At 48.3% G+C, this 55,144-nt stretch carries 62 protein-coding genes; 34 read left to right on the plus strand and 28 right to left on the minus strand.

Annotation, left to right across the window (positions count from 1 at the left end):
• The coding region (locus QNJ26_20955; protein ID MDJ0988025.1) for a zinc ABC transporter substrate-binding protein at positions 1 to 355 on the minus strand (355 nt) is incomplete at its 3' end.
• A gap of 411 nt (positions 356 to 766) precedes the next feature.
• On the opposite strand from QNJ26_20955, the gene QNJ26_20960 reads away from it, so the two are divergent.
• Positions 767 to 2,062, plus strand: a complete 1,296-nt coding sequence (locus tag QNJ26_20960) for a peptidoglycan recognition family protein (GenBank protein MDJ0988026.1) — start codon at positions 767 to 769, stop codon at positions 2,060 to 2,062.
• 224 nt (positions 2,063 to 2,286) lie between these two features.
• Here the strand turns inward: QNJ26_20960 and QNJ26_20965 are convergent, their stop codons facing one another.
• Positions 2,287 to 2,775, minus strand: a complete 489-nt coding sequence (locus QNJ26_20965; GenBank protein ID MDJ0988027.1) for a hypothetical protein — start codon at positions 2,773 to 2,775, stop codon at positions 2,287 to 2,289.
• A gap of 300 nt (positions 2,776 to 3,075) precedes the next feature.
• Between QNJ26_20965 and QNJ26_20970 the strand changes: the two genes are divergently transcribed.
• Positions 3,076 to 3,342, plus strand: coding sequence for a hypothetical protein (locus QNJ26_20970; GenBank protein ID MDJ0988028.1), 267 nt, complete (start codon positions 3,076 to 3,078; stop codon positions 3,340 to 3,342).
• A gap of 132 nt (positions 3,343 to 3,474) precedes the next feature.
• Here QNJ26_20970 and QNJ26_20975 read toward each other — a convergent pair whose 3' ends face one another.
• Positions 3,475 to 3,675, minus strand: a complete 201-nt coding sequence (locus QNJ26_20975) for a cold-shock protein (protein ID MDJ0988029.1) — start codon at positions 3,673 to 3,675, stop codon at positions 3,475 to 3,477.
• A 586-nt stretch (positions 3,676 to 4,261) separates the two neighbouring features.
• On the opposite strand from QNJ26_20975, the gene QNJ26_20980 reads away from it, so the two are divergent.
• The 4 genes from QNJ26_20980 (at position 4,262) to QNJ26_20995 (ending at position 9,250) form a co-directional block, all read left to right on the plus strand.
• Positions 4,262 to 5,248 (plus strand): BMP family protein, encoded by a 987-nt coding sequence (locus tag QNJ26_20980; protein ID MDJ0988030.1) that lies wholly within the window; start codon positions 4,262 to 4,264, stop codon positions 5,246 to 5,248.
• Positions 5,249 to 5,724: 476 nt separating this feature from the next.
• A complete protein-coding gene (locus tag QNJ26_20985; GenBank protein ID MDJ0988031.1) occupies positions 5,725 to 7,245 on the plus strand; it encodes an ABC transporter ATP-binding protein in 1,521 nt (506 codons plus the stop codon).
• The gene (locus tag QNJ26_20990) at positions 7,245 to 8,303 is read left to right on the plus strand and encodes an ABC transporter permease (GenBank protein MDJ0988032.1); all 1,059 of its coding nucleotides are present in this window, start codon (positions 7,245 to 7,247) and stop codon (positions 8,301 to 8,303) included. Before QNJ26_20985 ends, QNJ26_20990 begins: the two co-directional genes overlap by 1 nt.
• Positions 8,300 to 9,250 carry an ABC transporter permease gene (locus tag QNJ26_20995; GenBank protein ID MDJ0988033.1) on the plus strand — a complete coding sequence of 317 codons (951 nt, stop codon included), beginning with the start codon at positions 8,300 to 8,302 and terminating at the stop codon, positions 9,248 to 9,250. Before QNJ26_20990 ends, QNJ26_20995 begins: the two co-directional genes overlap by 4 nt.
• Before the next feature lie 140 nt (positions 9,251 to 9,390).
• Here QNJ26_20995 and QNJ26_21000 read toward each other — a convergent pair whose 3' ends face one another.
• Together QNJ26_21000 and QNJ26_21005 are read right to left on the minus strand one after the other, a co-directional pair.
• Positions 9,391 to 10,386 carry a hypothetical protein gene (locus QNJ26_21000; protein ID MDJ0988034.1) on the minus strand — a complete coding sequence of 332 codons (996 nt, stop codon included), beginning with the start codon at positions 10,384 to 10,386 and terminating at the stop codon, positions 9,391 to 9,393.
• A 147-nt stretch (positions 10,387 to 10,533) separates the two neighbouring features.
• Entirely contained in the window at positions 10,534 to 10,734 is a 201-nt protein-coding gene (locus QNJ26_21005) for a cold-shock protein (protein ID MDJ0988035.1), read from the minus strand.
• 862 nt (positions 10,735 to 11,596) lie between these two features.
• Here QNJ26_21005 and QNJ26_21010 point away from each other — a divergent pair.
• From QNJ26_21010 to QNJ26_21025, 4 genes are all read left to right on the plus strand, one after another.
• Complete coding sequence (locus QNJ26_21010; protein MDJ0988036.1) at positions 11,597 to 12,016, plus strand: hypothetical protein; 420 nt, start codon at positions 11,597 to 11,599, stop codon at positions 12,014 to 12,016.
• A 429-nt stretch (positions 12,017 to 12,445) separates the two neighbouring features.
• Complete coding sequence (locus QNJ26_21015; protein MDJ0988037.1) at positions 12,446 to 13,030, plus strand: porin family protein; 585 nt, start codon at positions 12,446 to 12,448, stop codon at positions 13,028 to 13,030.
• A gap of 302 nt (positions 13,031 to 13,332) precedes the next feature.
• A complete protein-coding gene (locus QNJ26_21020; GenBank protein MDJ0988038.1) occupies positions 13,333 to 13,671 on the plus strand; it encodes a hypothetical protein in 339 nt (112 codons plus the stop codon).
• Positions 13,672 to 13,866, plus strand: coding sequence for a hypothetical protein (locus tag QNJ26_21025; protein MDJ0988039.1), 195 nt, complete (start codon positions 13,672 to 13,674; stop codon positions 13,864 to 13,866).
• Positions 13,867 to 13,869: 3 nt separating this feature from the next.
• On the opposite strand, the gene QNJ26_21030 is transcribed toward QNJ26_21025, so the two are convergent.
• The 6 genes from QNJ26_21030 to QNJ26_21055 form a co-directional block, all read right to left on the minus strand.
• On the minus strand, positions 13,870 to 14,373 hold the full coding sequence (locus QNJ26_21030; protein ID MDJ0988040.1) for a hypothetical protein: 504 nt from the start codon (positions 14,371 to 14,373) through the stop codon (positions 13,870 to 13,872).
• A 227-nt stretch (positions 14,374 to 14,600) separates the two neighbouring features.
• Positions 14,601 to 15,317 (minus strand): ParA family partition ATPase, encoded by a 717-nt coding sequence (gene parA / locus QNJ26_21035; GenBank protein ID MDJ0988041.1) that lies wholly within the window; start codon positions 15,315 to 15,317, stop codon positions 14,601 to 14,603.
• 286 nt (positions 15,318 to 15,603) lie between these two features.
• Positions 15,604 to 15,945, minus strand: coding sequence for a DUF2845 domain-containing protein (locus tag QNJ26_21040; GenBank protein ID MDJ0988042.1), 342 nt, complete (start codon positions 15,943 to 15,945; stop codon positions 15,604 to 15,606).
• A gap of 160 nt (positions 15,946 to 16,105) precedes the next feature.
• The gene (locus QNJ26_21045; GenBank protein MDJ0988043.1) at positions 16,106 to 16,396 is read right to left on the minus strand and encodes a hypothetical protein; all 291 of its coding nucleotides are present in this window, start codon (positions 16,394 to 16,396) and stop codon (positions 16,106 to 16,108) included.
• 61 nt (positions 16,397 to 16,457) lie between these two features.
• The gene (gene ilvN / locus QNJ26_21050) at positions 16,458 to 16,946 is read right to left on the minus strand and encodes an acetolactate synthase small subunit (GenBank protein ID MDJ0988044.1); all 489 of its coding nucleotides are present in this window, start codon (positions 16,944 to 16,946) and stop codon (positions 16,458 to 16,460) included.
• Between the two features lie 257 nt (positions 16,947 to 17,203).
• On the minus strand, positions 17,204 to 17,626 hold the full coding sequence (locus tag QNJ26_21055; GenBank protein ID MDJ0988045.1) for a pyridoxamine 5'-phosphate oxidase family protein: 423 nt from the start codon (positions 17,624 to 17,626) through the stop codon (positions 17,204 to 17,206).
• A 154-nt stretch (positions 17,627 to 17,780) separates the two neighbouring features.
• Between QNJ26_21055 and QNJ26_21060 the strand changes: the two genes are divergently transcribed.
• Entirely contained in the window at positions 17,781 to 18,266 is a 486-nt protein-coding gene (locus tag QNJ26_21060) for a hypothetical protein (protein MDJ0988046.1), read from the plus strand.
• A gap of 56 nt (positions 18,267 to 18,322) precedes the next feature.
• On the opposite strand, the gene QNJ26_21065 is transcribed toward QNJ26_21060, so the two are convergent.
• Entirely contained in the window at positions 18,323 to 18,958 is a 636-nt protein-coding gene (locus QNJ26_21065; protein MDJ0988047.1) for a heme-binding protein, read from the minus strand.
• A 209-nt stretch (positions 18,959 to 19,167) separates the two neighbouring features.
• On the opposite strand from QNJ26_21065, the gene QNJ26_21070 reads away from it, so the two are divergent.
• Both QNJ26_21070 and QNJ26_21075 read left to right on the plus strand, forming a co-directional pair.
• Positions 19,168 to 19,806 carry a DsbA family protein gene (locus QNJ26_21070; GenBank protein ID MDJ0988048.1) on the plus strand — a complete coding sequence of 213 codons (639 nt, stop codon included), beginning with the start codon at positions 19,168 to 19,170 and terminating at the stop codon, positions 19,804 to 19,806.
• A 323-nt stretch (positions 19,807 to 20,129) separates the two neighbouring features.
• Positions 20,130 to 20,957 (plus strand): RluA family pseudouridine synthase, encoded by an 828-nt coding sequence (locus QNJ26_21075; protein ID MDJ0988049.1) that lies wholly within the window; start codon positions 20,130 to 20,132, stop codon positions 20,955 to 20,957.
• A gap of 155 nt (positions 20,958 to 21,112) precedes the next feature.
• Here the strand turns inward: QNJ26_21075 and QNJ26_21080 are convergent, their stop codons facing one another.
• Complete coding sequence (locus QNJ26_21080) at positions 21,113 to 21,637, minus strand: hypothetical protein (GenBank protein MDJ0988050.1); 525 nt, start codon at positions 21,635 to 21,637, stop codon at positions 21,113 to 21,115.
• A 10-nt stretch (positions 21,638 to 21,647) separates the two neighbouring features.
• Positions 21,648 to 22,412 (minus strand): HAD hydrolase-like protein, encoded by a 765-nt coding sequence (locus QNJ26_21085; GenBank protein MDJ0988051.1) that lies wholly within the window; start codon positions 22,410 to 22,412, stop codon positions 21,648 to 21,650.
• Positions 22,413 to 22,625: 213 nt separating this feature from the next.
• Between QNJ26_21085 and QNJ26_21090 the strand changes: the two genes are divergently transcribed.
• On the plus strand, positions 22,626 to 23,600 hold the full coding sequence (locus tag QNJ26_21090; GenBank protein ID MDJ0988052.1) for an alcohol dehydrogenase catalytic domain-containing protein: 975 nt from the start codon (positions 22,626 to 22,628) through the stop codon (positions 23,598 to 23,600).
• A 36-nt stretch (positions 23,601 to 23,636) separates the two neighbouring features.
• Positions 23,637 to 24,821, plus strand: coding sequence for a cystathionine gamma-synthase family protein (locus QNJ26_21095; GenBank protein ID MDJ0988053.1), 1,185 nt, complete (start codon positions 23,637 to 23,639; stop codon positions 24,819 to 24,821).
• 462 nt (positions 24,822 to 25,283) lie between these two features.
• Here the strand turns inward: QNJ26_21095 and QNJ26_21100 are convergent, their stop codons facing one another.
• Positions 25,284 to 25,928, minus strand: a complete 645-nt coding sequence (locus QNJ26_21100; GenBank protein MDJ0988054.1) for a hypothetical protein — start codon at positions 25,926 to 25,928, stop codon at positions 25,284 to 25,286.
• Positions 25,929 to 25,952: 24 nt separating this feature from the next.
• Complete coding sequence (locus QNJ26_21105; GenBank protein MDJ0988055.1) at positions 25,953 to 26,846, minus strand: DMT family transporter; 894 nt, start codon at positions 26,844 to 26,846, stop codon at positions 25,953 to 25,955.
• A 210-nt stretch (positions 26,847 to 27,056) separates the two neighbouring features.
• Here QNJ26_21105 and QNJ26_21110 point away from each other — a divergent pair, with 210 nt between their 5' ends.
• Entirely contained in the window at positions 27,057 to 27,830 is a 774-nt protein-coding gene (locus QNJ26_21110; GenBank protein MDJ0988056.1) for a hypothetical protein, read from the plus strand.
• Between the two features lie 20 nt (positions 27,831 to 27,850).
• On the opposite strand, the gene pncB is transcribed toward QNJ26_21110, so the two are convergent.
• Positions 27,851 to 29,068: a nicotinate phosphoribosyltransferase gene (gene pncB, locus QNJ26_21115; GenBank protein ID MDJ0988057.1), complete on the minus strand. Its 1,218-nt coding sequence runs from the start codon at positions 29,066 to 29,068 to the stop codon at positions 27,851 to 27,853.
• Between the two features lie 257 nt (positions 29,069 to 29,325).
• On the opposite strand from pncB, the gene QNJ26_21120 reads away from it, so the two are divergent.
• Complete coding sequence (locus QNJ26_21120; protein MDJ0988058.1) at positions 29,326 to 29,628, plus strand: antibiotic biosynthesis monooxygenase; 303 nt, start codon at positions 29,326 to 29,328, stop codon at positions 29,626 to 29,628.
• Positions 29,629 to 29,654: 26 nt separating this feature from the next.
• Here QNJ26_21120 and QNJ26_21125 read toward each other — a convergent pair whose 3' ends face one another.
• Positions 29,655 to 30,323: a TIGR04282 family arsenosugar biosynthesis glycosyltransferase gene (locus QNJ26_21125; protein MDJ0988059.1), complete on the minus strand. Its 669-nt coding sequence runs from the start codon at positions 30,321 to 30,323 to the stop codon at positions 29,655 to 29,657.
• Between the two features lie 345 nt (positions 30,324 to 30,668).
• Here QNJ26_21125 and QNJ26_21130 point away from each other — a divergent pair, with 345 nt between their 5' ends.
• Both QNJ26_21130 and QNJ26_21135 read left to right on the plus strand, forming a co-directional pair.
• Positions 30,669 to 31,361, plus strand: coding sequence for a Type 1 glutamine amidotransferase-like domain-containing protein (locus QNJ26_21130; GenBank protein ID MDJ0988060.1), 693 nt, complete (start codon positions 30,669 to 30,671; stop codon positions 31,359 to 31,361).
• A 75-nt stretch (positions 31,362 to 31,436) separates the two neighbouring features.
• Positions 31,437 to 32,846 carry a caspase family protein gene (locus tag QNJ26_21135; protein MDJ0988061.1) on the plus strand — a complete coding sequence of 470 codons (1,410 nt, stop codon included), beginning with the start codon at positions 31,437 to 31,439 and terminating at the stop codon, positions 32,844 to 32,846.
• On the opposite strand, the gene surE is transcribed toward QNJ26_21135, so the two are convergent.
• Positions 32,843 to 33,547: a 5'/3'-nucleotidase SurE gene (gene surE, locus QNJ26_21140; protein MDJ0988062.1), complete on the minus strand. Its 705-nt coding sequence runs from the start codon at positions 33,545 to 33,547 to the stop codon at positions 32,843 to 32,845. The two genes, QNJ26_21135 and surE, sit on opposite strands and share 4 nt — an antisense overlap.
• Before the next feature lie 222 nt (positions 33,548 to 33,769).
• Between surE and QNJ26_21145 the strand changes: the two genes are divergently transcribed.
• Positions 33,770 to 34,060 (plus strand): hypothetical protein, encoded by a 291-nt coding sequence (locus tag QNJ26_21145; protein ID MDJ0988063.1) that lies wholly within the window; start codon positions 33,770 to 33,772, stop codon positions 34,058 to 34,060.
• Positions 34,061 to 34,218: 158 nt separating this feature from the next.
• Here the strand turns inward: QNJ26_21145 and QNJ26_21150 are convergent, their stop codons facing one another.
• On the minus strand, positions 34,219 to 35,598 hold the full coding sequence (locus QNJ26_21150) for a dipeptidase (GenBank protein MDJ0988064.1): 1,380 nt from the start codon (positions 35,596 to 35,598) through the stop codon (positions 34,219 to 34,221).
• Between the two features lie 70 nt (positions 35,599 to 35,668).
• Entirely contained in the window at positions 35,669 to 36,145 is a 477-nt protein-coding gene (locus tag QNJ26_21155) for a flavin reductase family protein (GenBank protein ID MDJ0988065.1), read from the minus strand.
• A gap of 190 nt (positions 36,146 to 36,335) precedes the next feature.
• On the opposite strand from QNJ26_21155, the gene QNJ26_21160 reads away from it, so the two are divergent.
• From QNJ26_21160 to QNJ26_21170, 3 genes are all read left to right on the plus strand, one after another.
• A complete protein-coding gene (locus QNJ26_21160) occupies positions 36,336 to 37,322 on the plus strand; it encodes a TGS domain-containing protein (protein MDJ0988066.1) in 987 nt (328 codons plus the stop codon).
• A 166-nt stretch (positions 37,323 to 37,488) separates the two neighbouring features.
• Positions 37,489 to 37,776 carry an antibiotic biosynthesis monooxygenase family protein gene (locus QNJ26_21165; GenBank protein MDJ0988067.1) on the plus strand — a complete coding sequence of 96 codons (288 nt, stop codon included), beginning with the start codon at positions 37,489 to 37,491 and terminating at the stop codon, positions 37,774 to 37,776.
• Positions 37,777 to 38,656: 880 nt separating this feature from the next.
• Positions 38,657 to 39,019 carry a hypothetical protein gene (locus tag QNJ26_21170; GenBank protein MDJ0988068.1) on the plus strand — a complete coding sequence of 121 codons (363 nt, stop codon included), beginning with the start codon at positions 38,657 to 38,659 and terminating at the stop codon, positions 39,017 to 39,019.
• A 27-nt stretch (positions 39,020 to 39,046) separates the two neighbouring features.
• Here QNJ26_21170 and QNJ26_21175 read toward each other — a convergent pair whose 3' ends face one another.
• A complete protein-coding gene (locus QNJ26_21175; GenBank protein ID MDJ0988069.1) occupies positions 39,047 to 39,958 on the minus strand; it encodes a hypothetical protein in 912 nt (303 codons plus the stop codon).
• Between the two features lie 385 nt (positions 39,959 to 40,343).
• Here QNJ26_21175 and QNJ26_21180 point away from each other — a divergent pair, with 385 nt between their 5' ends.
• The 3 genes from QNJ26_21180 to QNJ26_21190 are packed head-to-tail and all read left to right on the plus strand — an operon-like array spanning position 40,344 to position 42,791.
• Entirely contained in the window at positions 40,344 to 40,928 is a 585-nt protein-coding gene (locus QNJ26_21180) for a CsgG/HfaB family protein (protein ID MDJ0988070.1), read from the plus strand.
• 14 nt (positions 40,929 to 40,942) lie between these two features.
• Entirely contained in the window at positions 40,943 to 42,034 is a 1,092-nt protein-coding gene (locus tag QNJ26_21185; protein ID MDJ0988071.1) for a hypothetical protein, read from the plus strand.
• Positions 42,035 to 42,050: 16 nt separating this feature from the next.
• A complete protein-coding gene (locus tag QNJ26_21190; GenBank protein ID MDJ0988072.1) occupies positions 42,051 to 42,791 on the plus strand; it encodes a FliG C-terminal domain-containing protein in 741 nt (246 codons plus the stop codon).
• A gap of 188 nt (positions 42,792 to 42,979) precedes the next feature.
• On the opposite strand, the gene QNJ26_21195 is transcribed toward QNJ26_21190, so the two are convergent.
• Both QNJ26_21195 and QNJ26_21200 read right to left on the minus strand, forming a co-directional pair.
• Entirely contained in the window at positions 42,980 to 43,720 is a 741-nt protein-coding gene (locus tag QNJ26_21195; protein ID MDJ0988073.1) for a DUF4197 domain-containing protein, read from the minus strand.
• A 136-nt stretch (positions 43,721 to 43,856) separates the two neighbouring features.
• The gene (locus QNJ26_21200) at positions 43,857 to 44,759 is read right to left on the minus strand and encodes a hypothetical protein (GenBank protein ID MDJ0988074.1); all 903 of its coding nucleotides are present in this window, start codon (positions 44,757 to 44,759) and stop codon (positions 43,857 to 43,859) included.
• 26 nt (positions 44,760 to 44,785) lie between these two features.
• On the opposite strand from QNJ26_21200, the gene QNJ26_21205 reads away from it, so the two are divergent.
• From QNJ26_21205 to QNJ26_21215, 3 genes are all read left to right on the plus strand, one after another.
• Positions 44,786 to 44,947 carry a hypothetical protein gene (locus QNJ26_21205; GenBank protein MDJ0988075.1) on the plus strand — a complete coding sequence of 54 codons (162 nt, stop codon included), beginning with the start codon at positions 44,786 to 44,788 and terminating at the stop codon, positions 44,945 to 44,947.
• Between the two features lie 382 nt (positions 44,948 to 45,329).
• Entirely contained in the window at positions 45,330 to 45,791 is a 462-nt protein-coding gene (locus tag QNJ26_21210) for an MFS transporter permease (GenBank protein MDJ0988076.1), read from the plus strand.
• Positions 45,792 to 45,822: 31 nt separating this feature from the next.
• A complete protein-coding gene (locus QNJ26_21215) occupies positions 45,823 to 47,490 on the plus strand; it encodes an ankyrin repeat domain-containing protein (GenBank protein ID MDJ0988077.1) in 1,668 nt (555 codons plus the stop codon).
• Positions 47,491 to 47,626: 136 nt separating this feature from the next.
• Here the strand turns inward: QNJ26_21215 and QNJ26_21220 are convergent, their stop codons facing one another.
• Complete coding sequence (locus QNJ26_21220) at positions 47,627 to 48,397, minus strand: ankyrin repeat domain-containing protein (protein ID MDJ0988078.1); 771 nt, start codon at positions 48,395 to 48,397, stop codon at positions 47,627 to 47,629.
• A 54-nt stretch (positions 48,398 to 48,451) separates the two neighbouring features.
• A complete protein-coding gene (locus QNJ26_21225; GenBank protein MDJ0988079.1) occupies positions 48,452 to 48,766 on the minus strand; it encodes a hypothetical protein in 315 nt (104 codons plus the stop codon).
• A gap of 373 nt (positions 48,767 to 49,139) precedes the next feature.
• On the opposite strand from QNJ26_21225, the gene QNJ26_21230 reads away from it, so the two are divergent.
• The 3 genes from QNJ26_21230 (at position 49,140) to QNJ26_21240 (ending at position 51,661) form a co-directional block, all read left to right on the plus strand.
• Complete coding sequence (locus QNJ26_21230; protein ID MDJ0988080.1) at positions 49,140 to 50,129, plus strand: S1C family serine protease; 990 nt, start codon at positions 49,140 to 49,142, stop codon at positions 50,127 to 50,129.
• A 50-nt stretch (positions 50,130 to 50,179) separates the two neighbouring features.
• Complete coding sequence (locus QNJ26_21235; protein MDJ0988081.1) at positions 50,180 to 50,665, plus strand: SHOCT domain-containing protein; 486 nt, start codon at positions 50,180 to 50,182, stop codon at positions 50,663 to 50,665.
• Between the two features lie 402 nt (positions 50,666 to 51,067).
• Positions 51,068 to 51,661 carry a hypothetical protein gene (locus QNJ26_21240; protein MDJ0988082.1) on the plus strand — a complete coding sequence of 198 codons (594 nt, stop codon included), beginning with the start codon at positions 51,068 to 51,070 and terminating at the stop codon, positions 51,659 to 51,661.
• An 11-nt stretch (positions 51,662 to 51,672) separates the two neighbouring features.
• Here QNJ26_21240 and QNJ26_21245 read toward each other — a convergent pair whose 3' ends face one another.
• Positions 51,673 to 52,230 carry a hypothetical protein gene (locus QNJ26_21245; GenBank protein MDJ0988083.1) on the minus strand — a complete coding sequence of 186 codons (558 nt, stop codon included), beginning with the start codon at positions 52,228 to 52,230 and terminating at the stop codon, positions 51,673 to 51,675.
• A 41-nt stretch (positions 52,231 to 52,271) separates the two neighbouring features.
• Complete coding sequence (locus tag QNJ26_21250) at positions 52,272 to 52,706, minus strand: hypothetical protein (protein MDJ0988084.1); 435 nt, start codon at positions 52,704 to 52,706, stop codon at positions 52,272 to 52,274.
• Positions 52,707 to 52,907: 201 nt separating this feature from the next.
• Between QNJ26_21250 and QNJ26_21255 the strand changes: the two genes are divergently transcribed.
• Together QNJ26_21255 and QNJ26_21260 are read left to right on the plus strand one after the other, a co-directional pair.
• Positions 52,908 to 54,161, plus strand: coding sequence for an FAD-dependent oxidoreductase (locus tag QNJ26_21255; protein ID MDJ0988085.1), 1,254 nt, complete (start codon positions 52,908 to 52,910; stop codon positions 54,159 to 54,161).
• Positions 54,162 to 54,242: 81 nt separating this feature from the next.
• Positions 54,243 to 55,040 carry a sugar phosphate isomerase/epimerase gene (locus QNJ26_21260; GenBank protein MDJ0988086.1) on the plus strand — a complete coding sequence of 266 codons (798 nt, stop codon included), beginning with the start codon at positions 54,243 to 54,245 and terminating at the stop codon, positions 55,038 to 55,040.
• Positions 55,041 to 55,144: the final 104 nt, after the last annotated feature.

Genomic DNA, 55,144 nt, shown 5'->3' on the forward strand with positions numbered 1-55,144 from the left:
GATGGTGGTGAGCCGCCATGGCAAGTTTTTCGATACCATGGTCCGTATGGATCACCCGCATGTTGGGATTGGCAGCAGCGATTTTACTCAGCCAGGCGTTTTCAAACGGGACGCCGATGGCAAAGTAGATTTTTGTCTTTGAAAGATCGGCCATCTGTTGGGGTTTGGGCTCATAGGTGGCCGGGCTGGCCCCGGGCTGGACCATGGCCTGTACCTCTACTAATTCTTTGCCAATTTGTTGCACGAAGTATTTTTGAGGTACGATGCTGACAAATACAGGGAGCTTGTCCGCTGCGGCACTGATGCCTGGTAATATTAATAATACACTAAAAATTATAAAAATCTGCTTAAACATAAAGCGCATCCCCTCCTCCTTTCCTAAAAAATGTTCCGTTACGATGACGCCATGCAAAATACTAATAAAACACAATTTTTACGTATATATATTTTTTAGTATGTAATATACCGGAAATATTATTAATAAATTGACGTAACAGTTTAGGATTATAATTTATACCAACGCAAATATATTGCATGTTTTTGTAGGATGCAATACATATGTGGAAAATGAGGTGACAAAATGAAAACCACGTCCTGCGATCCGGGCTCGAATCGAAATATTAAATCCAAATAAGATGCTGTAATTGCCTGATAGTTATTTGAAATACTGAGAAATTTTTGGTAACTTTGAGTATGATTGTGTTTTTATTTATTCTGGGCTTGGTTAACAACATTGGATGCTACTGATTTGGGTGGATGTGTGTGTATGACGGATCGGAGAGGGCAGTACAATAATAAATTCGTATTTATTGTGTTTATCTGTGTTTTCTTTATCGTCAATTTGCCATCTTTATCAGCCGCCTTCACCGAAACCGAGCGCTATAACTTTCAGCGTTCCATATTCGATTTCCGTTCGCGATTAAATCCCAAATACAAAAAAGTCCATCGTAAACAGACAAAATACATTATTGTTCACACCTCAGAGTTAGGTCTTAAACTAACGCTTAGGGTTGTTTCCAAAGGGAAACATTTGCGCAATGGGCGCCGCACCTACGGCGGTCATGCTCACTATGTGATCGCACGCAACGGACGCACTTATCGTATGCTGGATAAAAAATATGTAGCCGACCATGCCGGTCGCAGCATGTGGAATGGTGTGAGAGGCATCAGCCAAATTTCGATTGGAATTGAGTTAGTCGGCTATCATTACGCTCCCATCTCTGAAAAACAGTATCGATCGGCAGGCATGTTGATTAGGATTTTGCAAGACGTATATGATCTGAATGACCGGTCAGTGCTGACCCACAGCCAGGTAGCCTATGGTTTGCCGAACCGGTGGTTTAAAGATGTTCACCGCGGGCGCAAGCGTTGCGCAAAAAACTTTATTCGCAGCAAAGCTGGTTTAGGTTCGACTTGGCCATATGATCCGGATGTTCGTGCTGGCAGGCTCATGGCTGATGCTCAACTTTCTGACGTGTTTTACAGTCAGCCCAAAATTGGTCATCAGCTAGATGAGGCGAATGTAATTTCTAAGCGTAATACCGCTTGGGCTATTGCTGGCGAAGATTACGACAGTATTACAACGGTATACAAATTGCCAAACGGAAGCCGATACACAGGCGATCAAATTGCAGATGCGGTCGGGTGGAACCGTATCCCCGCAAAAACGGTTGTACTGCTTAACCATGAAAGCAGCTCTACAATAATAAAAAACGACGGCCCCATAAAGACTATATCGAATAGAAATACAGCATGGTCTCTTGCTGGAAAATTATATAATGATAAAACGACGATCTATTTTTTGCCTTCCGGTCAAATAAAACATGGATCAATAATAAACGATTGGGATGATTTGCCGGCTAAAACCAGACTAATCATCGGATATAAAGGACCTTTCAGAATAAACAAGAACCGAACTGCCTTCAGCATAGCGGGCTTTAAATACAAGGATCAAAAAACAATCTACTACCTGCCGCCCAATAAACTTCTGAACGGCAAGGAAATAAGAGACTTTAGCCAGCTTCCAATTGGAACTTATATATTTCTTCCTGCCACGCTATAAACCTTGCAAAGTTGTTGCGCCACTTAAGATAAAGGCCAATTCGCGTGATACCTCCAAGATCCAACACGATTTGGCTATTTTGAAAAATTTGTGAGACGGTTATCGTATCTAAACTTAAAATGTTTGCTCGCCTGTTTTCTGTCCTCTGACTTCTGCTTGCCGCGGTGAAGCATAAAAATGCGGAGCCGGAAGCTTGACAAAGCAAAGACGGGTCCTCTGAAGAACTAGTCAGCGAGCAACCACTGATAAGCCCTCGTAAAGCCCCGCAATGAAAATTCTGCCTTTTGAGTAACATCTGGCTCAGAGTCGTATTCAAACCGAATGCGAAGACCCCTTTTCATATTTTTAATGAGCTCACCGCTCGGGTCTGCCTGGTCGATCAGGCAATTGCCATTACACCCCTTTTTACCGGAGCGAAGGGTGAGGTTATCAATTTTGTCAATTTGAACCGAAAAATAATCAGAAACGATCATCTTATCTGAATTTAAGGTCAACTGAATCTGGTCGGCGCCGGCTACCGGAACCGTCAGCCAGATGGCGTTGGTCCGATTTCCGGCAAAAGTGCCGATTTGTCTGCTTTGCGTGTTTGTGGCCGGATCCGTTTCTTCGATACCGACCCAATCGGCAAACTTAATCTGTTCGGCCAGGCCGGTGCTCGCAAAAACCATGATGGATAAGATGATGACCAACCCGAGGTGAAGCGGCGTTTTCATTACTGCATCCTTTCATTTATGAGAAGGTATCTGTCTAATTTTAGATTGGCCGTATGCGTATTGCAAGTAGGAAAATGCCTTCTTGGAAATTCGATGGTTCACAGATTCACGAAAACAGACAGCAGTGCTGCCGGTACCTCGATGTTGCATCAGGAGGCCGCTCGCTTATATTAGAGGGTGAAATCTCTCATGTCATGGCATTGATAAACAAGCCATCAAATTCCGGAAAAACGGTACGGTGGCCAAAATGAACAGATATGCCCATAGAATAATGAGAACGAATTTCAAGGGAGGCATAAAATGAAGCTCAATCTTAAAGCATTGACAATATCAGTGGCAGTTGTGTGGGCCGGAGCAGTATTAATTGTTGGTGTGGCGAATGCCATCTGGCCAGGATACGGCAAAGCGTTTTTGATGGTGCTGGCATCCATATATCCGGGATTTGGCGCCACTGGCACCTTAGGAGATGCACTGGTGGGCAGCGGTTATGCTTTAGTGGATGCTGCAATTGTTGGACTGATTTTTGGCTGGTTATATAACTTTATCGCCGGTGCAAAAAGCAGCTGAACTCCCTGATTGCCGCAACCCCAGTGTGACGGACTTTGTTTAAGATAGCAACCGGCGAATCGCAACCAAAGCATAGAAAAAGGCGTCCCGCCGACATTCGACGAGACGCCCTCAATTCACTTGGAAATGCAATTAAACTACAGTGACATTTACCGCCGCCGGCCCTTTTTGGCCTTCCTCGATATCAAACGTCACCTGGTCGCCTTCATTCAGAGATTTGAACCCGGACGAGTTGATGCCCGAATAATGGACGAATACATCCGGTCCGTCTTCCTGCTCAATGAAGCCATAGCCTTTACTGCTATTAAACCATTTTACAATTCCATTGGCCATAATAACACCCTCCTAAATTAAAAGTTTTTCATAGTTTCATACTGCAGGGTGCCACTTTGACAAATGGAACTCTCCCCTGAATGAAACCGGCCCGTTAATCCCGAACGCGCCATTTTGAATGAGAGAACACTAACAAGTTTTATAAAAAAATCAAGCCCATTGTTTAAATATTTTTTTTATCGCGAAAGATGTATGAAAACGGCAATATCGCAGCTGGTCCACCGGATCCAAACCAAGGCGTTATCGCAAAGCCGCGCCCAGCGCCACAGGAGCGGAACTTCAGCCGAATTCAAATAAAATTCAGCACCATAGCCCTCTATTGACAAACCGATACTGCTCCTCTATGGTACCTTGAACACTTACCTAAATATCATGATTGCCGGGAGCAGTGCGACTATGGAAGCGACACGCTATCGCAGGAATCTGAAGCATTGGGGCCAACATCCCGCAGTCGTTTCTCCAGCACAAAACATTGGCAGCATTGTATTCTGCTCCCCTTCGCAGCCAGAGATTCCAATCCACGCAAACTCAACCAAAACCATTAGATTACATGTCTTGAAAACAAAGCCATGAAAGGAGGATGTGCATGAAAAAAGGATTATGGATTGCAATGATGGTGGTCTTAGCGGTTTTATTCGCCTTCAGCGCCAGCCAGGCCAAAACATTTAAAATTGCGGCCATTTTTCAAACCGCTATCGAGGAGCCCTGGGATGGCGTCATTCACCAGGCCTGCCTGCAAGTCAAAAAGGAAATGGGCAACATCGAGTATGAGTTTACTGAAAAAATCGCCGCTGCCGACTTTGAAAAAGTGCTGCGTGAGTATGCGGAGAGAGGGTTTGATCTGATCGTTGGCGATGCGTTTCTGGCAGGTGAAGAACCGGCCCGAAGAGTTGCCAAAGATTATCCGAACATCGCTTTTGCTTTTGGATCGGAATTCGGACCGGTTGCACCGAATTTTTCCGTATTTGATAATTGGATTCATGAGCCTTCCTACCTGTGCGGTGTTATTGCCGGCCGGTTGACCAAAAGCAATACCCTCGGTGTCGTGGCCGCCATTCCCATTGGTGAAGTCAATCGACTGGTCAATGCTTTTAAAGCCGGTGCACTGAGCGTTAATCCCAAAGTGAAAGTCAAAATCTCTTATATCGGTGGCTGGTTTGATCCACCCAAAGCCAAAGAAGCCGCTATTGCCCAAATCGAAGCCGGTGCAGACCTGATATTTGCTGAGCGATTCGGTGTCTTTGAAGCTGCCAAAGAAAAAGGCGTGCTGGCTTTTGGCAACATGTCAGATCAAAATGCATTGGCGCCCAGTGTGGTCATTACCGGCCCGGTGTGGAATATGTACCCCACCATCAAATTTTGCATCGAGATGGTTCAAAAGAAGGCCTGGGTGTCCATGGATTTGGGCGAGTGGTCGATGATGGCCAAAGGCGGTGCCAGTCTAGCGCCGTTTCATTCATTTGAAAAAACCCTGCCCGCCGGTGTGGTCAAAGAAGTCCGGGATCTTGAGCAGAAAATTTTAAACGGCACATTCAGGGTGCCGGTAGATGAGCAGAAGCCCGTTTCGGATTAGCTCAAATATTGAATGAAAATTATCACGAAAAGCTCTACTATAAGAAAGTGTGATGAAGACAATTCGAATTTATTAATTTCGTGATAATTTTCACCCTGCGGGCGAGCCGAGATGTCCATTTACGGCGTTATCAGGGGCGTGCGGTACCCAAGTACAGCTACGCCCCTGAAGCCTTGTAAATGAACATCTCGATCTCGTTCAATACTCGAGCTAAAAATTTAATAAACTCAACAGAGGTTTTCGACGCGCTTTGTTGAACGCCATAATTTAATAAAAATCAGATGTGAAATCCCGCATTCATGCGGGGAGCGTGATCACCTATTTTAAAGCCAGCTTTCATAGTTTTATGATAAATGTCTCGATCTCGTTCAGTATCTGAGCGTATATATCAGAGCTCAACCGACCAACCCAACAAAGTACATTCTTGTTATTGATTTAACCATTGCTTGTAAAAGATTGCCGATCCGAGGAATTTGATGGGTAGAAATGACCAGCCGGTCGTAAGGATGTCGGGGGTTACGAAACGTTTTTTGGATGTGACCGCCAATAAAGATGTCTCTTTTGATCTGTACTCAGGGGAAATTTGCGCTCTGCTCGGTGAAAATGGAGCAGGTAAGACCACCCTGATGAACATCTTATTCGGCTATTACGACTGTGATGAGGGTGAAATTTTCATCAAAGGTGATAAGGTCAACCTTTCCGCTCCCAAAGATGCAATTTCCCGCGGTGTGGGAATGATTCATCAGCACTTTGCCCTGGTACCCTCTCAAACCGTGCTCGAAAATGTGATTGTGGGCACGCCCTCGCCCAAGGGGTTGTTTCTGGATCTAGCATCCGCCCGGCAAGCGCTGCTTGAGCTCCAAGAGCGTTTTGGCCTTCAGATTGATCCGGATGCCCGTGTCTGGACTCTGTCGGTGGGCGAGCAGCAGAAAGTCGAAATTCTCAAAGCACTTTATCGGGATGTGGATATCCTGATCATGGACGAGCCGACTGCCGTCCTCGCTCCGGCTGAAACCGCAGATCTTTTTAATACCTTGCAGTCGTTGGTTAAAGAAGGCCGATCGGTTGTTTTCATCTCCCATAAGCTCAATGAGGTAATGGACATTTCTGATCGCATCGTCGTTTTGCGCGGCGGCGAGGTGGTGGCTGAACGCAAAACCAGTGAAACCAGTGCCCGTGAATTGGCCAATCTGATGGTCGGCCGGGAGCTTTTAGAGAGCATCGAAAAAACCAAATTGGCGCCCGGTGATCCGGTTCTAAACATAAAAAAGCTCAACGTTTTAAATGATAAAAAACTTGCAGCCATTGCCGATCTGAATTTAACCATCCATCAGAAGGAGATTCTGGGGATGGCTGGAATTTCCGGAAACGGCCAGACCGAGCTTTCAGAAGTGCTTTTCGGGATGCGGTCCCCGGTTGACGGTGTCATTCAAATTAAGGACCGCCCACTTAAATTCGGCAGCCCGGCAGCATCAATTCAATCCCAGATGGGCAGGATACCGGAAGACCGCATCGATACCGGATTGCTGATGGATCTTTCGGTGGAAGAAAATTTGATATTGGAAAACCATTCTTCAGCCGCATTTCAAACCTACGGGCTGATGAAATCCCAAAAAATTCACCATTTCAGCGATAATCTGATCAAGGCCTACAACATCAAAACGGCCAGTCGCGATGCCATCACCAAAAGTCTGTCCGGCGGCAACCTGCAGAAGGTCATGCTAGCCCGTGAGCTGGCTGGAGAACCATTGCTGATTGTTGCTTCTCAGCCCACACGCGGCCTGGATGTGGGCGCCATGGAGTACATCCACCAGCAACTTGTAAAGGAAAGAGAGCGCGGAGCCGGCATCCTTTTAATTTCAGATGATCTGGATGAAATATTTGCGCTCAGTGATCGCATAGTCGTTTTGTACGAAGGCAGAATAATGGGAGAAGCCCCCGGGGCAACAGCTTCTCGCGAACAGATTGGTCTGTGGATGAGCGGGGTAATGGCGTGATGCGATTCAGAATCATAAAACGCAGGCCATTGCCGGGCTGGGCCAGAATCGTTATCCCGATTGCAGCTATTGTAGTGACGCTGATTCTGGCGGCCATCCCCATTCTTTTGGCTGGTGGACATCTGTGGAAGTCTTATTATTACCTTTTTCACGGCGCGCTGGGGACCCGCTATAATCTGTTAGAAACTTTTGTAAAAGCCAGCCCGCTTTTATTGACCGGTCTGGCAGTGGCGTTTGCTTTCCGCGCCAAATTCTGGAATATCGGCGCCGAAGGCCAACTGCTGGCCGGTGCCCTGATGGCCACTGTCTTAGGCGTGAATCTGGGCGGCATCCCGACGATAATGGTTTTGCCGATTATCATCATCGCCGGATTTCTGGCCGGCGGCCTGTGGGCCTCGATCCCGGCATTGCTGAAAACAAAACTCAAGGTCGATGATGTGGTCTCCACCCTGTTGTTAAACTATGTCATGATCCACATTATGGGTGCACTGCTTTTTGGCCCCCTCCAACAGCCCGGCTCCAGCTGGCCACGATCATCGGCAATTATTGAGGCCGCCTGCTATCCCATTTTGATGCCGCGCTCGCGCTTTCACATGGGTATCATAATCTCCTTTGTGGCAATGCTGATCATCTGGTTTATCAACAAAAAGACCACCTTCGGATACCAGGCCAAAGCGGTTGGCACCAATATACGCGCCGCGCATTTCGGTGGTATCAATACCACCAAAGTCATCCTGTGGACTGCCCTGATATCAGGCGGACTGGCGGGTCTGGCAGGTGTGGGCGAGCTGTGCGCACTTCAGTATCGGCTGATTATGCATATTTCCCCCGGCTACGGGTATTCGGGTATTGTGATCGCCATGCTGGGCAACCTTCATCCGGTGGGGGTGTTGTTTTCATCGCTTTTTTTCAGTGTGATTATCGTGGGTGCCCAGACCATGAGCCGCATGACCGGCGTCCCCACCTATATTGCCGAGGTCATTCAGGGCATGGCGTTGATGGTGATGCTCATTTTTTTGCTGTTTACGGAATACAAAATAAAGGTGCAGCGCAAATGATGGCTGAATTATTGGATCTTGCTTTTATCTCCGGCCTCATAGGGGCAACCATGCGCATGGCCACCCCGATCATTTTCGCGGCTCTGGGTGAGATCTTAACCGAACGGGCCGGTGTCCTGAATCTGGGAATCGAAGGCATCATGCTAATGGGTGCCATGACCGGATTTTTGTTTACGTATACAACGGGGTCCATATGGTTCGGCGTGTTTGCTGCGGCCTGTGTCGGCATGCTTTTGGGATTTCTGATGGCCTTGCTTTCGGTAAACCTGGGATTAAGCCAGCATGTTTCCGGATTGGGGATCACCCTGTTTGCAACCGGCCTGGCCATGTTCATTTATCGGCTGTATATTGGATCCCCCACTGTGCCGCCGGTAGTTGAACCGTTTAAACAGGTGGCCCTGCCGGTGCTTTCAAAGATTCCCGTGATTGGTCCGGGTCTTTTCACCCAGTATACATTGACATACATCGCCTGGCTGCTGGTCCCGGCCCTGTCGATCCTGCTGTATAAAACGACCATCGGGTTGAAAATCAGAACAGTTGGTGAAAATCCGGTGGTGGCCGACACCGTGGGGGTCAACGTAACGCTAACCCGTACCCTGTGTCTGGTTGCCGGCGGTGCCCTGATGGGCATCGGCGGGGCATTTTTAACGCTTGCACATCAGAACATGTTTCTGATCGATGTCATCGGCGGTCGCGGCTGGGTGGCGATTGCTATGGTTATTTTTGGCAACTGGAACCCCCTCAAAGCCACCATCGGCGCCCTCATTTTCGGCTTTTTAGACGGCCTGCAGCTCAGGCTCCAGAGCGTTGGGGTTGTTCTTTCTTTCCACCTGTTTTTGATGATTCCTTATTTGCTAACGATCATTGCGCTGATCGGCGTGTCCAGACGGGCTGCGGTACCGGCAGGCCTGTTAAAGCCCTATCGCCGCGAGGAAAAAGGGGGGTAATCAATGGTTATTGGTTATTCGTTACTAGTTGAGAAAAGCGAATGCCGAAGTATTTTTATTAGATCGAAACAGCAAAAACAAATAATCAATTAACAAATAACAGATAACAAATAACTCCTAATCAAGCGCTTAGCGCTTGATTAGGGTTTGAGGTAAGGGCGCACCTGTTTGAAAATATCCGAATGTTCGTTTTCCAGTCGCTCCAGGAACTGCGCCGAACGCACGATCGGGCTCCAGAGAGAAAAATCTTCACGTTCAAAATCCATCCCCACCGCCAGCATGTCACTGAGGGTTTCAATCAAGTGTTCTTCGGGCTTGTAGATCGAATCGCCGATATCCCCCACCCAGCATAGCGGTGTCCCCTGGTAGCGGTCTTTCAAATCATGGTAAAAATGCTGCGTGGTGATGGTGCGCGGTTGGAGTCCCAGGTCGGTATAGGGCAAGGTTACCCCCACGGCGGCCACCTCGATAAGGGCACCGTTGAAAACCGGGATTAATTCAACGCCGTGATCACGGCAAATTTTACAGATCCCCTCCAGGCCTTCAAGGCTGGCACAAACCGGAAAAAGAAAAATCTTTTTGGGGCGGTGGTTCTTTAACGCCTCGTCAACAAAATAAGTCAATGTCTGACCCGATGCGATACATTCTTCCATAATAATCCAGGTGTCATCCGGCCACCATTCACCCACAAAGGAACTTTCCACGATGTTCCAGCCGCGAAAACCATCATTGTCTTCTACCCGGGTGAGCTTAATATAAGTGGTGTCCAGAAGACCAGACCGCTGCAACGGCGGATTGGCATCCAGAAGATCAAGCGGGCGACCGCCCCACAGGATCACATACTGGGCCACCTTGCCATCGAACATTCTTTCAAACAGGCGAATCATATCGTGACCCACCTCTTTGATCATCAAAAATTTTTCCGGCCCGCAGGCCTGACGGTTGAGCAGAAACTCCTCCCCGGCTCCCCGGCCTGGGAAATCAACCACGTAAATTCGCTCCGGCAGGCATCGATCACGGAAGGCCTCGTGTTGCGTAATGGACTTTACCAGCCAGATGTCCTTGCCTGCACGCGACATGACGATTTCACCAACATCTTCCAGATAAATTCGGTCGGCAGCGGTATCCTGTATCATGGGATTGCTCCTTTTTAAGGTAGCGCGTCAATGAAGAAGAAAAATGTCGGGCAGGAATATAGGATAAAGATGCGGAAGTGTCAAACCAGAAAAAAAAGGCAAGCCTTCCAGAATGAAGGCTTGCCTTTTTCAGATAAAAGTGCTTGGCTAAACTACTTTAACATTGACAGCATGTGCACCCTTGGGTCCCTCCTCTATTTCAAAAGTAACCTGGTCACCTTCGTTGAGAGACCTGAATCCTGCTGCATCGATTCCGGTGTGATGGACAAATACATCCGGACCATCTTCCTGCTCGATGAAGCCATAACCTTTGCGGTCATTAAACCATTTTACAACACCATTTGCCACTGTGACACCCCCTTTGTTTCAGTAATTACCGTAGTCCCATACTTCAGGATGCCACCCGGTCGAATGGATCTTTCCTGCAGAATGAAACCAGCCGTCAATCAAGACAGACTATGATCTATGTATAAATTATAAATTCTTTTTCCCATCAAAATCAAGCACTTTATTCAATTGAGTTTATGCCAGCGGCCATCAAACCACTTGTATATACAGGTTTTTCAGGCCAGCGCTCAGCAATGGGTAAGCGCTTACCTAACGTTTGACCATTTTTTTTCACACACTTTATATCGCCGGCCTCAAGAGTCTATATAAATACTTTAAATTATTTTAAATTTTTTTATTTCCAAATAATCGTCTATTTTTGCATGGATATTGCAGCCCTGATTAAAACAAAGCCCTGAGCGCGTTGACGTTTCCAAGTTGGATCCGTTTTCGCCTCCTGAGGAATTGTTCAAACAAGCCACATATCCGCCCCAATGCCTGCCCACTAGCAGTTTTTTTGTAAGATTTCAGTGCCGGGTTCTCAAAACCCGCAATCAACTGTATTTATTATAAATCGTCGTTACAATGATTTGTACCGGAGCAATGTTTGTGCGTAAAGCCGACAAAAAGACAACAGCGCTAGAACACGAGCAGCCAAAAACGCAATTAGAAGAAGCGCCAGTCGAAAGAAGAAACGGTCGCGACCGCAGAAAAGGAACGGATCGGCGAAGCGGTTTTGACCGCCGACGGGAAATAGATCAAAAAGCAGTTGTACGAAAAAACGTTACTCGGGAGTGAATCTTTGCGTCATCCGGACTGATCATAAGTTAATCAAGTCCTAACAAAAGATTGACAATTAAGCGTAACACTAGAAAGGAGCACCATGGCCCAACACCTAATTAGCAGCAATCGGTTTGAAAATAAATATCGGCACCTGCGAAAGGCTGACGGTCATCTGAGAGCTGAAATAAAGATCAGCCGCAATGATTTGGGATACCAATTCAAGTTGCAGGAAATCGATGATCATCGAGGCAGCTTTTTTATCAGTGCAAATTCCGCTGTGTTAAACATCCTGAATGTCGGCACTGTTTTGGATATGAAATATTGGACCGCTGAAAAAACCAGACTCGTCAAATATGTTAGCGCCCAAATACAGGACATTACCCGACAGCAGCATGAGCCATTTAAAGGCCATTATAAAGTCGGCTTATCCATTTTGAAAACCAAGGGGCTAAAACGGATCAACCCCACGAATCGTTTGCTCAAAGCAAGGGCAGAAGCCGAGACTTTACTGTCGGCCTGATCAGATGCGGTCATACAGGATGAAAGTGATGATTCCATAACGCCTTAAGAGGGCGGGAAATACGCTTCGATGCATCGTTCTGTTGTTGTGCACTGTAGTCAAGTTTGTTTGAAGGGGGGATTACCATTACTAAGATATTTCTCATTGCCGTCATTATTGCCGCAATATGTTGCTTAGCGGCCGCGATTGCCTGTTTAATTTCAGCAGCCCGAGAAATAGAATTGCCTGATATTGAAGATATCGAGATAGGAGAATAACAAACAGAAGGATTAGCTTCAATTTTCACTCTGGTGCAGATACCCTGATTGCAGACGGTTTCTGCACCAGGGGACAGTGGCAGTATTTGCATTTGATGCCCTTTCTATATTCTTGACGGATCGCGTTATTGTCTGTTAGGACTTATTCTCGAGTACCCAACAGGAGGATGCGATGCGCAAGACCCTCATATTTTTCAGCGTGTTAGTCGGTATTTTAACGATCACATTCAATTCAGCAGCAGAGGAAAAGCACGGCCGGTTTTATGCGGGCGCCGGTGCAAGCTATGTTCGCGAATATTTTGATGACGGCGATTTGAAGGGGCTTCCCGGCAACTCCAGTATTGATAATTCATGGGGGTTTAACCTTTTTGCCGGCTATTGGTGGCTCAAACATGTCGGCATTGAGGCCAACTACAACTGGTATGATGATTTTGACGGAGAGGCGGCGAATAACAGGAATCTTGATGTTAGCATTTGGACGGCGATGCTGGATGTGCGCGTCTTCTCTCCATCCCTGTGGCAAGACCGGATATTCCCATATGTGAGGCTCGGGGGCGGATGGATGGATGTTGAAGTCGATGCCAGCAATTTTAATTCAGACGAATCCGATTGGGCATACAATGTCGGCCTTGGGGTAGATGTTTTTGTGGCGCACCAACTGAGTGTCGGTCTTGACGGCAAGCACGTGTGGGGAACCGGCGATGTATCGGATTTCAACCATATGACATTTACACTAAGGGCAGCGTACCATTTTTGAGTTTTGCATGAAAATAGATAAGAATTTTTAATTCAGGTCTAAGCGGATAATTCCTTTTTTATTTCTTATCTATTTTCACCCGTTGGGCGCGTCGCAGACTTTCATCTGATGCGTTATTCAGTGCGAAGCATAGATCACTATTACTTCGCACTGAAGTGCCTTGCATATGAATGCCTGCAACCCGTGCAAAAATCAAAACCATTTTTGAGTTTTGCATGAAAATAGATAAGAATTTTTAATTCAGGTCTAAGCGGATAATTTCTCTTTTATTTTTAAATGCATCCATAATGAAGATTTGAGGAATGATGATGAGAGGCATCGTAAACGTTATGTCGGGCATCTGCGGCATGATCACAGAGATCCGCGCCACTTCGCAAGTTTCATCGGGTATGGTGAATCTGGATATAAACACCAGATGTGAAAGTATCAAGGCATTGGCCGGAGAATTAAAGGTGGTCAATCCAGAGGAAGAGATGTCGTTTGATGGTGATGGGCCCAAAACGCTGCGGATGGCGGCAAAGCACTGCAAGCATACCGCCTGTCCGGTACCATCGGGTATTATCAAAGCAATCGAAGTGGCATCCGGCAAGGCGCTGCCGAAAGATGCGCGTATCACAATTGCCCGGGAAAAAGATGATTAGATGACGTATAATTTTGATCCGGACAGGTGGTACGATGATGAGCGCGGTATACTGGATGTCCGCCGCAAAGCCGGGAAAATAAGCAAACAGGAATACGAAGCTGCTCTAACAGCTCTTGAACGCCGTTATGACCGAATGCTGCAGCACCTGGACGGCATCTACCAAATCCCCAAACCACCGCGAAACGTTAACTGAGATTTAACCTTTTCCGCCGGCTTGCTTCTGCTTTTCAGCGGTTTCAAATCCGGCTTCAGATGGCCCAATATTGCCTTGACGGATGGATTCAATCGCTTCGGACAGCCGGATCGGTTCAACTTTCACAGACTCATCATCCTGCAGGCTTGTCAGATAATAATCCACGTCGTCATCGCCGGCGGATGTGATACCGAAATCATCCAACTTTTGCAGATACAAATCATCCGGGGCCTTTGGCACGTTAAACTGATAGGGGGCTACCAGCGTTGTCATATCGGATTCATTTCCCAGTTCATCCAGGGCGGTAATACCAAAAACAATCGGCCCGCCTTCGGGTTTAAAGGAATCCACATCATCAGGCAGGACGATTTCGGTAATATTTCCCAGGGCGGCGCACTTGGAATCGTAATTGACTTCACTGTTTTCTGACCAGTAAAGTTTATATCCAACAACCTGGGCGGAATCGGATGCTGTCCACCTGAGCCTTCGTTTCTTAATTTTGGCCATGCTAATGCTCCTTAACATTGAGAACCCATGACATCCGGTTTTTGGGCAACCATATCCTCCGGAGGTCGGCAAGCCCTTGATTGGGGCTTTCTTCGACAGGTCCCACTCCGGCCAATGGCTTTGTCCGGTTTAGCGGTTGACAAGCTTAAGCATCAACCCTCAGATCCGTTGCTCCTTGTGGATTTGATGAGCACTGCGTTGATTGGTTTACAGAAGCGTTGTCAGGGTCAGCTATACCCGTCACTCCAGAACGGCTTGTTACCATAAGCATTATGAGGAGCTGTCTGATGCTCTGGCTCTTCAGCTTGAGGCGGCTGGTTAGCCTCCAAAAGTGTCAATTCTTCACAGAGGTTTTCAATTTCATTGGCCGCTTTGCTGCCGGGCGCATACTGCATAACTGATACACCGGAGGTCATGGCATCGATATAGGCAACTCGCTGGCACAACTCTGTATCCAGGATATCCATATCAAAAACCCCCAGTGACTGTCGTGCTTGACGCCCCACCCGTGTTCCCGGGATTTTTCGATTGATCAGAAGCTTGACATTCAGATCTGGATTTTCTTCCTTGGCACTGTCAATCATTTCCAAGGTCCCCTTGCAGGACCAGATATCCAGCGAACTGGGGCTTAACGGAATAATGGAAAGTTGTGCAACTTCTAAAATGGACCTGGTGATGTGGCCGCTGGCCGGCGGCGCATCGATGACCAGGTAATCATACTCCTGGGTGAGTGCTTCGATTTCTTCTCTGGTGATCGGCTCCGGATGATGCAGCACTTCAAAAGCGGTGTTGTTTTCAACGGCGTGCCATTGGGTGGCACTGCCTTGCGGATCTGCGTCAATAAACAGCAGCTTGAAATTTTTTCTTTTCAGGCTGGCAGCAAAGTTGATTGCAGAAGTGGTTTTGCCGACGCCCCCCTTCTGGTTCACAAAACTAACAATCATCGTCTCTCTCCTCTCATGGCATTATAAGAATGTGAAGTGTCTTTGCCTCTGCCTGGGGCAGCGCCCATCCCCCTTTGATAGAGGCAACTATCCCACGCCTCTGGTGAAACTCTGGGATTCCCATACACTGCTGGCCCTCTTCTGTCAACATTAAAACACATTATATGGTATGAATTAACATTTTTCTCATCAATATATAGTAGTTAAGGATTTTGCAGATCAGAAAAAGGTAAGCCGCATCGGGAGTGACGGATCGGATGTAACCAGCGCTTGGATGCTGCGCTGATCAATTCAAGTCATAACAGTCGTAATTGTCACGATTGCAGGGCGTACTTAAGATGCGCTCCAGTTTGCCAAAGACAAATTCAAAGTAGTACATAAAGCGATCCTGACCGAAATGATATACCCAGATAGGCCCTTTGTCATCCCGGCTGGTCACTTCCAGAGGATCGCCGCATGTTTCCCGCACAGATCGGTCTGAATCGCCAACAGCCACTACGCCTCCAGGGCATCGATACGTGGATTGGTCTGCCAACGACCAGTAATCAACAGCCTTTGCGTACGGTGTGATAGTGGTCAACAAGGCTAAGGCCAGTATGATTATGCTGATATTGATCAGTTTTACCATCGTGTTGGGTCGCCTTTTATGACATTTTTAATCACATGAATAAAGTTGATCGCCCTTATAACATAAGGTCACGACCCCACAAATCAAGGGAACCGTAAACAGCATCGCTTGGGCTTTACATCATCGACGCCTTATAACATGTTGCTTGTTGCAGGCGGCTTCACTTTTCTTTTGCGCTGGCCTTGCGTTCATTTTCCAATTTTTTGATTTTACGAATGAGTTGATCGATTTCCGTCTCTAGAGCAGATATGCGTTGGTCGGCAGTCTCAATTTCCCGGCTGATTTGCTGCATTTGGGTGTTTAAGCAGTCGTCGAGACATGCCAAATAGCGGGTGACATAGTCCATTTGATCTTTGTAGGCCGGCTGCCGACAGTCGCAATCTGCATGTGCATTGGCGGCCGTAAAAATGACGGTGCTGATTAACAAGAGGATAAACACAGATGCCTTCATGGGTGGTCTCTCCTATGGTAAGGATATTGATCAGAGTAAGGAAACTAATGGGCAAAAGGTATTAGTGGGGTTCGCGGTATAACGCCAACACCCCCGACCGGGCTAATTTTTTGACACCCATTGGCTCCAGCAGCCGAATGAGGGCATCTATTTTTTGCCGCCGTCCGGTGACTTCGATAATGAAGTGGGTTGCACCGGTATCAACAATCCGGCCCCTGAAGGTTTCAATGATTCTTAAAATTTCGCTGCGGTTTTTGGCTTTGGCCTTTACACAAATCAATGCCATTTCTCGCTTGACGGCATCCTCGCCGGTCATATCCCGCAGTTTAATCACGTTGACGAGCCTGCGCACCTGCTTCATAATTTGTTCGAGCATCTCCGGGTTTGTCTGCGTCGAAATGGTGATGCGGGACATTTTCGGGTTGGCTGTTGGCGCGCCGCAAATGGTTTCGATATTGTAACCTCGGCTGGCGAAAAGCCCCGCCACCCGTGCCGTCACGCCGGGCTCATTGTCAACCAGCATGGTCAGAATGTGCTTTTCGTCTTTCATTTTCCCCCCTTTAGGCGACAATTGCGGATCAGACAAGAACCCTATCGATACGTTAAGTTCTAATATCAAATACGGCCGGGGAGATCAAACGGACAGAACAATCTGTATGATACCGACTGTCGACAGAGAAGTAAGAGGCGGCGTACAATGGCGGGTGTGTTCCGCATTGTTCCCGCAAACCAAGGCCGCCATGGAGGTAGAATCTGAGGTGAGCGTTCAAACCGGATGTTAAAAGATACGGTAATTCAGTTGTCTGATCAGGCTTCCCAGATGTCGGGATCTTTCTTATTCATTGTGTAATATTCAATCCGGTAAGGTGCAACTTTGCAAACCACATAATTGGGATCGTCGGGTCCGGTAAAAATGGGCTCGAGCATATCGTACCAGACGCTTCTTTTGGTCTCATCATCCTCGAGTATTTCAGCGCGCCCTTCGACCTGGAGCCAGGAGATTGCATTTTGCAAATGATCAACACCCAATGTTAGATGGACTTCCGGATTATCGGTAATCTGGATCACTTTGCGTGAGCCTTTAAATGTCGCAAACCAAATATTCATCTGATCATCGGCGCTGATAACCACATAGCGCGTCCAGGGTTTACGTTCATCGGTGACAGTCGCAAACGATGCCAGGGTGTGCGTTTTCATCTTCTCGAGGATTTTGGCTTTTAGATCGCTCATGGTGTCTCCTCATGAAATGGTAATGGTAGAAACTCTACTATGTTGATCCCACCAAAGGATGTCAAGAAGAGACTTGAAAATAATTTCAGCTTGATTCATAAGAGGTAGAAGAGAAGAAATGCGCCGAAGGGAATCCACTGGAAGGGGGCGTAAAATGCTATCAGAATTTTATAACGAGGTCCTGGCGTTCGGACCAGTAGCCGTTCTGCCACAGAATTTGAACGATAAATGGATTCAGCGGCTACAGGAAATGGCCGATGATTTTTTGGACAGTAATTTCAATTTGCATGCCTGTACCGATGCAACCGAGGTAGGTGATCCGGTACTGGCTGCCTGTGTTTATGAGATATTGCGCTATCAGTATGCGGATCAAGCCGATCTGACGCCCAAGGAAATGGCGGAGAAGATGGTGATTTATGCCCTCTCGATTACGATGGAATCAATCAACCGCACCGACGATTTTGGTCTGGCACCGCCAAGCCTCGACAACATCCTTTCGATGAAGCGCATCCTTTCCTACAAGGATACGCGACCGGAATTTATTCAATTGCTCAAAGATGCTTGTATTATCCGCGAATCGGAAAAAGGCTGGTTTCAGAATATCAAAGACAAATTGATTAGCGGGATAAAAGGCTCCTGATATGTCCTGACGCCACAGCGCTTTTTGGTCATCTGCTGTTGGCTTCAGACTGAGCGCTAGTTCTGCACACGAATCAAAACCTCATTGCGGCGCAGAAACCAGGGCATAAAAGGCGGATCATAGCGCGCCCAAATCGGCTGGCCATCCGGCTTAAGCCCGCGTTTTTCAATCGCTTCCTGAAGCAGGGCCAGGTTTTTTTCATAGCGTTTCTGACTCCAGGTGCCCGAATAACGGATGGCGGCCATCAGATAGCCGGGCTCTTCTCTTAGTTGAACAAGGGGGTCCAGCGGTTTAGGAAGCGTTTCCAAAGTGTATTCTGCTGGCATTAAAAAGGTTATCCGCCATTGGCCCTGCACGCTTTCCTGTGTGACAGGGGCGGTCATCGCTATTTTTTCAGACTTGGCTTCTTGGGTTACGGGGGCTGTCATGGCAATGTTTCTATTTTTGACGTTGTTCCCATTGATATAATCATATAACCGGCGAAAACCCACATTGCCAACTTCTTTGAAATTTCCCGCTACAAAAGTCTCGGCAACAATTTGAGGTGCGTACTGTCTTAGCTCAAAATTTTCATCACTTTCAATAACCTCATATTTTGCTTTTTCAATTGCCAGCGCTTCGAAGGCCAGATACGGTAAAAATGAGAGAAAGAAGATTAATGTGGTCTTTATCATCATGTTTTTGGCAGTCATAAGCGGTTAAACCTTTCTGATCGGGTTGTCGGGTGATTAAAGCCAAATATTAACATCAATGTCATCATCTTTCTTACCGCAAAACATAGGTATCAAAAGGCAGGGTTCAAGCCCTTTGATGATGGAGCGGCTTAAAAATTCATTTGCCAGTCCCTGTTTGGATATAGACGCTGTTGGCAGTTATGAAACAGGAAATTAGGGAGGAAAGAATGGTTACCCAAAAAAACATTGTCGACTTTTACTGGGATCCGGTCTGCCCATGGTGCTGGATTACCTCACGCTGGATGATTGATGTGGGTCGTCAAAAACAGATTCAAGTCAACTGGAAGCTGTTTAGCCTCAAGATGATAAACGCCGATCGCAATATACCCGAACCCTACAAAATATTGCATGAAATAGGGTTGAAAGCGTTGCGGGTGGCCGCGGCAGTGCGCAAAGCATATGGCAATGATGGTCTGGCAAAAATATATACATTGATGGGCACCCATTACCACCACGACGAGGAAGATATTGATACACCGGAAGCGGTAGCGGAAATTCTTAGGGCCGGTGGCTTTCCCACCCGTCTGTCCGAAGCGACAACTGACCCCGCATGGGATGAATTGATTCGTGCTGATATGGATCAGGCCCTGGCCAAAGTGGGCAAGGATGTGGGCGTGCCTTTAATTGTTCTTGATGGCGGCCATGGGCCGGGTTTTTTTGGCCCGGTTTGCAGTCCGGCGCCGACAGGCAAGGCCGCCGTTGCCCTGTGGGATGCGATTATCATTGCCGGTAGAACGCCTGGTTTTTATGAGCTCAAACGCACCCGAGAAACGGAGCCTCTGTTCGGTGCACGGCCTAAGATTTAACCCTACATATCCCTTTTAAGGCAAATAAACAGGTGGGTTAAAAAACCAGCAGTCGGTTTTGCAAGGTTTTTTCAAGGCAATCGAGTGAAGACCCAGCGGGAACAGAACAAATTCCAGCGAGTTTAACTTATTGTAGAGATTCATACAAAAAGTTGCTGAAATTTAACATATAGAGATGGCCTCAAGCAAACCCACTTCGGTAGGATCAACAATATGGTTTAACCACGAAGAACACAAAGAAAGATGAAAATAACACCAGACTTATAAAACCTCTGTGAACTTTATGTCTTTGTGGTGATAAGGACAACATAGGATAAGAATAGGTGCAAAAATACACGTTAGTCCGAACCGTCAGTGTTGACGACCCGGCAACCGCCAGCGAATTTCTGGCAACCCTTACCCCCCTGTCCAAAACTCGCATCAAAGATGCCATGTCCAAAGGCGCGGTCTGGCTCAAAAGACCAAAGCGCGGCCAGCGCCGCATCCGGCGGGCCAGCACCCCCCTTAAGCCGGGTGATGTGGTCTCGATTTATTATGATCGCGTCCTGCTGGCAGCTACTCCGCAAAAACCGAAGCTCATCAGCGATCAAAAACGATATAGCGTATGGCTCAAACCGGCCGGTCTATTGTCCCAGGGGACCAAATACGGCGATCATTGCTCGCTGCTGCGACAGGTCGAGCAGGTTTATCGCCCCAGAAGGGTCTATCTCGTTCACCGCCTTGACCGGGAGGCATCCGGTCTGGTGCTGCTGGCCCATGATAAGACCTCTGCCGCTAAGCTATCAAAATTATTTAAAAAACAGCAAGTCATCAAACGTTACACGGCGCAAGTCAAGGGAAATCCAGCCAAATCGATGCCCGGCGGCGTCATTGCTTTTGATTTGGACGGCAAGCCTGCCATGACCAAATTCAGCCTTGAGAACTACGAGCCGGCAGCCGATATCAGCACCGTCCACATCGTCATGGGAAGTGGCAGAAAACATCAGATTCGCCGCCATTTTGAGATGATCGGCCATCCAGTGATGGGCGATCCACGCTACGGCAAAGGCAATAAGAATTCGGCAGGTCTAAAACTAGTGGCTACAAGCCTAGAATTTAAATGTCCTTTTAGTATAGAAAAACGAGTGATTAAAACGACCACTGGATTATAAGCAGCGATTGACAAATTCGTGATAATACCTGAAGATCAATGCAAAGAGGTCACAGAAAACATAATACTAGAAAAAAGCTAGACAAAATCTAGTGTCACTTGTGCAGGACGGTATTCCCAACTAGTGCCAATTTCAATGCCCATGCCGCTGGCGCTTCAACGCCCCACCCCGATACCAAACCCACGGATAGGCCTGTCATCATCTCGCAGCCAAGGCATATCGGTATAAATGGACACATATTGATTGGTGCCATCTACGTTTAGACTTTTAACCTCCAGGCTGGAATACCAATAACCAATCGGATTTTGCGATTGATCCAAGATATAGGACCCGTATGGACGAGAATAAGCGTAAGCGAAGTCTTTGATCAGGCCGGTAACTTTTTCAAGTTTTTCCGAGTACGGATCAAATTCCGCCCACATGTGGCCCACTAGACGGTAATTGTTTTGCAGGGCAACGACAGCGTAAGGATTGTTTTCCTGGTTCAGATAGTAATAACGGTGTTGCGGGTAAACATGAAAGGATTCAAAAGCCTGGGTAACATCGCGGCTGTGCCGCAAGTAACCGTAGTTTCCGGCTGCACAACCAGCCAATATCAAAACAGCTAAAAACATCAAAACCCGGTTCATCGATATCATGTTCTTAAAAAAATTCGTTTTTTCGACTTCAGGCGCCGGCATGGTCTCTCCTTTATAGCGGTATCATTTTCGACAGTAATGCGACCGCCTCTGACACAGTCAATACGTCGTAGCCAGACGTGCGCGCCAATTTCTGATCTTTAGGGCCAATATACCCCCAACCAGCGAGAACCGGTATGAGCATTTTTTTTTGGCGGTTTAGGTTTTGATCAAGCTCCTGAAGATTTTTCAGGGAATCGTCTAAAAAATAAACCATTTTAGCCCCAAAACGATGCTGAATTATGTGCATGTTCTCGATTTTGGATGTCCCATTATCGCCGCTGTAGATGTTTGAGGGCGAAATGTTCAGTCCAAATTGATGGCAAAGGCGTTCTGTGGCAGTGCGGTTTTTGTTGGTCACGATGGCAAATCCAGGTTGATCCTGGCGCCGAGCCAATTCGTTCCACAGGGGTTGAAAGGGCCGGTGCAGCGCGGTCCAAGCGGCGGCATCACGTTCGATAAACTGCTGCCTCGTTTTGTAGACCATACCTGAGCGACGGGCGACCGGTTCGGTGGCAACGCCAATAATCGTTTGGTATTCATCCAGCTGTAGGATCCTGTCAGGATCGTTGAGATAATTTTTCAGGCACCAGTTCATGAGCAGGATACCGTCACCGATCGGCTGAACATGAAAACGGTTGCGCCGAAACAGTCTGATTAGCGCCTGCGGCAAATCACCCAGAGACATCAACTGTTGACCGCTGGCCGTGTTGTAGACCGTCAGAACCACTTCATTTAGGGAGTCGATCAGAACCCCATCAAAATCAAAAATCAGCATTCTATCATCCCTGTTGGGGGTGTCAGATGTCAAATGATCATAAGTAAAACATGCGTATTTATATGAAAAATCGGTTGGCTTGACAATCAAATACGCCTTTCATTTGCTTTTTGAGCCATTTTTTGCTTACAACGGCTTCATATATGGCGTCAGTGCTGAAAATTTGATGTGTATCCAGAAATCCATCCATCCACTTAAAGAAGGGATCGGCATATGCGTGCGGTTTGGCTCGAAAACCAGCTTTTAAGCGTTCGTGAAGATGTTCCGGATCCAGAGCCGCTTGAAGGCGAAGCCCTGGTGCGGGTCCGTATGGCCGGCATTTGCGGCACCGATTTGGAGCTGGTAAAGGGCTATTATCCGTTTCGCGGCATACCCGGACATGAGTTTGTCGGTGAAATCGTTCAGGCCTCCACGACACAGGAGCGCATCGGGCAGCGGGTGGTTGCGGATATCAACATCGCCTGCGGAAAATGCCCCGATTGTCAGGCAGACCGTCAACACCATTGTCAAGATCGCCGGGTTTTGGGTATCAAAAACTGCAATGGTGCCTTCGCTGATTTTGTATGCCTGCCATTGCAAAATTTGATTGCGGTGCCGGAAACGGTCTCCGATGCGGCAGCTGTTTTTGCAGAACCGCTGGCAGCCGCGCTGCAGATTCAGCAACAGGTCCCGATCAGCCGCAAGGATCGCGTGCTGGTCATCGGCGCCGGCCGGCTTGGACAATTGATCGCCCAGAGCCTGGTAACCGTCGCCGGCCAATTGACAGTCGTATCCCGTTATCAGCGCCAGCAAGCGCTTCTGGACGCTTTTGATATTCACTGGATCCAGGAAGGCGACATCGGCAAACGCAAATTTGATATCGTTATCGAAGCCACCGGCTCGGCCGGAGGTTTAACAACGGCTCTCCAGGCTGTCCGCCCAAGCGGGACCATCGTTCTTAAAAGTACTTACAAGGATAGGGATGGAGAAAAATGGCCGCTTCAGCTTTCATCCCTGGTAGTTGATGAGATCACTTTGGTGGGATCACGCTGCGGCCCAATCGCAGCGGCCCTTGATCAGCTCGAAAAACAACAGGTGGATCCCTCCGGGCTCGTCTTCCAACGGTATGGTCTGGAGGAGGCTGAGACAGCCTTTGAACAGGCGGCAGCACCCGGGGCGCTGAAGATTTTATTTCAAATTGCATCATAATACGCTAATCCGCTGCCCGCTGAGGAGGAAATCAAAATGAATGATCATAACAACCCCAAAGATGCTACCCTGGCCGTTTGGGCCGGCGAAACCGGACCGCTGTGGGAAAACGCAACCCAGGTACCGGTGGTCCACAGCGTCTCCTTTGGCTATGCCGAGTTAGCGCACTGGGCAAAGGTCGGCCGCGGCGAAATCGATGGTCATATTTACAGCCGCAACACCAACCCAACGGTGCGCGCTTTTGAAGAAAAAATCTGTCGCCTTGAACAGGCCCAGGCGGCCACAGCCTTTGCCAGCGGCATGGCCGCCATTTCCAACACGTTGTTTACGCTGCTGGCCCCTGGCGATCGGATTGTTTCGATCAAAGACAGCTATGGCGGGACCAACCGAATTTTTCAGGAATTTTTACCCCGTTTCAACATCGCGGTCACCCTTTGTGATACCACCGATCAAAAGGCCGTTGAAACCGCTATTTCGCAAGGCTGTCAGGTGCTTTATCTGGAGAGCCCCACAAACCCGACCATGAAAGTCGTCGATATTGCCCGCCTGGCGGCGGCCGCCCATCAGGTCGGTGCCCTTGTGGTGGTCGACAACACCTTTGCCACACCGGTTAACCAGAAGCCCCTCAAGCTGGGGGCCGATCTGGTATTGCATAGCGCCACCAAATATCTGGGAGGCCATGCCGACGCGCTGGGCGGCGCGGTCTGCGGGCCTCAGGATCATATTCGCCGCATCTTTCATTTCCGGGAAATCAACGGGGCTGCTCTGGATCCTATGGCCGCCTATCTGCTGCTGCGCGGTATGAAAACCCTGCCGCTTCGCATCGAGCGCCAGAATAAAAGCGCGCTGCAAATCGCCGCTTACTTGCAATCCCATTCGAGCGTGGAGCAAGTGTTTTACCCCGGTCTGGACACCCACCCGCAGCACGCCATTGCACGACAGCAAATGAAGGGGTTTGGCGGAATGCTTTCTTTTTCAGTTAAAGGGGGCTATCCGGCGGTTGAGAAATTTTTGCCACAGTTGCGATACGCTCATCGAGCGGCTAATCTGGGGGCGGTTGAAACAATTGTTGGGCCACCGGCAACCACCAGTCATGTCGAATTGAATGCCCGCCAAAGAGCAGCCATGGGCATTCCTGAAAACCTGGTGCGCTATTCGGTAGGCATCGAAGATATAGCTGATTTAATTGAAGATCTAACGCAGGCTCTGGATTCGATATAAAGCTGGTAACGCTATAAAAAAAGCTAAAGTTTTTTTTAAAAATGGCCGATATTGTTAGTATGCGTGTTTCGGGAGACACGCTAAGTCACCTTCTTTTACTAACTTCGGAATCTGGGGCGGGCCTTTCGGTCCGCCCCAGTTTCGTTTTGCATGAAAATTAATGAGAATCTTAAATTCTATTTAACGGCAGCAAGCTATACAATCTTCCCAAACGATATAAAATATACATCCATTATGAAGGATTAATATCATTTTATCTCATTAATTTTCACCCTAAAGGCGAGCCTGAAACTCCCATATGCTGCGTTATTAAGGCTGAAGCATAGGAATCTATGGCCTCAGCCTTAAATGCCTTGCCTATGGAAGCCTCAAACTCGTGCAAAAGCCAGCCTTGCATGAAAATTATTGATTAAGTCACTGATGATTCATGCAGCCACCGGATTGATGAAGCGCATTGATCCTTCACCTATTTAAATTCATAAATTGTTTCAAAGCACTGCCCAGCGTTTTGGCTGTTTTGCTGAGGCACCCCTCCTCGCGCACCCCGCTCCAGGACAATTCCAGCTGTAAAGACGCCACTCTGGAAATGGGATAGCGGTTCTTCCTGAACCACTGGTTCATGTTGTGATCGGAATGACCCCGAAATTTGGACCGTTCATCTGCAGCCACAACCGTATTCAGACCACCCGCATTCAAACCTGCCGTCAAATGGGTGATGGTGTCCAGGTCAGCGGTCAATCGATCCGGCAGACCATATCCGACCAGACAATCAATCCGGACGCCGTCATTTAGATTGCGGGCTTCGAGCGCTGCACTTTGATCTTTCATGCCGTGAACCCAGATCACCCGTGAACGACCGTCGGGTGAAATGGCCTGTCTGAGGGCGTGGATAAACGTGGGATGGCGCGCCGCATCGGGAATTCGGTTCAAATCCAATTTATTGCGGGGCAATTCGGTATTGATAATGGCCATACAGCCCAAAAGCCGGGCTGTCTGCCGTGTGAGGCGGTCGGTGTTTTCATCGTCTTCGGCAGGCCCATGAGGTGCCACCAATACGATATCTGTGGAGCCGGACAGAACCCGAATATCATTAGTCAGTGTTTGCATTGGGATATTTTCTAGCAGCAGTACTCATTTGCGGTTGACGATATAAATGCCGATACTGACCAGGGTCAGGCTAATGATGAGGCGCAAGGTCAGCGGTTCACCGAGCAACCAGACACCGGCAAGGGTTGCAAATATCGGCGTTAAAAAGGTAAACGCCGAAAGCCGGCTGACCGGATAGCTGTGTACCAAGAAAAACCACACCAGATAGCTGATAAAAGCAACCAGGATACCCTGATACGCCAATGAGATCAAAATCAGGCCATCAAGATACTGAACCGGTGTTTCCTGAAACATAAAGCTAAGCATAAACAAAACGGGTATCGAAAACAGGGTCTGATAGAAAAGGGTATGATAGGGTGATACGGCAGCCACCAGGCGGCGCTTGATGACGACTGTCGTCAGTGCCCACAGCATGGCAGCGGCCAATGCCAGCATATCGCCGGCAAACTGATCGACTGAAGGCAGCCCCAGATGCTGACTTAAAAGGATTAAAATGCCGGCGAAAGACAGTATCATTCCGCCGGCTTTGGCAATCGATAAACGATCGCCGGTCAGGAAAAAGTGCGCCCCCAGGGCATGAAAAAACGGCGAGGTGTACAGCAAAATCCAAGCTGATGAAGCGGTTGTATAGCGAATGGCCAGGTATAAAAGACCAAATTCGGCCCCGAACAACAGACCAATGAATACCCCGTCTTTGATTCGGCCCACAAAAAGGGGGATACGCCGGCCGGCCATCCAGATAACCAGGCAGATAGTGGCCATAACGGAGCGAAGACCTGCACAAAAAATAGGCGCAATGCCCTCGGTTGCATATTTCATGGCAACGGCATTCAAGCCCCAGATCAAACACAGCAGTGTTAAGATGATCGCCGCTCTGGCATCAAGTTTATCGTGCGACTTCGCTGTCGATTTCGTCATCTGAGTTTTCCGCATCCAGCAGTTCAGGTTACCGTGCTGCTTTACATACAAAAAAGATTGCTATTTGTCACAGGGTAAGTGAAAATAAACGCCCAATTGCCAGAATAGTTGTCTTTGATCTTCATATCCGGATTGAAAGCCCGCTAAACTGAAGCGCACGCACATGATAAATCACCGGACAACCCCTAGCATCATGCCAGGAGGTGTGAGATGCGAAAAGTCCTTTTCTGTATCTTAATGCTGTGGCCGCTGGCAGCAGTGGCCGAACCGATCGAGCGATCAAAACATCTGGAAATTCCTATCAAAGATGTAAAGGTCCTTCAGATTACATGCGCAGCCGGCTTTCTTGAAATATATGGCGTTGATCGAACCGACCGCATCAATGTGACAGCAGCGGTTATCATAAGCGGTATTTCCCGAAATGAAATCGCCGATTTTATGGAACGTCACGTCCTGCTGTCTTTGAACAAACGGTCGCAAAAAGCCATTTTAAAAAGCGTCTTTAAAGATCAAAACCGGATGAAAGCAGACGCTAAAATCGATCTTACCGTGCGCGTTCCGAAACAGCTGGCAGTTCAAATCGATGACGGCTCCGGTCGCATTTTGGTCAGTAACCTGGAAGGAGATCTGACCATCACAGATGGTTCCGGATCGATAACCGTCAAAGACATTCAGGGAAATGTAAAAGTGGCAGATGGCTCAGGTAAATTGCAAATCGAAGGCATCAGGGGCAATCTTGAAGTTAAAGATGGCTCCGGAAGTATTCTGATCGAGCGGGTCGAGGGCGACGCACGCCTGGTCGACAGCACCGGGCAGATGACCATAAAGGATATTGACGGCAATTTAACGATCCGAGACGGATCCGGTGGAATTGAAATTATGAATGTCACCCGGAACGTTCTTGTCAAAGAATCGGGCAGCGGCATTCTTGAAATTAACGGGGTGCAAGGAAAGGTGACCACCTGGGAGAACGGAAACCAATAATTTTGCAGCGCTCTTTAAAATCAGTTTTCAGAATTGATGTCTTCCCTAATCACATAATTTAAATAATCTAAAAACTCTATATCTTCACACATGCCCTTGTCCTGGCTATCGCTTATTTTGGCAACCGGCTTACGATTGCACTCCACCATTTTTATGACGACCTGGGGCGCCATAAATCCGCAGTCATTGGTCAGATTGGTTCCGATACCAAAGGAGGTTTCGATCCGGTCATGAAAACGCTTGAAAATATCCACTGCCGTTTCAAGGGTCAGGCCATCACTGTAAATAGCCGATTTGGTTCGAGGGTCGATGCGCAATTTCTGATAGTGGGCGATGAGCTTTTCCGTCCAGCGATAGGGGTCACCAGAATCCTGCCGGCAACCGTTAAAAAGTAAGGCAAAAAAACGGTCGAAGTCTTTTAAAAATTTATCAAAGCCCATGGTATCTGAAAGCGCAATACCCAGCTCCCCCCGGTATTCGTCCGCCCAGCATTGCAGGGCAACCTTTTGACTGTCCACCAGACGAGGGCCCAGCTGCTGATGTGCTTGGAAAAATTCATGGGCCATGGTCCCAATCGGTCTGATACCGCACTTCATGGCAAAATGGGGATTGCTGGTACCTACCAGTCGATCTTCACAATGGTCGATCAGGTAATGAATAACTTCTTCCTGCCAGGCATAAGAAGCCCTTCTGCGGGTGCCGAATTCAGCGAATTTGAAATTGTGCTCATTGACTGTGGCCGTGATCAAAAAACGGACTTTGTCTTTCAGATGCTGCCGCCCCTCTTTCTGCCAAGTGGCATCATCAACGCCGTGCAGACTTGAATACAGTTCGCTGATGATGGCCAGTACGGGTATTTCGTACATGATGGTATTTAACCACGGCCCTTCAATATTGATTTGCAATTGGCCATCTTCAATAAATGTATTGATGTATTTTCGATTCAGCTGAAAAAGTCTCAGATATTCTATAAAGTCCGGTTTAAAAAACCGGATATTGGCCAGATAATTCACTTCTTCATCGGTAAATCGCAGCTCACACAGTCGATCGATTTCAGTATCCACTTTATTTTTGAAGTCCGGCAGCGAAACGGTTAAGTGCATTTCCTCCCAATTTCTCCATTTAAAAGCATAACGGACCCAGGCACTGGCATATTGATGTAAAACCACCTGCATCATGGTCAGTTTGTAAAAATCTGTATCGAGCAGACTGTTTACCATGCAGTCTTCCTTTCGCAGGTGACAGTTATAAAATTGTCACCATTAGCATCAAAGATTTCGCAAGCGATTTTTTGGCAGCATAAAAGCTGAATTTCTATTACAGGATCTGTTTGATTTAAGCAAATTAATATATAATATAAGTATTGGGCAATACTGCAGCCATTGTCTGCTGTCGCTTGCCAATGGTATTCAGTTTACTTTCCCAAGATAAGAATGATTGCGTCATTGTCTGCAAATTATAATTTAAGCAGGGCAAAAAATCAAAGGAGGGCGACATGGCGGTTAAGGTATTCATCAAAAGAAAAATAAAAAAAGATAAAATCAACGCGGCCCTGGATCTGCTGAATGAGGTCCGAAGTCAAGCCCTAAAACAACCGGGTTATATCTCCGGTGAAACCCTAATTAACCACTACGACCCGTCTAACATCACTGTCGTTTCGACCTGGCAAATTATTGATGACTGGATTCGGTGGCAGGAAAGTGATGCGCGCTCCGCCAAAGAGGATCAGCTGGAAGGCTTGCAGGAAGGACCGGCCGATTTTGAGATATATGATCTGGGGCCGTCGGCCGGCTCATAGAAGCTAACTGGGTTACAAAAAAGACGTTATATCTGCAGTTCATCCCACCTTTTTAAAAAATCAGCCGTGTGCAGGGCCGCTGACGGATTTTCCAATAAATCAAGGCGTAACCGCTGAAGATCAGCTTCCACATCCACATCGTACCACTCCGGCAGGCAGTGGACTTTTAGATTCAGCTGCCGGCAAATTTCTAAAGTTTGGGGAATGACCCGTTCGGTGCTCCAGGCGATATTTTCAAACAACTCCGGAATCATGTGTTTTAATCCAATCAGGTAATAGCCGCCGTCATGACCCATGCCCAATGTAATATCGGCATGATTCAGCTTGGTGAAGGCTTCTTTCAGATATGCCACGGGCAAGGTCGGCCCGTCGCTGTTCATGATAACCGCCCGGTGATATCCCTGTTTCAAATGAAGCGCAAGGGCATTTGCCAGGCGTTCTCCCAGATGGGCGCCTTGCTGGGGGGTCAGGTGAAAACCATTGGGCACCAGATGTTGGAAATATTCAACTGCTGAAACCGGCGTATAGGCAAGGCTCAGATCAACCTCCGGCATCTGCGCTGCCAATGCCAGCGTGTCCTGCATCAGGCAACCGTAAAATTCAGCCGCTGCTTCGGGGGTAAAGGGCGGGCAGAGGCGCGTTTTGGTAAACCCGGGCTCAGGCTTTTTGGCAACAATAATGAGCGAGGCTCTCATAATCCTTCCTTGTTTTAGATGGGCGTTTCGCAATTTTGGCACTAAGCGATCCGGTTCACAGACCTGGCCTACCATAACATGCCGCCCTCTGTAAACCTCGAAGGGATAAGAATCCGAGCCCCCCAGCCAACAAACTTGCATCCAGGAGACTTTCGTGTCATATTTTTTAATTAAGGTTATCCGCTAACCCCGTTTTTAGTTGAGCCCGTTAAGAAAAAAACGACCACACTTAACCGGCAACCGGCTCAACGGGCCAACGGGCTCAACCCCATTCGACATATGGCTTGCGTGTCTGTTGGGCCCAATAGAATATTTTGAAACCAAGTATCCTCAAGAAATAAGATCATGGGCTATATTCTGTTAGCGGGCGGTGCTGAATTTGGTGGCCAGATGGCAGCACCAGACCGCCGGGCCATGACTCTGGCCGGCGGGCCAAAGGCGTTGATCAACATTGTACCGGCTGCGGCGGCGCCCGACGATAATCATCAGCGTGCCGGACAGAACGGAGTTCGCTGGTTCAAACAACTGGGTGCTGCGAATGTCAGTTCTCTGCCGTTGATTAACCGCAGATCCGCAGATGACCCAAAGGTGGTGGAGGCCCTGCAGCAGTCAAAAATGATTTACCTGCTGGGCGGCTTCCCCCGGCACCTGGCCCAATCGCTGGCGGGCAGCGACAGCTGGCAGGCCATGTTGCGCGCCCATCAGGCCGGTGCCGTTATTGCCGGCAGCAGCGCCGGCGCCATGGTCCTGTGTGATACCTACTATGACCCCCATGCCAAGGAAGCACTTAGGGGACTGGGATTAATCCCCGGTGCCTGCGTGTTGCCGCACCACAATACTTTTGGTCAAAGCTGGGTACCGGAGCTGAAACAGCGATTCCCGGATATGATCTTAATCGGAATTGACGAACAAAGCGGCATGCTCAACGACGGCCCGCAGGGTTGCTGGCAGGTAACGGGCGCCGGCGAGGTCACCCTTTATCAAAATAAACGCCAGACCCGATTTGGGACTGGCCAGCACTTTGAGCTCAAAATATAGCGATCACTTAAAACCGGATCGATAACCAGCGCGATAAAAGCAACACCTAATATCGCCTAAAAAATGATGCCAACCATGAAAAAGACAACTTTTATCCTGTTGATACTGATAATCATTCTGGGATGCGCCGGTACCAGCTCTCAGGAAACCAGAGAGTCAAGCCAACCTTCAGCCACCCAGTTACCGGAAGCCTGGTCCAAAATCCGGTCCACTGATCAGCGCGCAGTTAAGTTCGTCTTTGACATCACTGATATGAAAGTCCAAACCACCCAGCGCTTGAAGCGTGAAACGGCTGACGACTTGATCAAACATTTTGCCTATCGGTTGCAGCATGCCATCAAAACCGGTTTAGAGGACAGGGGCTTTGTTCTCGACCCGGCAGCCACCACCCAATACGTCGTTGGTGTTGACGAATTAGCGTTGAATTTCAAGGGGCAGACCGACTATGCCCGAATGAAAGCGTCAGCAACCATCAACGTTGACATCAATCGTTTTGGATATCCAAAACTGGTTTCAAGACAAATTTCCGCCGAGGCGCTTGGAAGCCCGTATCTTACCTACAATTTTAAAGAATACAGCCGCCTCATTTCAAAGTGCACGCAGGAATTGGTTTCGCGCGCGTTTCCGAAACGCGTCCTGCAAGCCCTGGTGGACACCACCGATCCGACCAGCTTGGCACAAACGGTCACAGAACGACCATCATCAGCGGAGACGGCAACGGCCCCGCTGGCAGCCGCATTTCCGCCTGGAGATACATCGGCGCTTGATTTTGGTACCTATTACGCCCTGGTGATCGGCAACAATGCCTATCAATCGATGCCGCCGCTTAAAACAGCGGTCAACGATGCACAGGTGGTCGCCAAGATTTTAAAAGATAAATATGGCTTCAGCGTGCAAACCCTCACCGATGCCACCCGCGCCGATATCCTGCGGGCCTTGCACCACTTGCGGCGAACACTGGGGGTTAACGATAACCTGCTGATTTATTATGCGGGGCATGGCTGGCTGGACAAGGCCGGTGATGAGGGCTACTGGCTGCCGGTGGATGCCGATAAAGACATTGAGACCAACTGGATTTCCAACTCTTACATGACCACCACACTGCGGGCTATCGAAGCCAAGCACGTGATGGTGGTCGCCGACAGCTGCTATTCAGGCAAACTGACCCGCGGGGTCAACATCAAAAATCGCTCTGCCAGCTATCTGGCACGCATTGTTAAAAAGCGCTCACGCACCGTGTTGTCCTCCGGTGGTCTGGAGCCGGTCATCGACAGCGGCGGCAAAGACAACCATTCGGTTTTTGCTTCAGCCTTTATCGATGCCTTAAGCGAAAATGATGGCATTGTGGATGCCACCCAGATTTTTACCCAGATCCGCCGTGCGGTCATGTTAAACGCCTACCAGATGCCCGAGTATGCCGATATTCGCTACGCGGGCCATGACGGCGGCGATTTTTTGTTTGTGCCGCTGAAAACTGCCGACTAGCCACCAGCGCCTGAATCGACTGCCAGGCGGGTTATTGCGATTTTTCCCTCGTCAAAACATACGGCCACATCCTTGCCCGCATCCCGTGGTCTATTGTGAATAATTCCCCTATAGACGAGTGTGTCACCCTGTTGATCGTAGGTATAGTCGTGGGGGTGGGTATCCAAGCCGCAAAATTCATGGGCAACCTTTGCTTTCTTGCTAAGCGGATGGGGCAAGTTAATATTCCAAAAATGCCCCGGCATCAGATCCCGATCCAACAACATTCGTAAGACCGGCAGGGAATGATAAGCGGTCGCAGCCCAATCGATCTTCTGATCTCTGGCGATATATTGTGAGATCGCTATGGCACGACACCCTAAAATGGCCGCTTCCCGGGCTGCCGCCACAGTGCCTGAATTGTAAACATCTGACCCCAGATTGGCCCCTGGATTGATTCCCGCAATCAGCCAGCCAGCATCCGGCGCTAAGCGTTTCAGGGCGATCCGGGCGCAATCAGCAGGCGTACCATCGATACAAAAACGGTCCGGGCCCACCTGATCAAACCGGATGGGATCCCGGGCTGTCACCCGGTGAGCAATGCCGCTCTGGGGCTGTCGCGGTGCCACGATCACAACATTACCAAGCCGCCGCACACATTGGTGCAAGGTATCCAGACCCGGGGCGTCAATGCCGTCATCATTGGTTATAACAATTCTCACGATAGGAATATCCTTTGCCGTGCAAAGCGGTATGCCTGAGCATTGATTTACAAAGCAGGCCTCATAGATACTGTCAACACGATTTTTGGGTTAAGGTTGATCAAGCGCCAAAATTTGACTTTTAAAGAAATCGTATGATAAACTATTGAAAACAAGAGAAATTATAGCTTTGTTGCTCAAATTATTGAACAATTCGCAATCAGTTTCCGGAGTTGCGCCCATATGGCCCGCCTAACGGAAATAGACATACTTGAGATTCGCAAATTTTTTGAAGACGGGCTGAACCAGGCCCAGCGTGCCGACAAGCGCGAAAAGATGCGGTTGCGCAGAAAAATTCGCGACGAGGTATTCAATCTGCTCACCTGGGAAAAACCCACCCCCACCGGAATCATGAACCGCTGGGAAGAGCGACTGCAGGATGCCTTCAAAATCATGCCTTACGGTTTTAAAGAAGAATTGTTTAAACTGCTGGTCGACAAGATGACACACCCACTGCGCATGAACAAACCGTAATCCGATTGCCTTGTTAAAAAATTTCCAGCTTATAATGCCATCGCGCCATCGGATTTTCCGCGCTCACCTGCCGACTGAAGATCCTTCTGTCGTTTTCAAATACCGGTGTTAAAACCTTGGCAAGCCTGAAGACCCATATCCACGGGAGCGCAAAACAGTTACGTAAGTTTGATATCGCTTAGTTGCTCCAGCAACATGCCATAGGCCATCTGACCGCGTTCAAAGCTTTTGAGGCGCCAAAATTCATCCGGCCCATGGATGTTTTCATCCTTAAGACCAAAGGAGAAATTGACGGTGTAGGCGCCCAGTTCTTTTAGAAAAAGCCCACATACCGGAATGCTGCCCCCCATATAAGCGTAATAGGCCTGCTTGCCGTAAAGTGCCTTGTGAACGCTAATCGCCGCCTGATTTCCGGGATGATCGTGAGGAATTAAATACGGATCCGCTGTGCTCGGATTGGTCGTTACCGTCACTTTTACACCTGGTGGCAGGTGCTTGTCGATATGGGTGCCGATCAGTTTGAGGATGGTTGCCGGGTCCTGGTTGGGCACAAGCCGACAGCTGATTTTGGCATGGGCGGTGCTCGGCAGAACGGTTTTGACCCCCTCCCCCCGAAAACCACCCCAGATGCCATTGACCTCGAGGGTCGGGCGAATCCAGGCGCGTTCATAAGTTGAATAGCCGGGCTCGCCGAAAAGCGCCTCGACGCCCAGTTCAGCTTTGTAGTCGGATTCATCATAGGGAATTTCAGCGATCTGTGCTTTTTCCGTATCAGAAAGTGCTCGGACGGCATCATAAAAACCATCTACGGCCACCTTGCCGTCCCGGGAGTGCATGGAATCCAACAATTGTACCAGGGCGTGGATCGGATTCATGATCGTACCACCGAAAGTGCCGGAATGGGTATCGCTTTTGGCCGCTTGAACATCAACCTGCAGATTGCACAACCCGCGGAGTCCTATCATCAATGCCGGCTGATCTTCATCCCATTGACCGCCGTCGGCACTATAAATCAGATCACAAGCCAGTCGTTCGCGGTTGGCTGAAATAAATTCTGGCAGTTGCGGGCTGCCGATTTCTTCCTGGCCTTCGAAAAAGCATTTAACGTTGATCGGCAGTTGCCCCGCGCTGCTGAGCATCGCTTCTATGGCCAGAATCGGCACCAGCATGTTGCCCTTGTCATCCGAGGCACCCCGGGCATAAACCCGATCATCTTTGATCGCCGGCTCAAACGGCGGATGAGACCACAGATCCAATGGATCGACTGGCTGGGTGTCAAAATGTCCATAAATCATAACCGTCGGTTTATCGGCTGCATGCAGCCAATCCCCGTAAACAACCGGATGGCCGCCGGTGGGTAAGATTTCAACATTTTCGATGCCGGCAGCCTGCATGCGGGTGGCAACCCAGTTCGCTGCCTTGACAACATCTTCCTTGTGCTCTTTCAAACTGGACACACTCGGAATGCGCAAAAATGCCAACAGTTCATCTACGAACCGGTCCTGATTATCTTTTAGATAAGATTTCCAGTCAGCCATGGGTGGAATCTCCTTTCTGTATTAAAAACGAAACGTCCATCGTCTCCTATTCACAGTGGCGTTGTTCGGGTCAGTTTTTTCCCAGGTATATGCCATCGATATCCAGGGTCGTTAGCTGAGCGCCACGGGAATCTCCACTGCCGGCAGCAATCACTTCGCCGATAAACAGCGTATGATTACCAGGCCGGTAATGGGTTTTGAGCTCGCATTCCAGATAGGCCAGACAGTCAAGCAGGATCGGACAGCCTGTTTGGCCTGATGTCCAATTTAATGCGGGAAATTTATTTTTTACATCCGGTTGCTTAAACCGCGCAAGGAAGTCTGTTTGCGCCTCGGATAATATATGCAACGCAAAACCGCCGCCTTTTTCAATCAGTTGATGCGAGTATCGGTTAGGGTGAACTGCCGCCATTATGAGGGGCGGATCATATGAAACCTGCGAAACCCAGGAGGCGATCATGCCATTGATTGTTTCACCTGCTTTTGATGTCAAAACATAGATACCGTATGTCATTTGACCAAATGCTTCCATCCATTTCTTATCCATCGTTTGTGATCGCCCTTTCTGGTATTCAACCTTTTTATATAAGCTAGCTGTATATGCATAATCTTCAGACGGCTAAAAATCAACCGTTGAGGTTGCACTTGTGAGGAGCCGGTTGACTTTCTTTTCGAATTTCTTTAACGTGAAACGACACTGTTGCCAATAATGAAATACCTGCCCAGAGGTTATCATTATGCCAACAAACCTGCCGCCAGAATATTATGATGCCGAAAAGCGATTTCGTTCAAGCAAAACACCTGCGGAAAAACTCGCCTATCTTGAAGAGATGATCAGCATCGTCCCCAAGCATAAGGGGACCGACAAATTGCGTGCTGATTTACGCAAGCGGGTGTCCAAATTGAAATCGGCTGCCCAGGCCAAAAAAAGTCTCGGACGGCAAGAATCCGCCTATCACATCAACAAAGAAGGTGCCGGTCAGGTGGTGATCGTTGGCGCAACCAACGTCGGCAAATCCGCTCTGGTCGCACAGGTGACCAACGCCAGCCCTGAAGTCGCCGACTTTCCCCACAGCACCTGGAAACCGACCCCGGGGATGATGCCCATAGAAAATATTCAGATTCAACTGATCGACACCCCGCCGTTGAGCGCCGAATATGTTGACCCGGAAATGATGGATTTGATTCGCCGCTGTGAACTGGTACTGTTAATAGTGGATTTGCAAACCGATCCATGGCAGCAGCTCGAGGACTCGCTTGCTTTGCTGGAGGCGCAAGGAATTGTGCCCTTGCGGCTAAAAGATCGCTACAGAGACCGGCGCGGTATCCGTCCGGTTCCGTTTTTGATCATGGCCAACAAAAACGATGATGCGAGCACCGATGAAGATTTGGAAATTTTTCGCGAACTGCTTGCAGATAATTGGCCAATGATATCGGCTTCAGTCAAGACCGGCCGTAACCTGGACCAACTGAAAACAACCATAATAGAGCGCCTGAACATTATCCGGGTATACACCAAATCACCGGGTAAAAAACCGGATTTAACCGCACCCTTTGTGCTGAGAAAAGGCAGCACCATGGCTGATTTTGCCGGCAAAGTACATCAGGATTTTTCCCGCAATCTAAAGTCCGCCAGAGTATGGGGTCCGGCCGTGTTTGACGGTCAAATGGTGCAGCGGGACTATGTTTTGCAGGAAGGCGACATCGTCGAGCTACAAATTTAAAAATGGTTGCCGGCAGTGTGACAAATATAGTTAGGGATCCAATTCGCTTGTCGGTATGTCAGCAAAGCCATTGCAAAGCGAATCATCTTCAGTTAAGTAAAGAATTCAAGATGCATTAGCCGGAAAACATTGTATTTGCGGCAGTTAAAACCCAAAGGAGCCATCTATGACCGTTAAAATTGTGATTAAACGCAAGGTGCCGAAGAACAAAGAATCTTCATTACTCCCACTGATCAAGGCGTTAAGAATCGCCACAACGAAGCAAAACGGTTATATTTCGGGCGAAACATTAAAGCGCATCGACAAGCCTGGTGAGACGGTGGTCATCAGCACGTGGGAGTCGGAAGAAGATTGGAGTCGCTGGGTAAAAGACCCTGAGCGCATTCAGCTTCAGGAAAAAATCGATGTCTTGCTGGGTAAAGAAACCGAGTACAAAATGTACAGCCACTCCTAATCCTCAAATGGTTAACGGCTGGACCGATCATGTCATTTTCGTTTCTTTCTGAATGGTCTGGCTGGTATCCCGAAAGCAAATTTGCAGAGCGCTCATCCGCTGAAAGCACAAGTCCATTGGCGCACGCATCTGGCCGATCAGATCATATCCTGCCATCCCCCTGTCTAAAGTACAATGACAGGGGTTTTTTATTCCTCAAACAACATCATGCAAGCGCATCGCGTCATCTGAAATTGATTAGGATGACAAAAGGAAGACCAGATGATGAGCACCTCTTTGGCACATGCAAAAAAAGATGGGTGCGAGCAAAAAAACAGCAAGGTGTTACCTAAAGTATACACTGGTTTATATATTTTTCTACAAATGTAGTTGGTGCCTGATTGGTATTTTTATTTAACTATCTGAATTTAATATAGTTAAGGTTTAACGGGACCTGTGCGCATGGTTTTTGCAAATAATTATAGTGCCTGAGTTTGCCGCCATCATTGCAAACTGCAAAGGTAAAATCCCGTTGGTAACAGGAGCTGGTATGGATAAATATGATGTTATCGGTCTGGCGATTGCTATAATTGCCGTTTCCATCGTTTTATGGCACTAGCTGCTCGTTCGACTGACGGGTAACCGTTAATTACGGAAAATTGGTACGGGAATCGAGGCGATTTCCAAGCACTGCCCGCCGACAAGCCCATTGTGCAATATGAAATGAACCGTTTTTCCCACCTAGGCCACCTCTGTTTGTTGATCTGAAGCTAAGACCATCTAAAATCCAACCGTGAGATTTTAAAATTATAGTTGCTGTTTGTTCCCAAATAAAGGAATAATGCTTAGTGTCTTTTAAGTCTTAATGATTGCAACCTGCAGAGAACGGGAAACGGTTGGTATGAAAGACAAAACAAATTTCCGGTCAACTGCTTTTGACCAGGCCTGTCATGCCATTTTAGCGTCTTATCCTGAAGCCATCGGGGTGGCATTCAAATTTCTGGATTGCGGCTGTTCATTACTGTGCGGGGTTTCGGCTCAAGGGAATCCTCTCGGAGAGCTGGTCCATGTTTCCGGCCAACCGGTAAAAAAGGGCAAAAAGCCGCCCATATGTTTCAGATGTAAGAGAGACGGCGGGCTACCGCGTGTCATCTGGGAGGGTATTCACTGGCCCGGTGATGAAAGTGAACTGCCGGACAAAGAACTAAGACTGATGATCGGAAGAAATGTATTCGGACCGGCTTACATCGAAACGGATACTTAACACGGGCATGCATCTACGACAGTTTCCTCACTTGGCTCTTATCGGCCGGTACAGCCCCTCATGATACCATATTCTGGAAAACGGCTCTCCAGGCGGCAAGAGGGCGTTATCGAGTTCGGTGGCATCAATGTCGATCTCGGGCTGCTCATAGGCTACATCCCAGGGCTCGATCAGCACTGCGCCCCGATCCAGTGGAATCAAACGCGGAAAAACAACCCGTCCCCATGTCCGATGCGCCATTTGTCTTTGTAAATCATCCAGCGAGCCATATGCCAAAAGCTGCTGCAGTGTGACCAGCGTCGGTGGGCTCAGCGGCACCTGCCCGCTTGAATTGCCGGCCAGACCCTTTGCAGGACTGATCCACAGCCCGTCGGTCGTTTCACGCTGATCCGGCTGGCATTGCTGGTCGGCGGGCATGCATGCCACCCAAAATCGGGTATCGTAACGACGTTTCATTCGCACAGGGGTGATCCAATGGCTCCAGGGCATTAGAGCTGACAGCATTAGCGTCCAGCCCTGAGACACAACCAGATCGACAAACCAATCCTGTGGCAGGTTCTTCTGGCTGCGCAGTCGGGCCACCTGTTCAATATCCGTCCGGCTTTGATCGTTGCGCATGGCAAGAAAAACACCGGCTTCCTCTACAGTTTCGCGGATTGCCGCAACACCATACGCGACAATTTGCTCTGCAGTAAGGCTTCCACCCCCCAACCGATCACAAAGGCTTTTGACCGTTAGATCAACATGATTTCGCCAAAAGGTGTATTGCCAATCTGCCGGATCCAGAATACCGCCCGGAAAAACATAATGGCCGGCCATGAATCCGCTTTTGGCATGCCGTTTTAACAGATAAACCTGAAGCTCGGTCTGAGACTGGCGCGCCAGAATGACCGTGGCAGCCGGTAGCGGTTTGGGCGGAGATGGGGACTGATCTGACATGATGATAAGTGATTATGATGTTATAATAGATTCTATACCTTAAACAAAGAGGCTGTTATCTGTGACAAAACTATCAAATCTATGCAGACCAGTAAATGGCTTTTAGTGATTCAAGAGAATGAACCTGGAAAAAAAGTCCAAATTTTAAAATCGGTAAGCAAATTAGCGATGCATTAAAAAGTGCACCGCAAAGATATTCACAATACCTATGGCCGCTGGACGGTCATTTTTTGAGTTCAGGGCTGGTCAAGCGGGAATTTCGGTCTTACGTTTAGGCCTCTGACGGATGCAGATCTTCAGGCTAGCTTACGGGCACAAATCTGAAAAATTGAATAGCGTTTATGCGAGCAGAAAACGCAGCGGTTGACCGCAATAGGAGGAAAGCATGAAAAAAATAATGTTGCTATCTTTTCTATCGATCCTGATATCAGCCTGCACCAGTTTCGATATCAGCGATCATAATGCATCGATTAACGAGCCAAATCCAGAAATTAAGCGGGTTGCCGTCATTGATTTTGATTTCGCCAGACCCGAAAGGGGTAGAACGGATCGGGGGCGGATCACCCGGCCGATGAATGCCGGATCGATTATGGCAGATATCTTCGCAGAGCACTTGTTGGCCTCCGGTTTATATGATGTGGTCGAAAGAAGAAAAGTTGCCCGGATGATGCGCGATTTTGAAATTGATACCAGCGATATTTTTGCCACGGATACGATCAACAAAATGCAACAGGTGCTGAATGTCGATGGGTTGGTGGTTGGTGTGGTCATGGAATATGGTGACTGGCGCGGGAGACTCAACTGGGGCGGTGTGGTCGGCTTCAGTGCCCGGCTGGTTCAGGTCGACTCCGGATCGTTGATATGGGCCGCCAGCGCCAACCGTGACATGGCCATGACCAATTCCACGGCAATCGCCCATGCCGCGTCTGAGGATGCACTTGAAGACCTTATTGCCAAAATCGGCAGATGATTAAAATTTAATCGATGCGTGAAATATACTCGATAACCCGCCAGGTTTTGCACAATTGCGACATTTCGGATGCGCAGCACGCCGGACTGTATTCCACCTGTGGTTTGGCTCTGCGCTTGCGTGACCTTTATAAGTGGGAGCATCAATTAAGTCCCTGGGAGGAAAAAGACACTTCTGAGATTTTGGACTGGATTGGTGAAAAGGAAACTCTCTGGGAAAAACTGGCAAATGCAAAACACAAAAACATCGAGATACGGGACCAACAATACGATTTGTTTGATACGTCTGCAATCAATGCAATCCTTGAGCCCCAGGGCCTATTTTACGGCGCCGGATATGCGTTTAGCCTTAAACCCACTTTTTTTCTGGCTGAGATCGAAAACAAACGCACAAACAATGGATACAGCGTCTATACGCTTGGCCGCGAACTGGCCCGCGATTTGCTGACCCTGCCCGCCCTGACGCAAGCACAACAAATCCTGTTGCGAACCGATTCCGCTCGATTGTATTTGTGGGATCAAATGGCCTACATAAAAAAATCGGGTCGACCCGCCTTACGGTTTGCCCTCGAGCACTGCGGGCTCAAAACCCAAGATCCAGCGACAATCAGGCAACACCTGCCTGTTATTCTGGCGGCGCAAACAGACAATTATATATTCCATGAAATTGGAGAACTCAGCGATGATAGTTTTAAACCCAATACTTGGCGCGAAATGATTGCCGACTTTCCGCATTCACCGGTTGAGCTGCTTGCCCGCGGGCTCAAGGACTTACTGGCTGACACGCACCCAAGCGGGACGCTTCACCATCTGATCGAAAATCGCAATATGGCCGGTCTTGGATTATATGTCGCTTTTTTGGACGGGATGCTCAAAGAATTGTTCCCCCATCTGCGTCCTGCATTTAATCACTTTACCAAATCGCAGAATTGGTCTATAATTAAGGAGGTTACATTAGAAAGTCACCATGATGCCAAGCAAATAGTGTCCGAAATGATGGCTTTGTATCAAACCGGTAAGCAAAAAAACCGGCTTCAATGGGCCAAAGATCAAATTGAGCAACGCCTGTTCGAAAAAATCAAACAAAAGGAGCTTGCAAGCGCATAAGATCAGGAAATTCTAAATGAATTATGATGCTGAGTTTTGCCAACAGATCCGTGTAAGTGAAGATGAAAAAAGAGAGTGCCTGTCGCTGATCAGCGAAATTCTACATCTGGCCACCAGTGCCCGCAATTATGGCCTGCTGTCATTTGGTAAAGAAGCAGAGGAAAATTCATCTTTTCTGCTGCGCAAAGGGCTTCAGCTGGCTTTGGACGGTGTCAAAAGCCAGACGGCCAGAACAATATTGGAGCTTTACATCTTTACTGCCAATTATACCGGCAAAGATCTGCTGGAGCGCTGTATCATTCTTGAAGGCGTCATCGGAATTTTGGATGGGATGCACCCCAAGCTGCTCAAAGAGCTTTTGGTGTCCTTTCTCGGAGAATCCGGCCATGACATTTACAAGGATGAATATGAGCCGCTGGAAAAGGAAAAACTGGACATCTATCTGAACAAAGTGAAGGATCAAGCGGCCGCATCAACATCAGCCACTGAGTTGTGTGACCTCATCAAACCGCTCAAAGATACAGTGGTTAAGCGCTTCTTACAAGTTATCAATATCGACGATCTGGCCAAGGTCATTGTCCGCCTGGACGGTGGCATTCAGACCAGATTGTTTGAGAGTTTGCCGGAACGCGGGGCATTTCTGCTGCTGGATGCCATTGAACAGCTCAATACGGTTCAACCACATGAAATCGAGGAGGCCCAGGAAAAGGTCGTCGCCATTATCGACGAGCTGAAAGATCAGGATTGGGCCCATTGACATATTATGTTCACGTTGATGCCTAAAAACACCCCGCCGAACCATCAGTGCCGCAGAACTGACTGAAATCTATCAGAACAATTCCGACAGGTTTTTACAAGCCACGTAAAACTAATTTATAAATGCATCTTGCCCCAAGGACCGGCACAACGACCTAAACGGGCCCAACCGGCAAACCTTTTGATAGCCTATTGGCCGGCGAATACTTTCTGGAGCAGATCGGTAACCCGGGCAGTCGGCTGGGTGCGGATTTGCCTCTCCTGTTCAGCCAGCATTTTAAACAGCCCATCCAAAGCCCCATCGGTGACATACTGATCTAAATCAAAACTGGCGCTTTTACCGAAGGGCATGCTGGTGATCTTGTCGCTTAACTCCTGGTAGGATCGGGTAACCCCCACCTCACCCATGGCATCTTTTACGATGGGTTTAAAAACCTCCTGCAGCCGATTGGAGGTTTTATCCTTAAAATAAAGGGTCGCTTCATTATCACGTCCGTTTAGAATTTTTTGGGCATCATCAAAATTCATATCGGAAATGGCGTCCCAGAAAATGGATTTGGCCTCGGGTGCTGCCCGCTCGGCAGCCCGGTTCATGCTCAATTCGAATGCATCTATTTTTTCGCCATAACCGGCGGCTCTGAGCCATTTATCTGCTTTCTCGACGGATTCGGGTAGTGGAATTTTTATTGCCGGATTCTTATAAAATCCATCCGGCTGGGATACGAGCCCCACTGCTTTTTCAGTGCCCACCTGCAGCGCTTCTTTAAGACCCGCTGTAATTTCATCACTGCTGAGCCCACTGGCAGATCCGCCCAATGTTTTCTGCGCCTCCTTGGCCATATCTCTCAAACCGGCAGCAAAGCCAAACTGAACGCTGAAAATCATCAACGCGATAATTGTCACACTGCCCTTGTATCGAAAAATATTCATAGGATGCTCCTTTCGAATTTATACGGATCGGGCAATGTCGTTTGAATGCACGCCAATATCTGAAAGTTGTGACCGGAATACATCAGGCGAGAGCAGCCATTGGTTGTGCGGTCGCGCCATTTACCCGTTATACCGACTATTGGGTGTTTTCAGCCTCGGCCGCCGAACCCTGCGTATCGGCGGTATCTTTCGTATTGGCCATTGCCCGAATCTCATTCAAACGTACTTTTAGCGTATTGATCTCATCGGCATTCGCTGCAATCGTTGCCTTAAGGTTCTGGTTCTCGGCCATCAGATTCTGGTTCTGATTGTTGGCCGCCTGCAGTCCAGCATTTTGTTTCTCGAGCTCTGCTTTTTCATTTGCGCAGACTTGAGCTTGCATTTCATATTCCCGCTTTTCGGCGAGGAGCCGATTATTTTCGCCACCGACCTTCTGCAAGTCAGCTTTTTCTTTCTCCAATCGGGAATTGGTTTCTGCTAAAAGAGAGATGTTGGACTTCAATTGCTCATTTTCAGCAGACAGGTTCTGCACCTGATCGATCTGGGAACGCAGGGTAGAATTTTCCTGTTCCGTGCTGTTTTTAGCCTCAATCAATGCCTGAATCTGATCGGTTAATTCCAAATTTTTCTCAGTTGCTGATTTATCGGAGCTGAGGGCCGTTTGCAGGGCGGCATTTTCCTCCTGCAGCGATTTTATCTGCATCTCAAGGTTTTGGGTGCGATCATCTTCTGCTTCTGCCGGCGTTGTTTCTTCCTTGGCCACTTCTGCCGGCGGTGTTTCTACCTTTGCCACTTCTGCCGGCTTTTCTGATTCGCCGCTTGCCGGCGTCGCTTGAAGCGCAGTTGCCAACTGAGTTTCAAGATCGCCTTGGCGTGCTTCTAAGTCCGTAATGTGCTGGGCGGCCTCTCTGAGGAGTGCCGGAAAATCCCGCTCCTCGCCATCTGTGACCCCCCAGATGTAATAGCCGGCAATGACACCGCCGCAAAATAAGATCAGCACCAAAACGCCGATGAAGATGATTGTGTTTTTGCTTGTCATAATTATCCTCCCCGCAAGATGATTGTGTGGTTAACCAAACAGTTTCCGGCACAGAGCGGCTGCCGGCCTTATTTGACGCCAACTATTTTCGAAGCAAGCGGCTGCTGTCCCTAAAGAGCAATATGGGTGCCATCGGCTCATCCAGCATCGGCAAAGCATCGCAGCTCCCATCTAACAAATTGAAATGATTTTGAATATGAAACATACTTCACAAGATCTCTTGCTTTTAGAACCATGAAGATAGGGGGGCAATTCCCCCATCGCAGTGCGGGTTATAGCGCACACTCATCCTGAATCCGCTTGCTCATATAGCGCCGCCCAATGAATATCAAGCACCTGACAGCTGATTATTTTGCGCTAACTGGCATCGTTTGGGTCTGAGCAGATGATATAACCGGCCGCGACACCCGCAATCAAGGAACGTTAATCCAAATTTAAAATTCTAAATAAATTACTTTGATTATTAAGCCAAAAAAAGAATTGTCAAGAAGATCTCCGCTGTATAGAATGCGACAAGATTCGATGGTTGCTATTGGTGATAAAAAGATAACTTAAATCTGGCGTCGGAATATGCACAAAAAACGCACCGAAATTGTGATCCCCAAGGAAAAAGCGGTATTCTGGCTGGATAAAAACGGGCGCTGGCACAATGCACACGGGGAGTTTGAGCATAAAAAAATCATCGATTATTTTCATGCCGCCATCAGAAAAGACGCCCAGGGATATTACCTTTACCAGGAAAGAGACAACATTCTGGAAAAGGTTTATTTTTATTACGAAGACACGGCACTGTTCGCAGTAGACTTCGTCAAAGACCCTGAACCCACCTTGATCCTGAATACGCATAACCAGATCGCACTAAAACCGAAAAGCCTTTTCATTAAAAAGGACAGCCTGTATATGAAGCACGGCACAGAAACCATCAAGTTTACCGATCGCGGGCTTCTGAAAATCTCGGATTTGATGGAGTGTGAAGACGAAAAATACTTTGTCAAAGTAAAACATAAGAGATACAAAATACCCGAAAAATAGCAACTTATTCTTTTTCAGCCAGGGGGCCAAAATGAAATTGTTAAATATAGGGTGCGGGCTGGTGATGATCTTATTGTTGTTTATCGGATGCACCACAACCGGCTCTATGAAGGATCCGCTGATTGAAGCCGTTGAAAGCGGCAATCTGGACGAAGTGAAGCTGCAGTTAAAAATGAGCTACGGCGGCGCCAGGCATATGCGTGATAAAAATGGCAAGACTCTTTTGCATCTGGCAACTGAATACGGACATGCGCCTATTGTTAAATACCTTCTGGCAAACGGGATGAACCCGGACACCATCGACCGGATCGGGGATACGGCCCTTCAGATTGCTGCTTACAATGGTTATGCGGATATTACCGAACAATTGTTAGCGGCCGGCGCCAATGTCAATACGGCCAACACTTATGGCATTACCCCGTTGCTAAATGCACTGTTTAATCAGCAGTATGATATTGCACGATTATTGGTTCGCAATGGTGCGAACATCCATTCCAAAAGCGTCAATGGTAGCCCCCCTTTACATGTGGCCGCCAAAAACGGGAATCTGGAATTCGTCAAATTCCTAATCAATCAGGGTGCCGATGTAAACGCCAGCGGGCAATTCAGCTTCAAGCCTATTCACTTTGCTGCCGAATATGGTCATCTGGCAGTGGTTCAATACCTGGTATCCAAAGGTGCTGATGTCAATGCCAGGGATACTTACGGCCGGACCCCTTTACATGAGGCCATTCAAAAAGGCCACCTGGAAGTGGTCAAATTTTTAATTCAAAACGGTGCCGATTACAGGGCACGCGATCTGCAGAACACCACACCACTAAAGCTTGCCCGACGGTCGAAAAACAGTGAGATCGAATATTTCATCACCGGTCTGTTTGTTGACAAAGTGCAAAAAAAAGCAAGACCCGTAAGCCCCAGCAGTGATTATTCAGCCAGCGGACGAATAAAACTGCCACAATCGGATTCACCGGTTGCGGCACAAAAAATTGATTTCGGCACTTATCACGCCCTGGTCATCGGCAATAACGACTACCAACATTTACCCAAGCTGCAAACTGCTAAAAGCGATGCCAATGATGTCGGCCGTATCTTGAAAAGCCATTATGGCTTTCAGGTTCAACTGCTTTTAGATGCGGATCGCAGCCAGATTCTGGTAGCACTTAGCCGCCTCAGGTCACAATTAAGCGCAAGAGATAACCTGTTAATATATTATGCGGGCCATGGTTGGCTGGACAGAGAGGGCGATGAAGGATACTGGCTACCAATTGATGCCCAACTGGCGAACACCGTTAATTGGGTGTCAAATTCATCTATCACCACGATGTTAAGGGGGATGAAAGCGAAACATGTGCTCATCGTAGCCGATAGCTGTTATGCTGGCAAGCTGGCCAGAGGTCTGCATACGATTAAAAAATCACGGGACTACCTTTACCGCATTTCAAACAAAAGAGCCCGATCGGTTTTATCATCGGGTGGACTGGAGCCGGTTGTAGACAGCGGTGGCAGCGGTCATCATTCGGTTTTTGCATCCGCTTTTATGACCGCGTTACTGGAGAATACCAGCATAATGGACGCCACCCAACTTTTCAGCACCATTCGGCGCCCGGTAATGCTCAACTCAGATCAGACACCGGAATATTCCGATCTGCGCAAAGCCGGTCATGAGGGCGGAGACTTTATTTTTGTCCGCAAAGAGTAATCTTAAGTCCACCATAAAATCCATCTTTGCGGGTTGTCCGGTTGAGTCCGCCTCCGGCGGATTGAGCCCGTTAGTATGGAATGCTATCGGATTTTATTTTTTCGGGCAAACGGGCTGAACCTTTTCCGATGGATTTTTAGTTGCAGGGTGGTGCGGTAACCAGCAGCTGAAATATGCCGGTATATTGTTTTTCCACAGCCCACTTGGAAGCTGTTTTGCCCTGATCGTCGACAGCGCGAACATCAGCACAGTTTTCCAGCAGGATTTGAACCACTTTTTCATGGCCGCGCTGAACAGCGAAAATCAGAGCCGTGTTATTGGTCTTGTCTTTGAGGTTTACATCGGCGCCAAGCGCAATCAACTGCTCAACGACCTCAGAATATCCACCGGCCGCTGCAAAAATCAGCGCACTTTTACCGCTTCGGTCCGTAAGATTGATAAACTCAGGCGGGGCTTGCATGTCTTGAATTAATCCTTGATGGCCGTTTAAGGCTGCGAACATGATGGCAGTGGCACCGGTATTGTTTTGAGTCTCAATTTTTGCACCGTTCTGCAGTAATATCTTAGCGATTTCACGGTAGCCAAACTGGGCTGCCATCATCAGCGATGTCCAGCCAGCGTTTTCCTGGGCGTTTGGGCTGGCACCCCGGTTGATGAGCTCTTGGACGATATTTTCGTGGCCTTCGTAGGTGGCTTTCATTAGGGCGGTCCAACCATCCAAATCTTTTGCCTCCACCGGTACGCCCTTTTCCAGTATTTTTTTTACGGTATCGATTTCGCCCAGTTCGGCAGCGCTGATAAGCTGTTCAGATAGCTTTCCGGCGCTCACACGCTCATTTGAAAATAGCATCAATCCGCACAAGGCGATCAGGAGCAAAACCAGGGCCTTTTGGCGTGACAGTTCCATATTTCCCCCGAGCTGGACCGCAATTTAAAAAAGCAGACGATATGATCAACAAAATTAGGTTTTACGAGATTCTTCCGGACAGCACTCCTGGATTTCCTTCTCTAACTTCTTTGAATAATCCTCTAGTTTAGACTTTGCGGTTTCAAGTTCTTCTATAATTTCAATCCGTTCAAATTCACGGGCTTCAACTTTAACCAGCATCATACCGAAAGATTCGGCCAATTCTGCCAGGATACTCGGATACCGGCCTTTCTTTGACAGTTCAAACAGCCGTTCTGAATCTTCTTTGTCGTATTTGCCGGATGCAATTTTTTTACAGCAGGAATTCAACATGTCAAATAAATCAAGGTAATAACGCTCAAAATCCATTATCTTTTTTCCTTTCATCCTAAACGCAAACGAACCGGCGTTATCCATTTTTGATTCATAAATCAGAAAAAGTCAGTAATAAATATTTAATATAGCGTCTTTTCGGAAGACACGCAATATTGAACACCTCATTAATACCAACTAACACTTGCGCATTTCTCGAGGCACTTGTTTGCAAAACGATTCCATGGGATTATATTGGTAGGTGACGAACCATGTTGCAATTAGGACGACATATTGCACTGTCTTCTGTGGTGTCTTGATCTCAAAAAAGACCCGCTAAGAAAACCGCTATGGCCTCAAGTTCTATCTATAGCTCATGGTGTATCCGCAGGCTGACTTCAGGCGCCCAGTGCAGTAATGGAGTTGGATCATGCAAAAAAAAATAATAAGCCAATCTTTATTTGTTGTATGTATATTGGTTTTGAGTGCTACTGTTTGCGCTGAGCAAACACCTGCCGATATCCTTAAAGCAATCGTCAAGATCAAAGCCACCGTCCCTCAGGATGCCTACACGGCTCAGATTCTGGGAACCGCACGCGAAGGAAATGGTGTGGTCATTGATGAGAGAGGTCACATCCTCACCATCGGGTATTTGATCCTTGAAGCTGAAACCATTGATATCTATAAAACGAATGGCGATCCGATCAAAGCCGATTTCGTGGCGTATGACTATCAAACCGGTTTTGGCATTATAAGGGCGTCAGCACCGATGTTCATCGACCCCGTTAGACTGGGTCAGTCCGACCGGTTGAAAGCGGGCGATCCGATTTTGATCGCCGGATTCGGTGGCTCAGAAGCGGTTCTGGGCTCACGGGTTGTCTCGCGCAGTGAATTTGCGGGCTATTGGGAATATCTGCTTGAAGATGCCATCTACACAAGCCCGCCTTATCCCAATTACGGTGGTGCCGCCTTAATTGACCGTGAGGGACAATTGTTGGGAATCGGATCCATTTTTACCCAACTCAATATCGCGGGACTTGGCGTCATTCCCTGCAATATGTCGGTTCCCATTGATCTTCTCAAACCGATATTGGCAGATCTGCTTGAAACAGGGCGTTCTTCAGGACCCCCTCAACCCTGGATAGGCGTCCATGCGAGTGAAACGCATGGACGCGTTTTCATCATTCGGGTAACGCCGCAAGGCCCTGCTGCAAAAGCCGGTATAAAGGCCGGTGACATCGTTGTGGCGGTAAACCAAAAACCGGTGAAAGGACTGGCGCAGTTTTTCCGGCAGATCTGGGCAACAGGGCCCGCCGGTGTGAAGGTCTCTTTGAGCATCCTGCAGGAGACGCAGGTACGTGATATCGGCGTGCTATCAGCCGACCGCTACCGATTTCTAAAAGTAAATCGACAGCGCTAACTAGATGAGTCGCAATCAACTACAGCATCACTGCCCAAGGACATAGCCACATGAAAAAAGAAAGCGGAGAACTCTTCAGAGGCATATTGCTGGCGCATCTTGTCTTATTTTTACACCTGCTGTTCATTATTGGCCTGGGGATTGTGATTATTTTTTTCCGCGGTGTTTCTCAATATATGCTCTGGATATTTCTGGGGCTAACAGCTGTGTTCATCGCCTCTGGATTTTTCTGCTACCACTTTATTAAAACCAAAGGCCGGCAGACGCTTAAGGATATCGAAAAATCTGCTGTTTTTAAAAACAGAAATGTTGAAGTTCGGTTTCTAGGCGGAATGGCCTCCTTGAAGGTCAGTCAGCCTGGCGGCGCAATGGCAATTGAACATAACCCCGCAGAAATCTCAGATCCGCAGCATCAGCTGGAAGATCCGGACACGCTTCAAATCCGTGAACTGGAAAGATTGGCCGACATGCTTGAAAAAGACCTCATTACGCGTGACGAGTTTCTGATCGCCAAGAAAAAACTCCTCAAAACCTGAATCTCACCTCATTTTGCATACCAGCACCAGGCGCAACGGCAGCCAGTATAATTGCAATTTTTAGTTGCTTGGCAGCCAGCGGATGAACCATGGTCGTCAGGAGGATAAAGTAACATACCAAGGGGTTCATACGAAAAAAGCGATGAGGATTGATGACGTTCTATCCTGCTTTTATCGCTTTCACATTTTATTCCTTGCAGAAGGAATTTTGCTAAACCGGACTTGCACCTGAAGCCATCCATCATTACACAGCCTCGCTGTGTTGAGGTCCGTTAAAGCGCGGCCAAGGATCTGGCAAAAATGGAATTTAAAGGTGTCGGTTATATTTGACTAATTGCTTGAAAGGCGATACTTTAAACACATCTGATTGGTCCTATTTCGGCATTCATAGAGGGGTAACCCATGCGTAAGGCAATTTTTCTAATATGGATTGTGGTTGGGTGTCCGGCAATCGGCAGCCATGTCTATGCCGCTGAACTTAAAGATGGCTTTTTTGGAATCGAATGGCAAGCCAACCTGTCTGAGCTAGGCGGGTTTAAAAAGGTTGGCGAAAATTTGAATGTCACTTATTTTGCCAATCCGCAGCGTGTGTTCACCATCGATGACGTCAAAATACCGGATGTGCTTTACGGTTCCTATAGCAATAGATTTTTTGCTGTTTATATCAATATTGAAACCATCGAGGTGTTCAGCCATCTCAGAAGGGGTTTCAACAGTAAATTCGGTGTGCCCCGCATATCCATGGGCAGACCCGCGCAACAGACCACCTACCAATGGAAAACGAAAAAGACAAAAATCAAACTGAAAACCTTTGAAGATAGAAATAACATGAAATTGGCTTTGTATTACACGCCGCTGTCCAGACGAGTAAATGAATCGCAGCAAGAAGCCTTTGCCGAAAATTTCAGAAACCCCATGTTTCCGCTCGACGATCGCAGAATGCAACAGGCAATTGATTTTATGGATGAGAAGCGTTCGTTTATCGGTCCCCGCTAGAACAAATCATCCTAAGGCCCTGTGCCCTCCTGTGATGCCAGCTGCACCCGTTCCGCAATTTCATTGAGGATCAACTCGATTCGCGCCCGCCGGATTTCCATTAGTTCTTGCGGCAGCCACTCTGAGGGAGCAGGCAGCAATGCCTGGTAAATAATGGGCATCATAAATCCCAGCACCACACCCATCAAAATCGCGGTTGCAATAATACCGGTCGTGTATCTTAGGTAATTGCCCTTTTCGAAAAAAAGGGTCGGTCGCAGCACCATCAACAAATATGTGACACCGGTGGCCAGCAAAAAAAGAAATAGGACTTTGCGGTCCAATCGTTTTTCCATCCGCTTGTTGTGTTGATATTTGAGTTTTTCCAGATTGCTTTTAAATTTCACACAATCCTTTGCACGATGCCATCTGAATGCCCGTTCGGTCCATTCTTCACAAAATTCTTCGTGCTGCTCGATGGTGGGCACAAAAATCATATCAGCGGTAATGCTCATCAGGTAAAAGAGGAAGCCACCGATCAGCATGTACAGTAACAGAAAAAGCTGTAGGTGTTTTTCAATTATATTCATTGTGTCCGCACCCGAAGATGGACGGTTGCGGGATGGACCCGTCAGGGATTACTGGGATCTAGGGCTTCGCTTATCCGTCTTTCCAGTGCTGTAACACGGCGTGTCAGCTTTCGGTCGCTGCCGGATCGTTTTAGCCGCTCCATCTGGTGGATTAAATCGACAATCAAAACCCCCTGCTGCGCATGGGCCTCAATCACTACATGGGCCGTATCCCGCCATGAACGCACCCTGTAAAAATTGACACCATCGATTAATTTTCGGGGATATTTGGCAGCCAGCTGTCTGCTGATACCGGCGGCCGCTTCAGCCGGCAGCGCCCAAATGTGCCTGCGATCATCCGGATCCATAATCCCCAACAGCTCAATATCTGAATTAGCGGGGCTTGTGGCCGATAACGGCAGGCTAAGACCCAAAACGCCGATCATCAAAACCAGCAGCGCGGGTAAAACCAAGCTGAAAATTGATTTTCTTTTCATAAGTCGATCCTTTCATGATGATGGTCCGCAATTTTAATGTGCACAATATAACCGTCTTTTAACCATTCGTCACCTGTATGGCCGAATATTTTATGGATAATATCCCAAGACGGCATCGATAACCGCCATCGGTCTGAGTTGACACATCGGCCCCATTTTCATATGGTTAAAAATTCCAATCAGCAGGAGCGTGTGTCAAGCATGGAAAAACACAGTGATGTTTTGGTTATCGGTGGCGGCATTATCGGGCTGGCCAGCGCCTATTATCTGGCCAAAACCGGCCAAAAGGTCCGTCTGTTGGAACAGGATCAGATCGGCGCCGGCGCCTCTAATGGCAACTGCGGTTTAGTTGTGACCAGCCATCTGGTGCCGCTGTGCGCCCCGGGAACCATCCGCCAGGAAACAAAGCGCTGGCTGAAGGGACAGTCCCCTCTCTACATTAAGCTGGCGTTGGATATGAAACGGTTTTTGTGGCTATTTAATTTCGCCAGAAAATGCAACCCCACCCACCTGACCCACGCCATCAGCGCCAGAGAACAAATATTAACCCATTCACGAGCGCTGTTTTCAAAACTGTTCACACAGGAGTCAATTGATTGTGATTGGGAAGAAAAAGGCGTTCTGATGATCTTCAAATCACAGGTGGCGATGCAAAAATATGGCACGATCAACCCTCTGTTAAAGCCGTATGGTCATGATGCCGTATCTTTGACCGGTGACGAGCTCTTTCGCCTGGAGCCGGCGTTGCGCAAAGACCTCTATGGTGCCTGGCTGCATAAAACAGATGGCCATCTGCGGCCGGACAGGCTGATGCCGGCCTGGCAGCAGGTTTTAAAAGCACAGGGCGTGGCCTTTGAAGAAAACTGCCGATTGGACACCCTGGTTGCCGAAAATCGGCATATTCAAAAAGCGCAGACGACCGGTGGTTCTTTTACGGCGGATACATATGTACTGGCCACCGGTGCCTGGACGCCACAGCTGACCCGGCAATTAAACCTGAACCTGCCGGTTCAACCCGGCAAAGGGTACAGCCTGACGATGCCCCGGCCGGCAGCCTGCCCCGAGATTCCGTGCTATTTTTATGAAAAAAGTGTTGTGGCGACCCCCTGGAATAGCGGTTTTCGGTTGGGCGGCACCATGGAATTTTCAGGCTTTAATTCCAAAATTTATACCCGGCGAATTCAAAATTTGACAGCTGCCGCCTCAGAATACCTGCAAGAGCCCCTTGATCAGACGTCGATGGAAGAATGGGTCGGCATGCGCCCCATGGTTTATGATGATCTTCCGATCATCGATCGCGCCCCCAACCACCCGAATCTGGTCATCGCCACCGGTCATGGGATGTCGGGCATATCCATGGCCACCAGCACTGGAAAGCTCGTGGCAGAAATCATTACCGGACATGAACCGCATATCGATCCAGCCGCTTTTAGTATTCGACGATTCAACACCTGAGTCCGGCAGATGTTACTGACTCTCCCCGGAAAAACGCACATACCGGGGCTCAAAAGCCATCAAAAGAATGGATGAGGGCCGATGCAATACGGCGCAATGAATTTTCCGATCAAACCGATCATCGATGAACTGACGGATATTGCTGATTTGGGATTTGATTATCTGGAATTAACGATGGACCCGCCCCAGGCCCACTACAGTACCCTGCGGCAACAACTACCGGAAATCGTCGGTGTGCTCAGAGCCCAGCACATGTCCGTCATCTGCCATCTGCCGACCTTTGTATCCACTGCCGATCTCACCGACAGTATTCGGCAGGCATCGCTGCAGGAGATGTTTCACTCGCTCGAAGTCGCAGCGGAGCTGGGAGCCAGCAAAGTTGTTTTGCACCCTGGCCACATTGGGGGATTGGGAAGCTATGTCATGGAAACCGCACTGGCCCATTGCAACCATAGTCTGGCGGCCATCATCGAGCGTGCACAAGCCCTCGGGCTTTGTGTGTGTCTGGAGAACATGTTTCCCCGATGCCGGGCGTTTGTTGAGCCGGATGATTTTGTCGACATCATGCAGCGTTTTCCGGATCTTAAACTCACCTTGGACACCGGGCATGCCAATATCGGTGCCCAGAGCGGTCGTCGCATTTTAAGGTTTATCAAAAAATTCGGCCCTCGTATCGGCCATCTGCATGTCAGTGATAATTTCGGACAGCGGGACGATCATATCCCCCTGGGCAGCGGTGCCATCGATTTTGTCAAAATTGCGCAGGCTATTAAAAAATGCGGCTACGATGATACGGCCACGCTGGAAATATTTTCAGAAGACCGCCAGGCGCTGGTTCAAAGCAGGGATCGGTTTGATGAGATGCTAAAAAACAGCTGAGGCAGATCGTTAAAAGAACAGAAACATGGTTTCAGTGTTTCCGCCGAAGGCGGATCAGGTGTCAGGCCGTTATGTGTCAACTCGAAAACTAAAATTTTCATAGG

It is taken from the genome of Desulfobacterales bacterium (assembly GCA_030066985.1).
GTDB lineage: Bacteria > Desulfobacterota > Desulfobacteria > Desulfobacterales > JAHEIW01 > JAHEIW01.

Coding starts and splice junctions, on each gene's coding strand:
- QNJ26_20960 (MDJ0988026.1), top strand. CDS start 767: ATGACGGATCGGAGAGGGCAGTACAATAATAAATTCGTATTTATTGTG.
- QNJ26_20965 (MDJ0988027.1), bottom strand. CDS start 2,775: ATGAAAACGCCGCTTCACCTCGGGTTGGTCATCATCTTATCCATCATG.
- QNJ26_20970 (MDJ0988028.1), top strand. CDS start 3,076: ATGAAGCTCAATCTTAAAGCATTGACAATATCAGTGGCAGTTGTGTGG.
- QNJ26_20975 (MDJ0988029.1), bottom strand. CDS start 3,675: ATGGCCAATGGAATTGTAAAATGGTTTAATAGCAGTAAAGGCTATGGC.
- QNJ26_20980 (MDJ0988030.1), top strand. CDS start 4,262: ATGAAAAAAGGATTATGGATTGCAATGATGGTGGTCTTAGCGGTTTTA.
- QNJ26_20985 (MDJ0988031.1), top strand. CDS start 5,725: ATGGGTAGAAATGACCAGCCGGTCGTAAGGATGTCGGGGGTTACGAAA.
- QNJ26_20990 (MDJ0988032.1), top strand. CDS start 7,245: ATGCGATTCAGAATCATAAAACGCAGGCCATTGCCGGGCTGGGCCAGA.
- QNJ26_20995 (MDJ0988033.1), top strand. CDS start 8,300: ATGATGGCTGAATTATTGGATCTTGCTTTTATCTCCGGCCTCATAGGG.
- QNJ26_21000 (MDJ0988034.1), bottom strand. CDS start 10,386: ATGATACAGGATACCGCTGCCGACCGAATTTATCTGGAAGATGTTGGT.
- QNJ26_21010 (MDJ0988036.1), top strand. CDS start 11,597: ATGGCCCAACACCTAATTAGCAGCAATCGGTTTGAAAATAAATATCGG.
- QNJ26_21015 (MDJ0988037.1), top strand. CDS start 12,446: ATGCGCAAGACCCTCATATTTTTCAGCGTGTTAGTCGGTATTTTAACG.
- QNJ26_21020 (MDJ0988038.1), top strand. CDS start 13,333: ATGATGATGAGAGGCATCGTAAACGTTATGTCGGGCATCTGCGGCATG.
- QNJ26_21025 (MDJ0988039.1), top strand. CDS start 13,672: ATGACGTATAATTTTGATCCGGACAGGTGGTACGATGATGAGCGCGGT.
- QNJ26_21030 (MDJ0988040.1), bottom strand. CDS start 14,373: ATGGCCAAAATTAAGAAACGAAGGCTCAGGTGGACAGCATCCGATTCC.
- parA (MDJ0988041.1), bottom strand. CDS start 15,317: ATGATTGTTAGTTTTGTGAACCAGAAGGGGGGCGTCGGCAAAACCACT.
- QNJ26_21040 (MDJ0988042.1), bottom strand. CDS start 15,945: ATGGTAAAACTGATCAATATCAGCATAATCATACTGGCCTTAGCCTTG.
- QNJ26_21045 (MDJ0988043.1), bottom strand. CDS start 16,396: ATGAAGGCATCTGTGTTTATCCTCTTGTTAATCAGCACCGTCATTTTT.
- ilvN (MDJ0988044.1), bottom strand. CDS start 16,946: ATGAAAGACGAAAAGCACATTCTGACCATGCTGGTTGACAATGAGCCC.
- QNJ26_21055 (MDJ0988045.1), bottom strand. CDS start 17,626: ATGAGCGATCTAAAAGCCAAAATCCTCGAGAAGATGAAAACGCACACC.
- QNJ26_21060 (MDJ0988046.1), top strand. CDS start 17,781: ATGCTATCAGAATTTTATAACGAGGTCCTGGCGTTCGGACCAGTAGCC.
- QNJ26_21065 (MDJ0988047.1), bottom strand. CDS start 18,958: ATGACTGCCAAAAACATGATGATAAAGACCACATTAATCTTCTTTCTC.
- QNJ26_21070 (MDJ0988048.1), top strand. CDS start 19,168: ATGGTTACCCAAAAAAACATTGTCGACTTTTACTGGGATCCGGTCTGC.
- QNJ26_21080 (MDJ0988050.1), bottom strand. CDS start 21,637: ATGCCGGCGCCTGAAGTCGAAAAAACGAATTTTTTTAAGAACATGATA.
- QNJ26_21085 (MDJ0988051.1), bottom strand. CDS start 22,412: ATGCTGATTTTTGATTTTGATGGGGTTCTGATCGACTCCCTAAATGAA.
- QNJ26_21090 (MDJ0988052.1), top strand. CDS start 22,626: ATGCGTGCGGTTTGGCTCGAAAACCAGCTTTTAAGCGTTCGTGAAGAT.
- QNJ26_21095 (MDJ0988053.1), top strand. CDS start 23,637: ATGAATGATCATAACAACCCCAAAGATGCTACCCTGGCCGTTTGGGCC.
- QNJ26_21100 (MDJ0988054.1), bottom strand. CDS start 25,928: ATGCAAACACTGACTAATGATATTCGGGTTCTGTCCGGCTCCACAGAT.
- QNJ26_21105 (MDJ0988055.1), bottom strand. CDS start 26,846: ATGACGAAATCGACAGCGAAGTCGCACGATAAACTTGATGCCAGAGCG.
- QNJ26_21110 (MDJ0988056.1), top strand. CDS start 27,057: ATGCGAAAAGTCCTTTTCTGTATCTTAATGCTGTGGCCGCTGGCAGCA.
- QNJ26_21120 (MDJ0988058.1), top strand. CDS start 29,326: ATGGCGGTTAAGGTATTCATCAAAAGAAAAATAAAAAAAGATAAAATC.
- QNJ26_21125 (MDJ0988059.1), bottom strand. CDS start 30,323: ATGAGAGCCTCGCTCATTATTGTTGCCAAAAAGCCTGAGCCCGGGTTT.
- QNJ26_21130 (MDJ0988060.1), top strand. CDS start 30,669: ATGGGCTATATTCTGTTAGCGGGCGGTGCTGAATTTGGTGGCCAGATG.
- QNJ26_21135 (MDJ0988061.1), top strand. CDS start 31,437: ATGAAAAAGACAACTTTTATCCTGTTGATACTGATAATCATTCTGGGA.
- QNJ26_21145 (MDJ0988063.1), top strand. CDS start 33,770: ATGGCCCGCCTAACGGAAATAGACATACTTGAGATTCGCAAATTTTTT.
- QNJ26_21150 (MDJ0988064.1), bottom strand. CDS start 35,598: ATGGCTGACTGGAAATCTTATCTAAAAGATAATCAGGACCGGTTCGTA.
- QNJ26_21155 (MDJ0988065.1), bottom strand. CDS start 36,145: ATGGATAAGAAATGGATGGAAGCATTTGGTCAAATGACATACGGTATC.
- QNJ26_21160 (MDJ0988066.1), top strand. CDS start 36,336: ATGCCAACAAACCTGCCGCCAGAATATTATGATGCCGAAAAGCGATTT.
- QNJ26_21165 (MDJ0988067.1), top strand. CDS start 37,489: ATGACCGTTAAAATTGTGATTAAACGCAAGGTGCCGAAGAACAAAGAA.
- QNJ26_21170 (MDJ0988068.1), top strand. CDS start 38,657: ATGAAAGACAAAACAAATTTCCGGTCAACTGCTTTTGACCAGGCCTGT.
- QNJ26_21175 (MDJ0988069.1), bottom strand. CDS start 39,958: ATGTCAGATCAGTCCCCATCTCCGCCCAAACCGCTACCGGCTGCCACG.
- QNJ26_21180 (MDJ0988070.1), top strand. CDS start 40,344: ATGAAAAAAATAATGTTGCTATCTTTTCTATCGATCCTGATATCAGCC.
- QNJ26_21185 (MDJ0988071.1), top strand. CDS start 40,943: ATGCGTGAAATATACTCGATAACCCGCCAGGTTTTGCACAATTGCGAC.
- QNJ26_21190 (MDJ0988072.1), top strand. CDS start 42,051: ATGAATTATGATGCTGAGTTTTGCCAACAGATCCGTGTAAGTGAAGAT.
- QNJ26_21195 (MDJ0988073.1), bottom strand. CDS start 43,720: ATGAATATTTTTCGATACAAGGGCAGTGTGACAATTATCGCGTTGATG.
- QNJ26_21200 (MDJ0988074.1), bottom strand. CDS start 44,759: ATGACAAGCAAAAACACAATCATCTTCATCGGCGTTTTGGTGCTGATC.
- QNJ26_21210 (MDJ0988076.1), top strand. CDS start 45,330: ATGCACAAAAAACGCACCGAAATTGTGATCCCCAAGGAAAAAGCGGTA.
- QNJ26_21215 (MDJ0988077.1), top strand. CDS start 45,823: ATGAAATTGTTAAATATAGGGTGCGGGCTGGTGATGATCTTATTGTTG.
- QNJ26_21220 (MDJ0988078.1), bottom strand. CDS start 48,397: ATGGAACTGTCACGCCAAAAGGCCCTGGTTTTGCTCCTGATCGCCTTG.
- QNJ26_21225 (MDJ0988079.1), bottom strand. CDS start 48,766: ATGGATTTTGAGCGTTATTACCTTGATTTATTTGACATGTTGAATTCC.
- QNJ26_21230 (MDJ0988080.1), top strand. CDS start 49,140: ATGCAAAAAAAAATAATAAGCCAATCTTTATTTGTTGTATGTATATTG.
- QNJ26_21235 (MDJ0988081.1), top strand. CDS start 50,180: ATGAAAAAAGAAAGCGGAGAACTCTTCAGAGGCATATTGCTGGCGCAT.
- QNJ26_21240 (MDJ0988082.1), top strand. CDS start 51,068: ATGCGTAAGGCAATTTTTCTAATATGGATTGTGGTTGGGTGTCCGGCA.
- QNJ26_21245 (MDJ0988083.1), bottom strand. CDS start 52,230: ATGAATATAATTGAAAAACACCTACAGCTTTTTCTGTTACTGTACATG.
- QNJ26_21250 (MDJ0988084.1), bottom strand. CDS start 52,706: ATGAAAAGAAAATCAATTTTCAGCTTGGTTTTACCCGCGCTGCTGGTT.
- QNJ26_21255 (MDJ0988085.1), top strand. CDS start 52,908: ATGGAAAAACACAGTGATGTTTTGGTTATCGGTGGCGGCATTATCGGG.
- QNJ26_21260 (MDJ0988086.1), top strand. CDS start 54,243: ATGCAATACGGCGCAATGAATTTTCCGATCAAACCGATCATCGATGAA.